Annotated in this window: 52 protein-coding genes (2 of these 52 running past the window's edge); 15 read left to right on the top strand and 37 right to left on the bottom strand. The window is 60.8% G+C overall.

Annotation, left to right across the window (positions count from 1 at the left end):
* Positions 1-327, top strand: partial view of a prohibitin family protein gene (locus FHT85_RS04625; RefSeq protein ID WP_112335007.1) — the 3' portion only. Its footprint begins 669 nt before the window's first position; the window shows 327 of its 996 coding nt (coding positions 670-996); its start codon lies off the left edge, out of view; the stop codon is at positions 325-327.
* A gap of 29 nt (positions 328-356) precedes the next feature.
* Here FHT85_RS04625 and FHT85_RS04620 read toward each other — a convergent pair whose 3' ends face one another.
* From FHT85_RS04620 to FHT85_RS04605, 4 genes are all read right to left on the bottom strand, one after another.
* Positions 357-1,013, bottom strand: a complete 657-nt coding sequence (locus tag FHT85_RS04620) for a methionine ABC transporter permease (protein ID WP_112411438.1) — start codon at positions 1,011-1,013, stop codon at positions 357-359.
* Positions 1,003-2,088 (bottom strand): methionine ABC transporter ATP-binding protein, encoded by a 1,086-nt coding sequence (locus FHT85_RS04615; RefSeq protein WP_112411439.1) that lies wholly within the window; start codon positions 2,086-2,088, stop codon positions 1,003-1,005. The genes FHT85_RS04620 and FHT85_RS04615 overlap by 11 nt, the downstream gene beginning before the upstream one ends.
* A gap of 125 nt (positions 2,089-2,213) precedes the next feature.
* Positions 2,214-3,062: a MetQ/NlpA family lipoprotein gene (locus FHT85_RS04610; protein ID WP_112411440.1), complete on the bottom strand. Its 849-nt coding sequence runs from the start codon at positions 3,060-3,062 to the stop codon at positions 2,214-2,216.
* Positions 3,063-3,271: 209 nt separating this feature from the next.
* On the bottom strand, positions 3,272-3,775 hold the full coding sequence (locus tag FHT85_RS04605) for a cupin domain-containing protein (RefSeq protein WP_112335003.1): 504 nt from the start codon (positions 3,773-3,775) through the stop codon (positions 3,272-3,274).
* A gap of 331 nt (positions 3,776-4,106) precedes the next feature.
* On the opposite strand from FHT85_RS04605, the gene FHT85_RS04600 reads away from it, so the two are divergent.
* Positions 4,107-4,496 (top strand): hypothetical protein, encoded by a 390-nt coding sequence (locus FHT85_RS04600; RefSeq protein WP_112411441.1) that lies wholly within the window; start codon positions 4,107-4,109, stop codon positions 4,494-4,496.
* Positions 4,497-4,553: 57 nt separating this feature from the next.
* On the opposite strand, the gene FHT85_RS04595 is transcribed toward FHT85_RS04600, so the two are convergent.
* Positions 4,554-4,967 (bottom strand): carboxymuconolactone decarboxylase family protein, encoded by a 414-nt coding sequence (locus FHT85_RS04595; RefSeq protein ID WP_112411442.1) that lies wholly within the window; start codon positions 4,965-4,967, stop codon positions 4,554-4,556.
* 331 nt (positions 4,968-5,298) lie between these two features.
* Here FHT85_RS04595 and FHT85_RS04590 point away from each other — a divergent pair, with 331 nt between their 5' ends.
* Positions 5,299-6,576, top strand: a complete 1,278-nt coding sequence (locus tag FHT85_RS04590; protein WP_112411443.1) for an L-fuconate dehydratase — start codon at positions 5,299-5,301, stop codon at positions 6,574-6,576.
* Positions 6,577-6,648: 72 nt separating this feature from the next.
* Here FHT85_RS04590 and FHT85_RS04585 read toward each other — a convergent pair whose 3' ends face one another.
* The 3 genes from FHT85_RS04585 to ggt all read right to left on the bottom strand — a co-directional run bounded on the left by FHT85_RS04585 (position 6,649) and on the right by ggt (position 11,883).
* Positions 6,649-8,202 carry a VOC family protein gene (locus tag FHT85_RS04585; protein WP_112411444.1) on the bottom strand — a complete coding sequence of 518 codons (1,554 nt, stop codon included), beginning with the start codon at positions 8,200-8,202 and terminating at the stop codon, positions 6,649-6,651.
* 128 nt (positions 8,203-8,330) lie between these two features.
* Positions 8,331-9,785 carry an MFS transporter gene (locus tag FHT85_RS04580; RefSeq protein ID WP_112411445.1) on the bottom strand — a complete coding sequence of 485 codons (1,455 nt, stop codon included), beginning with the start codon at positions 9,783-9,785 and terminating at the stop codon, positions 8,331-8,333.
* A 355-nt stretch (positions 9,786-10,140) separates the two neighbouring features.
* A complete protein-coding gene (gene ggt, locus FHT85_RS04575) occupies positions 10,141-11,883 on the bottom strand; it encodes a gamma-glutamyltransferase (RefSeq protein WP_112411727.1) in 1,743 nt (580 codons plus the stop codon).
* Between the two features lie 275 nt (positions 11,884-12,158).
* Here ggt and FHT85_RS04570 point away from each other — a divergent pair, with 275 nt between their 5' ends.
* Positions 12,159-12,341, top strand: a complete 183-nt coding sequence (locus tag FHT85_RS04570; RefSeq protein ID WP_112334997.1) for a hypothetical protein — start codon at positions 12,159-12,161, stop codon at positions 12,339-12,341.
* An 18-nt stretch (positions 12,342-12,359) separates the two neighbouring features.
* Here the strand turns inward: FHT85_RS04570 and FHT85_RS04565 are convergent, their stop codons facing one another.
* A complete protein-coding gene (locus tag FHT85_RS04565) occupies positions 12,360-13,625 on the bottom strand; it encodes a glycerate kinase (protein WP_112411446.1) in 1,266 nt (421 codons plus the stop codon).
* A gap of 211 nt (positions 13,626-13,836) precedes the next feature.
* Here FHT85_RS04565 and FHT85_RS04560 point away from each other — a divergent pair, with 211 nt between their 5' ends.
* Positions 13,837-14,265: an OsmC family protein gene (locus FHT85_RS04560; RefSeq protein WP_112334995.1), complete on the top strand. Its 429-nt coding sequence runs from the start codon at positions 13,837-13,839 to the stop codon at positions 14,263-14,265.
* 256 nt (positions 14,266-14,521) lie between these two features.
* On the opposite strand, the gene FHT85_RS04555 is transcribed toward FHT85_RS04560, so the two are convergent.
* The 3 genes from FHT85_RS04555 to FHT85_RS04545 form a co-directional block, all read right to left on the bottom strand.
* On the bottom strand, positions 14,522-15,064 hold the full coding sequence (locus FHT85_RS04555; RefSeq protein WP_112411447.1) for a hypothetical protein: 543 nt from the start codon (positions 15,062-15,064) through the stop codon (positions 14,522-14,524).
* Between the two features lie 24 nt (positions 15,065-15,088).
* On the bottom strand, positions 15,089-16,435 hold the full coding sequence (locus FHT85_RS04550) for an LLM class flavin-dependent oxidoreductase (protein WP_112411448.1): 1,347 nt from the start codon (positions 16,433-16,435) through the stop codon (positions 15,089-15,091).
* A 137-nt stretch (positions 16,436-16,572) separates the two neighbouring features.
* Positions 16,573-17,484 carry a LysR family transcriptional regulator gene (locus tag FHT85_RS04545; protein WP_112411449.1) on the bottom strand — a complete coding sequence of 304 codons (912 nt, stop codon included), beginning with the start codon at positions 17,482-17,484 and terminating at the stop codon, positions 16,573-16,575.
* Between the two features lie 122 nt (positions 17,485-17,606).
* Between FHT85_RS04545 and FHT85_RS04540 the strand changes: the two genes are divergently transcribed.
* From FHT85_RS04540 to FHT85_RS04530, 3 genes are all read left to right on the top strand, one after another.
* Entirely contained in the window at positions 17,607-18,347 is a 741-nt protein-coding gene (locus FHT85_RS04540) for an SDR family oxidoreductase (protein WP_112411728.1), read from the top strand.
* 79 nt (positions 18,348-18,426) lie between these two features.
* Complete coding sequence (locus FHT85_RS04535) at positions 18,427-19,329, top strand: SDR family oxidoreductase (RefSeq protein ID WP_112411450.1); 903 nt, start codon at positions 18,427-18,429, stop codon at positions 19,327-19,329.
* A gap of 153 nt (positions 19,330-19,482) precedes the next feature.
* The gene (locus FHT85_RS04530; RefSeq protein ID WP_112334990.1) at positions 19,483-20,694 is read left to right on the top strand and encodes an adenylate/guanylate cyclase domain-containing protein; all 1,212 of its coding nucleotides are present in this window, start codon (positions 19,483-19,485) and stop codon (positions 20,692-20,694) included.
* Positions 20,695-20,714: 20 nt separating this feature from the next.
* Here FHT85_RS04530 and FHT85_RS04525 read toward each other — a convergent pair whose 3' ends face one another.
* From FHT85_RS04525 to FHT85_RS04490, 8 genes are all read right to left on the bottom strand, one after another.
* Positions 20,715-22,682 carry a 3-hydroxyacyl-CoA dehydrogenase NAD-binding domain-containing protein gene (locus FHT85_RS04525; RefSeq protein ID WP_112411451.1) on the bottom strand — a complete coding sequence of 656 codons (1,968 nt, stop codon included), beginning with the start codon at positions 22,680-22,682 and terminating at the stop codon, positions 20,715-20,717.
* A 17-nt stretch (positions 22,683-22,699) separates the two neighbouring features.
* Positions 22,700-23,095, bottom strand: a complete 396-nt coding sequence (locus tag FHT85_RS04520) for a RidA family protein (RefSeq protein WP_015340927.1) — start codon at positions 23,093-23,095, stop codon at positions 22,700-22,702.
* Positions 23,073-23,504, bottom strand: coding sequence for an acyl-CoA thioesterase (locus tag FHT85_RS04515; protein WP_112399224.1), 432 nt, complete (start codon positions 23,502-23,504; stop codon positions 23,073-23,075). The genes FHT85_RS04520 and FHT85_RS04515 overlap by 23 nt, the downstream gene beginning before the upstream one ends.
* Positions 23,505-23,512: 8 nt before the next feature.
* Complete coding sequence (locus tag FHT85_RS04510) at positions 23,513-24,700, bottom strand: acyl-CoA dehydrogenase (RefSeq protein ID WP_112411452.1); 1,188 nt, start codon at positions 24,698-24,700, stop codon at positions 23,513-23,515.
* Between the two features lie 107 nt (positions 24,701-24,807).
* Positions 24,808-25,986 carry an acyl-CoA dehydrogenase family protein gene (locus FHT85_RS04505; protein WP_112411453.1) on the bottom strand — a complete coding sequence of 393 codons (1,179 nt, stop codon included), beginning with the start codon at positions 25,984-25,986 and terminating at the stop codon, positions 24,808-24,810.
* Between the two features lie 4 nt (positions 25,987-25,990).
* Positions 25,991-26,842, bottom strand: coding sequence for an enoyl-CoA hydratase family protein (locus tag FHT85_RS04500; protein WP_112411454.1), 852 nt, complete (start codon positions 26,840-26,842; stop codon positions 25,991-25,993).
* A 5-nt stretch (positions 26,843-26,847) separates the two neighbouring features.
* Complete coding sequence (locus FHT85_RS04495) at positions 26,848-27,627, bottom strand: SDR family NAD(P)-dependent oxidoreductase (protein WP_112411455.1); 780 nt, start codon at positions 27,625-27,627, stop codon at positions 26,848-26,850.
* 7 nt (positions 27,628-27,634) lie between these two features.
* A complete protein-coding gene (locus FHT85_RS04490) occupies positions 27,635-29,953 on the bottom strand; it encodes a bifunctional salicylyl-CoA 5-hydroxylase/oxidoreductase (RefSeq protein ID WP_112411456.1) in 2,319 nt (772 codons plus the stop codon).
* Positions 29,954-30,251: 298 nt separating this feature from the next.
* Between FHT85_RS04490 and FHT85_RS04485 the strand changes: the two genes are divergently transcribed.
* A complete protein-coding gene (locus tag FHT85_RS04485; protein ID WP_112334982.1) occupies positions 30,252-31,865 on the top strand; it encodes an AMP-binding protein in 1,614 nt (537 codons plus the stop codon).
* Positions 31,866-31,899: 34 nt separating this feature from the next.
* Here the strand turns inward: FHT85_RS04485 and FHT85_RS04480 are convergent, their stop codons facing one another.
* The 6 genes from FHT85_RS04480 to FHT85_RS04455 form a co-directional block, all read right to left on the bottom strand.
* Positions 31,900-32,463, bottom strand: coding sequence for a VOC family protein (locus FHT85_RS04480; protein ID WP_112411457.1), 564 nt, complete (start codon positions 32,461-32,463; stop codon positions 31,900-31,902).
* Between the two features lie 69 nt (positions 32,464-32,532).
* Positions 32,533-33,387, bottom strand: coding sequence for an ATP-binding cassette domain-containing protein (locus FHT85_RS04475; RefSeq protein ID WP_112411458.1), 855 nt, complete (start codon positions 33,385-33,387; stop codon positions 32,533-32,535).
* Positions 33,384-34,256, bottom strand: coding sequence for an ABC transporter ATP-binding protein (locus tag FHT85_RS04470; protein WP_112411459.1), 873 nt, complete (start codon positions 34,254-34,256; stop codon positions 33,384-33,386). The genes FHT85_RS04475 and FHT85_RS04470 overlap by 4 nt, the downstream gene beginning before the upstream one ends.
* A complete protein-coding gene (locus tag FHT85_RS04465) occupies positions 34,253-35,146 on the bottom strand; it encodes an ABC transporter permease (protein ID WP_112399215.1) in 894 nt (297 codons plus the stop codon). Before FHT85_RS04465 ends, FHT85_RS04470 begins: the two co-directional genes overlap by 4 nt.
* Positions 35,139-36,146, bottom strand: coding sequence for an ABC transporter permease (locus FHT85_RS04460; RefSeq protein WP_112411460.1), 1,008 nt, complete (start codon positions 36,144-36,146; stop codon positions 35,139-35,141). Before FHT85_RS04460 ends, FHT85_RS04465 begins: the two co-directional genes overlap by 8 nt.
* A gap of 230 nt (positions 36,147-36,376) precedes the next feature.
* Positions 36,377-37,912: an ABC transporter substrate-binding protein gene (locus tag FHT85_RS04455; protein ID WP_112411461.1), complete on the bottom strand. Its 1,536-nt coding sequence runs from the start codon at positions 37,910-37,912 to the stop codon at positions 36,377-36,379.
* A 357-nt stretch (positions 37,913-38,269) separates the two neighbouring features.
* Between FHT85_RS04455 and FHT85_RS04450 the strand changes: the two genes are divergently transcribed.
* Both FHT85_RS04450 and FHT85_RS04445 read left to right on the top strand, forming a co-directional pair.
* Complete coding sequence (locus FHT85_RS04450; protein WP_112411462.1) at positions 38,270-40,423, top strand: indolepyruvate ferredoxin oxidoreductase subunit alpha; 2,154 nt, start codon at positions 38,270-38,272, stop codon at positions 40,421-40,423.
* Between the two features lie 9 nt (positions 40,424-40,432).
* Complete coding sequence (locus FHT85_RS04445; protein WP_112411463.1) at positions 40,433-41,992, top strand: indolepyruvate oxidoreductase subunit beta family protein; 1,560 nt, start codon at positions 40,433-40,435, stop codon at positions 41,990-41,992.
* A gap of 49 nt (positions 41,993-42,041) precedes the next feature.
* Here FHT85_RS04445 and FHT85_RS04440 read toward each other — a convergent pair whose 3' ends face one another.
* From FHT85_RS04440 to FHT85_RS04430, 3 genes are all read right to left on the bottom strand, one after another.
* Positions 42,042-42,548 (bottom strand): MarR family winged helix-turn-helix transcriptional regulator, encoded by a 507-nt coding sequence (locus FHT85_RS04440; protein ID WP_112411464.1) that lies wholly within the window; start codon positions 42,546-42,548, stop codon positions 42,042-42,044.
* 27 nt (positions 42,549-42,575) lie between these two features.
* A complete protein-coding gene (locus FHT85_RS04435; RefSeq protein WP_112411465.1) occupies positions 42,576-44,165 on the bottom strand; it encodes a phytoene desaturase family protein in 1,590 nt (529 codons plus the stop codon).
* A gap of 71 nt (positions 44,166-44,236) precedes the next feature.
* Entirely contained in the window at positions 44,237-45,019 is a 783-nt protein-coding gene (locus FHT85_RS04430; RefSeq protein WP_112334971.1) for a cyclase family protein, read from the bottom strand.
* A 395-nt stretch (positions 45,020-45,414) separates the two neighbouring features.
* On the opposite strand from FHT85_RS04430, the gene FHT85_RS04425 reads away from it, so the two are divergent.
* Together FHT85_RS04425 and FHT85_RS04420 are read left to right on the top strand one after the other, a co-directional pair.
* Positions 45,415-46,983 (top strand): phytoene desaturase family protein, encoded by a 1,569-nt coding sequence (locus FHT85_RS04425; RefSeq protein ID WP_112411466.1) that lies wholly within the window; start codon positions 45,415-45,417, stop codon positions 46,981-46,983.
* Positions 46,984-47,080: 97 nt separating this feature from the next.
* The gene (locus tag FHT85_RS04420; RefSeq protein ID WP_112399212.1) at positions 47,081-47,596 is read left to right on the top strand and encodes a MarR family winged helix-turn-helix transcriptional regulator; all 516 of its coding nucleotides are present in this window, start codon (positions 47,081-47,083) and stop codon (positions 47,594-47,596) included.
* Between the two features lie 64 nt (positions 47,597-47,660).
* On the opposite strand, the gene FHT85_RS04415 is transcribed toward FHT85_RS04420, so the two are convergent.
* The 7 genes from FHT85_RS04415 to FHT85_RS04385 form a co-directional block, all read right to left on the bottom strand.
* Positions 47,661-48,335 carry an amino acid ABC transporter permease gene (locus FHT85_RS04415; RefSeq protein ID WP_112411467.1) on the bottom strand — a complete coding sequence of 225 codons (675 nt, stop codon included), beginning with the start codon at positions 48,333-48,335 and terminating at the stop codon, positions 47,661-47,663.
* Between the two features lie 93 nt (positions 48,336-48,428).
* Complete coding sequence (locus FHT85_RS04410) at positions 48,429-49,226, bottom strand: ABC transporter substrate-binding protein (protein ID WP_112399211.1); 798 nt, start codon at positions 49,224-49,226, stop codon at positions 48,429-48,431.
* A 79-nt stretch (positions 49,227-49,305) separates the two neighbouring features.
* A complete protein-coding gene (locus FHT85_RS04405; RefSeq protein WP_112411468.1) occupies positions 49,306-50,514 on the bottom strand; it encodes a pyridoxal phosphate-dependent aminotransferase in 1,209 nt (402 codons plus the stop codon).
* Positions 50,515-50,701: 187 nt separating this feature from the next.
* On the bottom strand, positions 50,702-51,484 hold the full coding sequence (locus tag FHT85_RS04400) for an HpcH/HpaI aldolase family protein (protein WP_112411469.1): 783 nt from the start codon (positions 51,482-51,484) through the stop codon (positions 50,702-50,704).
* Positions 51,485-51,652: 168 nt separating this feature from the next.
* On the bottom strand, positions 51,653-52,933 hold the full coding sequence (locus FHT85_RS04395; protein WP_112334965.1) for a cysteine desulfurase-like protein: 1,281 nt from the start codon (positions 52,931-52,933) through the stop codon (positions 51,653-51,655).
* A 101-nt stretch (positions 52,934-53,034) separates the two neighbouring features.
* Positions 53,035-53,757, bottom strand: coding sequence for a GntR family transcriptional regulator (locus tag FHT85_RS04390; RefSeq protein WP_112334964.1), 723 nt, complete (start codon positions 53,755-53,757; stop codon positions 53,035-53,037).
* Positions 53,758-53,840: 83 nt separating this feature from the next.
* On the bottom strand, positions 53,841-54,788 hold the full coding sequence (locus tag FHT85_RS04385) for a DMT family transporter (RefSeq protein WP_112411470.1): 948 nt from the start codon (positions 54,786-54,788) through the stop codon (positions 53,841-53,843).
* A 139-nt stretch (positions 54,789-54,927) separates the two neighbouring features.
* Between FHT85_RS04385 and FHT85_RS04380 the strand changes: the two genes are divergently transcribed.
* Positions 54,928-55,689 carry an AraC family transcriptional regulator gene (locus FHT85_RS04380; RefSeq protein WP_112411471.1) on the top strand — a complete coding sequence of 254 codons (762 nt, stop codon included), beginning with the start codon at positions 54,928-54,930 and terminating at the stop codon, positions 55,687-55,689.
* A gap of 2 nt (positions 55,690-55,691) precedes the next feature.
* Here the strand turns inward: FHT85_RS04380 and FHT85_RS04375 are convergent, their stop codons facing one another.
* Positions 55,692-56,576 (bottom strand): sigma-70 family RNA polymerase sigma factor, encoded by an 885-nt coding sequence (locus tag FHT85_RS04375; protein WP_112411472.1) that lies wholly within the window; start codon positions 56,574-56,576, stop codon positions 55,692-55,694.
* Between the two features lie 133 nt (positions 56,577-56,709).
* Between FHT85_RS04375 and FHT85_RS04370 the strand changes: the two genes are divergently transcribed.
* Positions 56,710-56,989: the 5' portion of a carboxymuconolactone decarboxylase family protein gene (locus FHT85_RS04370; RefSeq protein WP_112411473.1), read on the top strand. Its footprint extends 179 nt past the window's final position; the window shows 280 of its 459 coding nt (coding positions 1-280); the start codon lies at positions 56,710-56,712; its stop codon lies off the right edge, out of view.

Below are 56,989 nucleotides of genomic sequence, written 5' to 3'. Positions count from 1 at the left end.
GAGCGCGAGAAGGTGCAGGCGCAGATCACCGTAACGCAGGCTCAGGCCGCAGCGGACGCACGTCGCGCCGATGCGCAGGCCCAGGCCGACGCCGTGAAGCTGCAGGCGGAAGCCGAGGCTGAAGCGATCCAGCTCCGCGGCGACGCCGAAGCGAAGGCAATCAAGGCCCGGGGCGATGCATTGCGCGACAATCCGAACCTGATTTTCCTCACCCAGGCGGAAAAGTGGAATGGTCAATTGCCGACCACCATGCTGCCGAACGCTTCGGTGCCGATGCTTAATCTCGATCAGCGCCAGAGCCCCGCCACGTCGGCGGAGCATGAATAGCATCGATTGCGCGTGATCAGGGAGCCGAGCTAGCGGCGGTCGAGCCGGTTGGCTAAGCGATCGCCCAGCCATTGCATGCCCCAGACCAGAATGATCAGCACGATGACGACGGCGATCATGACGCCGGTTTCGAAGCGCTGGTAGCCGTAGCGGATCGCAAGGTCGCCGAGGCCGCCGCCGCCGATAGTGCCCGCCATCGCGGAAGCCCCGATCAGAGTCACCAGCGTCACCGTGAAGCCGGCGACGATGCCGGGCATGGCCTCGGGCACCAGTACTTCGCGGATGATCGTCCAGCGATTGCCGCCCATGGCGCGCACCGCATCGATCAAGCCGCGATCGACTTCACGCAGCGAGACCTCGGCGATACGGGCATAATAAGGGATCGCGGCGATGGTCAGCGGCACGATGGCCGCCGTCGTGCCGAGCGCCGTGCCGACGATCAACCGTGTCAGCGGGATGAGGGCAATCAGCAGGATGACGAAAGGCACGGCGCGGAAGCCGTTGACGAGCGCGGCAAGGACGCTGTTGATTGCAGGCTGCTCGGCAATGCCGCCGCGACCGGTGACGACGAGGGCGAGGCCGAGCGGCAGGCCGATGACCAGGGAGAGGAGGCCGGACGCAGCCGTCATCCAAATCGTCTCCCAGAAGGAGCGCCAAAGCAGGCCGAGGATCACATCAGTTGTCATAGCCTAAAACCTCCACCCGGGCGGAGCGGGCTTTCAGAAAATCGCTGACCTGCGCCGGCAGATCCGGATCGCGCGTCGGGACGGCGACGAAGAAACGGGCAACGGGTTGGCTCTGGATGTGGTCGATGCCACCGTGAACCAGGCGAAAAGAGCGCGGCAGGGCAGCCGAGAGTTCTGCAAACAGTGCCCCTTGCGCGGCCGGACCGGCAAGATCGACACTGAGGATCGCTTCGACGCCTGACGTCGGCGACAGGCGGGCGGCGATGTGCTCGGGAAGCTGCGGGCGGATGCCGCCGAGCAGGCTTGCCGTGATCTCCGTTTCGGGGTTGGCGAAGACCGTCCATACGGAGCCTTCCTCGACGATCCGTCCGGCATCGATGACCGCGACGCGGTCTGCGATCGAGCGCACCACTTCCATCTCGTGGGTGATGAGTAGGATCGTCAGGCCGAGCTTGCGATTGATATCCTTCAGCAGTGCGAGGATCGACCGCGTCGTTTCCGGATCGAGCGCCGACGTTGCTTCGTCCGACAGCAGAAGCGCCGGGCGGGCAGCTAGTGCGCGGGCAATACCGACACGCTGTTTCTGGCCGCCGGAGAGGGCGGCGGGATAGGCTTTTGCCTTATCGGCGAGGCCGACAAGATCAAGCAGCTCGCGCGCCCGTTGCAGCCGTTCGGCCTTGGCCACCCCCTCGATCTTCAGCGGTAGGGCGATGTTTTCCTCGACGGTCTTTGCGGACAACAGATTGAAATGCTGGAAGACCATGCCGATGCGGCGACGCAGCGGCTGCAGTTCCTTTTCCGAGAGGCGTGCAATGTCGCGGCCTTCGATATGGATCTCGCCGCTATCGGCGCGCTCCAGCCCGTTCAGGCAACGGATCAGCGTCGATTTACCGGCGCCACTGCGGCCGATGATGCCGACGATCTCGCCACGGCGCGCGGTCAGTGAAATTCCATCAAGCGCAGGCGTCGTGCCGAACCGGCGGCGGACATCGACCAGGCGGACGATTTCGTCGCCCACCGCTCGTTCGGGCGGCGCCTGTCCGTCGATTGATGTGGCCGGGATGAAGGAATTCATGTCTGCTTCCCAATCTTCTTTTTGCGTTCGGCGCGGGTTGAGCGTGGCTTTAAACATCAAAGGCGGCCCGGGCAAGATACCCCGGCCGCCTCGCCGCTCAGCGCGGTCCCCGCGCCGCCCTGACATCAATAGGCGCTGATGCCCGTTCCCTTGTAAACCTTGTCGAACTCTGCCTTGACGGCGTCATTCTGGTAAGCCGCAACCAGCGTCTTAACCCAGGCCTCGTTCTCGCTGCCCTGCTTGACGGCGATAAAGTTGCGGTAGGGGTTGCCGTCGATCGGCTCCTGCGCAATGCGATCCTTCGGGGTCAGGCCGCTCTTCAGCGCCCAGTCGGTGTTGACGACGGCTGCGTCCAGGTCGTCGATCGAGCGGCCGACGATGCCGGCGTCCAGTTCCTTGATCTCGACGTTCTTGGGGTTTTCAACGATGTCGGCGGTTGTCACGAGAATGCCGGTGCCATCCTTGAGCTTGATCACACCTTCGTTCTGCAGCACGCGCAGTGCACGGCCCTCGTTGGACGGATCGTTCGGTACGCCGATGACCGCACCCTTCGGAAGCTCTGCCACGGTCTTGTATTTCTTGGTGTAGAGGCCGATCGGCCAGACGCCGGTATAGCCGACGCTGACAATGTGGTAGCCGTGCTGCTTGATCTGATTGTCGAGGTAAGGCTTGTGCTGGAAAGCGTTGGCATCGATTTCGCCGCGCTCGAGGGCTTCGTTCGGCTGGGTGTAGTCGTTGAAGACGACCGTCTCGATCTTCAATCCTTTCTTGGCGGCTTCAGCAGTCACGACACGCCAGACATCTTCGTCTTCACCGCTGATGATGCCGACCTTGATTGTCTTGTCTGCCGCGAAAGATGGCGTAGAAGTCGCCGTCCAGCCGAAAACGGCGACAGCAGAGGCGAGGATGGCAGCAAGGCCGGCGCGGCGGGAAAGGCGCAGCGCGTCGAAACCTCTAGAAAGCTTTTCAGTCATGGGAAATCCTGTTCCTGATGATCGAGATCAATATCTCGTGACGGCTTAATCATCTCAGACGCGTGTTCGCGCTGCCAAGCAGGATCATGCGTTGTGCGCCGCACTTCTGAAAAACTCTTTTCAGTGCGGTGCAAAGCGCAAACTAATTTTCTATAAATATTGTGGATTATTTATGCGGCAAATGAGATTTTGCCTGAAAAATGTGCAGATTAACGATGGATCGGGTCCTTCCAGAGGACTTCTTCCGGTTTTTCCACCGGTTCGATATCCAGATTGACAACGACCGGTTCCTGCCCGGAGCGAACGAGAACACATTCCAGCGTTTCATCGCGGCTGGCATTGATCTCCTGATGCGGCACGTAGGGCGGCACGAAGATGAAATCGCCGGGGCCGGCTTCGGCGACGAATTCGAGGTTGTCACCCCAGCGCATCCGGGCCTTGCCCTTGACGACGTAGATGATGCTTTCGAGGTCGCCGTGATGGTGAGCGCCGGTCTTGGCATTGGCGTGGATCGTCACGGTTCCCGCCCAGATCTTTTCAGCGCCGGCGCGCGCATGATTGATCGCGGTCGCGCGGTTCATGCCGGGGGTTTGTGCGGTATTCGGATCCAGCGCATTGCCGGGAATGATCTTGATGCCGTGTTCGCGCCAATCGATGGGCTGAGGGTCGTGATCATGCCCGTCGTGATGCTGATGTTCATGATCGCCGCACATGGCGTTCCCTTTGCTCCTGGGAGAGAGATTCGCGCGCCTTTCCTCGGCACCCGGTAATTTCATACTACGCGAAGTCATTCAAAAATAAAGAGAATTACAGAAAATTCTTAAAGAGGCTTTTCAAGTCGAGATTAATCTATAGACTTGATCAAGTTAAATGACCGGTGGGAACATTTCGTGTGTGTCCCGCGTTGCGCCGGTCACGAGATGGTTTGCCGCGCCACGCCCCGTTCTTCCGGCGCGCCAAGCTGACGAAGCAGCGCTTGGGTCTCGGAGGAGAGACCATCCAATTTCATACATGCGCCGGACTTCCAATTGAAAGGAGACAGACATGTCGAATGCCTTGCCGCCCCTTCATGAGGGTCATGCACCCATCACCCTGCAGCAGCTCTTCCGCGAAGCGCTCTATGCCTTCGAGGAATGGGACAGCGAAGTAACCGAACCGATCGTGACGTTCGAAGGACGCATCCATCCCATCAGCGTTGTGTTCGAAGCGATGCGCGAATGCACAGACATTGTGCCCAACAACATTGTCTCGGCCGTAACCGAGCGGCTAACCAAGCCCTGGGAAGGCGAAGGCCCGCTTGACACGATGACCTTTTCGACGGCTGCCCGCGTGATGGGCGTTCTCGTTCGCAAAAGGCTGCTCGCCGTGAATAACGGGCTCGACGTTGCCGCCCTTGCTGCAGACGCTCAGACGACGGAAAAATCCGATCGCTGAAAAGCGAAAGACCATTTAAAGAAGGCCCGCCGGCACGCCCGCGGGCCTTCTGCATTTTCAGCGTTTGCGGACATCGAATTCCGGATCGACAGGGATCTGCATCGCCGTGACCAGATGGTTCGTTTGTCCGGCAAGGCCGATCACCGCCAGCAGTTCGGCGTGCTGGGCATCGGTCATCCCTTTCGCCTTCGCGGCAGTCGTATGGGAATGGATGCAATAGCTGCAGCCATTGGCGGTGGAGACGGCAATGTAGATCATCTCGTGCACCAGCGGATCGAGCGCGCCTTCCGTCATCATGACAGCTTTCAGCCCTTCCCAAGTGCGCTTCAGCAGTGCCGGGTCGTTCGCCAGGCCGCGCCAGAAATTATTGACGAAATCGGATTTTCTCACTGCGCGAATATCGTCGAACACCGCCTTCACGGCCGGGATCGCCTCTGCCTCCGCATCATCGAGCAATTTAACCGTTGCCATTCCCTGCATCTCCTTCAGCAAATCCATTTGCGTCGGACAATAGCGCATTTTGTGACGTTGGCGGCAGCATAGAGCGCGAATTCATGCTGTCTTTTCGATTGCAAAAATCATGCATATGTGAAAAAACTATTCACATAAGAAGAGTAGAGCTCTCTGCGGAAACGACGGCAGGGTTAGGAGGAGAGGCGCTTTGAGGACGCATCCGCCTATCCGCATCGGCGGGTGATTGCTGAAATTCGAATGTGCAGCTCGCATAATGTGGCCCTCTGGGAGGAGTTCGACCTCGGGTTAGAGGTCGAGAGGTCGCGATGGATTTAGAAGGAGTTTTCCAATGACGCGCATCACCAATCTTCGCGTTTTCGATTTGCGCTTCCCGACATCGCAGAGCCTCGATGGTTCGGACGCGATGAATCCAGATCCGGATTATTCGGCAGCTTATGTCATCCTCGACACCGACAAGCCGGGCCTTGCCGGCCACGGCCTGACCTTCACCATCGGCCGCGGCAATGACATTTGCTGCATGGCAATCGAGGCGATGCGGCATCTGGTCGTCGGCACCGAACTTGCGACGGTTCTGGAAAACCCCGGCAAATACTGGCGGCATCTGACCAGCGACAGTCAGCTGCGCTGGATCGGCCCAGAGAAGGGCGCGATGCATCTGGCAACCGGCGCTGTCGTCAATGCCGTCTGGGATCTGCTCGCGAAGGAGGCCGGCAAGCCGGTCTGGCGGCTGGTTTCGGAGATGAATGCCGAACAGATCGCCGATATCGTCGACTATCGTTACCTGACCGATGTGCTGACCCGCGATGAGGCCGTCGCCATCCTGAAGAAGGCGGAAGCCGGCAAGGCCGATCGTATCGCTACGCTCGAGCGTGAGGGCTATGCCTGCTACACGACATCAGCCGGTTGGCTTGGCTATGACGACGCCAAGCTGCGCCGCCTGTGCCAGGAGGCGATCGATGCCGGCTTCAACCATGTGAAGATGAAGGTCGGCCGTGATCTCGAAGACGATATTCGCCGTCTCACCATTGCCCGCGAGGTGATCGGCCCCGATCGTTACCTCATGATCGACGCCAACCAGGTCTGGGAGGTCAATCAGGCGATCGACTGGGTGAAGAAGCTCGCCTTCGCTAAGCCCTTCTTCATCGAAGAACCCACTAGCCCTGACGATGTTGCCGGACACCGCAAGATCCGCCAGGCCATCGGCCCGGTGAAGGTCGCCACCGGCGAGATGTGCCAGAACCGCATCATGTTCAAGCAGTTCATCGCCGAGGGCGCGATCGACATCGTGCAGATCGATTCCTGCCGCATGGGCGGTCTCAACGAAGTGCTGGCGGTGCTGCTGATCGCCGCCAAGTATGGGTTGCCGGTCTGGCCGCATGCCGGTGGCGTCGGGCTTTGCGAATATGTGCAGCACCTGTCGATGATTGATTACATCGCCGTATCCGGCACCAAGGATGGCCGCGTCATCGAATATGTCGATCACCTGCACGAGCATTTCATCGACCCCTGCATCATCCGCGATGCAGCCTACATGCCGCCGAGCCTGCCGGGCTTCTCGATCGAGATGAAGCCGGAATCGATCGCGGAATATACGTTCGGGGGTTGAGCCCCAGCTGTATTCGTCAACGCAAAAGCCCGCCAGATCGCGGGCTTTTGTCTTTCTGCTCAAGAGGTCGTTTCAGGCGGACTTGTTGAGCCACTCTTGAATGACCGGCACATCGGCATCGTCAAACTCATGACCGGCGGGAACGGTTGCAAGTTCGACCTTTGCGTCGCCATCGCGCAGGCGTTCGGCCAATGGCTGAGCGTATGGGCCATACAGATCCTTCTCGCCGGCGACCACCAGCACATTGGCATCCGACATATCAGCCGCCGGCGGATTTTCGAGCACGGCCATAGAGCGCAGCAGCACGGCGCGGCGGATGAGATGCGGGTGCAGCGACAGCATGGCGTTCAGCAGGTTGGCGCCGTTCGAATAGCCGATATAGACGATGCGATCTGGATCGAGGCCATAGGCATGGATCGCGCCGTCGATGAAGGCAGCAAAGGCTTCGGCCTCGCTGGCGATATCCGTCTGATCGAAGGACATCGGCCCATTGCGGCGGAACCAGCGCGGCGCTCCTTCCTCCAGCGCACGGCCACGCACGCTGAGCAAGGTCGCATTGGGATCGATCTCGTGACCAAGCGGCAGCATTGTCGTTTCGTTGGCGCCGGAACCGTGCAGCAGAATGAAGACATTGCCGTTCGGCTCATCGGGCGTGAAGAAACGATGGATGAAGGGCAGGTCGCGATAGATGACGCGCGGCTCTCCGGGCATGGAGAACTGCGGCAGGATCACGTTCAGCTCGGCCAAAAGCTTGGGACTGTCGCCGGGAGCGAAGAGGCGCGTGCCAAGCGTCGTTTCGTCCTCGTCGATCAACATGCCAGGCGCATCCGTGGCGAGTTCGAACAGGATCTGGCCAGGTTCGCGGACATAGAGCGAGCGGAAATATTTGCGGTCATGCATCGTCGTCGGCCCGGAATCGATCGCCTGCAGGGCGGTGTGGACCGACTGCAATTCCGCATCGTCGGCGGCGCGAAAGGCGACATGATCGATCGTACCCGTACCCGGGGCGCTCGCCCAGAAGCCGCGGGCATCGCGGATGTCGAGGATATCGCCAGGCTCCGAGACGAGTCGGCTGATCGCGCCATTGGTGGCAAGGGGCCGGTAGTCGAAATGGTCGATCAAAATGGCCTGGGTTTCATCAGGCGTTTCGCTGAATAGCGTCGCGCCACGGATACGTCGGACTGCGTGTTCCTGCGGAATGGTGTCGCTTGTCCATGGAGCCGCCGCCTGCAGCGTGTTCGTTCCCACCAATTTGACGATGACGCCGTCCGGATCCTTCAGCCGAAGCACAGGCTCACCGAATTCGTCGGAGGGGCCTTCGGGCTTGAGGCCGGCACTCAGGGCACGCGTCAGCCAGAAACCGATGCTTGCGGGATCGATGGCGAGAGAGATTTCGCCGATCTGCCCGACGCCGGCGCGGCCGGGCGAACCATCCTCCCAGACAAGGAAAGTAATCAGCGAGCCGGGCGAGCCCTTGGCGTCGCCATAGAGGAGATGAAGCTGGGTAGCGTCTTCAAAGCCGCCGGTGCGCTTGACTAGGCGCAGGCCGAGGAAGCCGACGTAGAAATCGACATTCGCCTGGACCTTGCGGGTGATCAGCGTGATGTGATGGATGCCGGCGACCATGGAATGCTCCAGACTGTTATTTCGTTCTGGTCGCTATTTAGGTCGAGGTCATTGTTCAATGCAATGCGCCGCCCGTGAAGGCACTGTTCACAAAAGCCGCTATTGCCGCAGTGGGCGGGAGGCGAGCATCAGTGCTCGGCGAGGCTGTCTTCCGGTGATTTGCGGCGGTGGCCGCTGATTTCCGAACCGGCTGTGCGCGAGAAGCTGGCGTTCCAGATGACAGCGAGAAGCGCAATGGTCGTGACGACGATGAAGGCGACGGAGAAGTCGACCATCTCCGGCTTGGCGTGACCAAGGAACTGTGTCGAGCCATGCAGCGCCAAGGCGGCGACGCAGATGCCGAGAGACAGCATCAGTTGCTGGAAGGTCGAGTAGAAACTTGTCGCAATGCTCATGCGGTCGCGCTCGATCTCGTCATAGGCAATCGTGTTGTAGGCCGTGAACTGGAACGACATGAAGAAGCCGCAGAAGAACAGGATCACGAAGATGACAGGCAGCGGCCAATCCGGCTTGAAGATGGCGCACATGCCATAGCCGAGCGTGCCGATGAGGCCGAAGATGATAAGGGCGGTGCGGAAGCCGAGCGTGCGCAGGATGCGAACCTGAAAAGGCTTCATGGCCATGGAGCCGAGAGCGGTCGCAATGGCAATCTGGCCGGCGGCAGCGGCCGAAAGACCGAAACCGAGCTGCAGCATCAGCGGGATCAGGAAGGGATGGGCGCCCTGGCTGATGCGCGTCAGCGAACCGGCGATGACCGAGGTGCGGAACGTCGGCACCTTCATCAAGGAGAAATCCATGATCGGCGAGGGGTGCTTGCGGGCATGGCGCAGATAGGCGATGCCGAACAAGAGGCCGATAGAGATGAGGAAGACCGCGAGATAGCCTTCGCCCTCGCGGCTCGACATTTCGAAGCCGAAGAGCAGCGATCCCAGCGAAATGCCCGAGAGGATAAAGCCGGAGAGATCGAAGCGGCCGGTGCGCGGGCCTTTCACCTCCTCGATGAACATCGTCACCAGGATGAAGCCGATAATGCCGATCGGCACGTTGATGTAGAAGATCCAGCGCCAGTCGAGGTAGGTCACGAACATGCCGCCGACCGGCGGGCCGAGAATGGGGCCGACGAGCGCCGGGATCAGCAGCCAGGACATGGCATTGACCATATCCTTGCGGGCGACGCTGCGCATCAGCACGAGGCGACCCACGGGCAGCATCATCGCGCCGCCGAGACCCTGAAGGAGGCGCGCGATCACGAGGAAGAAAAGGTTCGGCGCCTGCGCGCAGAGAAGCGAGCCGACGACAAAGACCGCGATGGCGGATCGGAAGACGGTGCGCGACCCGAAGCGGTCTGCAATAGCGCCGCTGGCGGGAATGAAGATCGCGAGGCTGAGGAGATAGGATGTCAGCGAGATACTCATGGCCGGCGCGCTGACGCCGAAGTCTCTCGCCATGGTCGGAAGGGCTGTTGCGAGCACGGTCGCGTCGAGCTGTTCCATGAACATCGCGCTTGCTACGATAAGCGCTACTACACGAAAATTCGGTGCGGCCCGCCTGATGGGGGCGGCCTGAAATATCTGATCCGACATTGTCGGGGATCGCTCTCGATGGTGCGGTGGGGTCGTAAGACAGAACCGCAAGTCTGGTCATGGCGCGAAGGCCTATTTGAACGGCGGTTTGTATACTCCTGCTTGCACGCGATTGCTATATCAGAAATCGCAAATCCCATTCATGGGATGAAAAAAATGATGCACATGCAGGGGCAAACGGCATCAAATGAACGTGAGGTGAATGAATAGGCGCGATATCGCACCGAAATGCTCACGCTTGGTTTTTTCGCGTAAGATAATGTGCTCCTTCCGCCGGATGCTATAGGCAAAAAGACCGGTGCCAATTGGTGGTGGCACCGGTCCGAGTCGTCGTTTTCGGCAGGCACCGAGGCGATCAGTAGCCTTCGGCAAGCCCTGAGCCGGCACGGCTGTCCACGGCGCCGTTATAGCGGGCGCCACCGCCCTTGGCGATGTCGCTGAGGCTCTTGCCCCCGACAAGTATGCCGGCCGCCTGGCCCCAGATCGGCCAGCTATTGTCCACCTGAACCGTGTAGCCCATACCGGTCAGAAGCTTGATCGTATCGGGCGAGAGCGCGCGGGGTTCCATATAGACCTTGTCCGGCAGCCATTGGTGATGGATGCGCGGGGCGTCAATGGCTTCCTGAATGTTCATGCCAAAATCGATGACGTTGATGATCGCTTCCAGCGTGATGGTGATGATGCGCGAGCCGCCGGGGCTGCCGATCACCATGAAGGGCTTGCCGTCCTTGGTGACGATCGTCGGGCTCATGGAGGAGAGCGGCGTCTTCTTCGGCTGGATGGCATTGGCCTCGCCCTGCACCAGGCCGTAAAGGTTGGGCACGCCGGGCTTGGAGGTGAAGTCATCCATCTCGTTGTTCAAGAGGATGCCAGTGCCAGGCGCAACGACGCCGGCACCGAAGGAGCCGTTCAGCGTATAGGTGACGGCGACGGCATTGCCGTCATTGTCGATGATCGAATAATGCGTTGTTTCGTGGCTTTCGCCGAGGCCCTTGGGCATCAGATCCTTGGAGATGCCAGCCTTGTAGGGCGAGATGCCGTCGCGGATCTTCTGGGCATAGGCCTTATCGAGCAGCTTGCTGACGGGGTTGTCAACGAAGTCGGGATCGCCGAGCGCCGAATTGCGGTCGACATAGGCGTAGCGCATGGCTTCGACCATGTAGTGGACCGTGTCGGCCGAGGCGTAGCCGGTATAGGAGAGCGGATAGCCTTCCAGCACATTGAGGATTTCGCAGATGATGACGCCGCCGGAGGAGGGTGGCGGCGAGGAGATGATCTCGTAGCCGCGATAATTGCACTTCACGGGCTCGAGCTCGCGGACTTTGTATTGTTCGAAATCCTGGTTTGCGAGAATGCCGCCCTTGTCCTGGCTTGCCTTGACGATGGCATTGGCGACCGGTCCCTTGTAGAAACCATCCGGTCCCTGATCGGAAATGCCGGATAGGGCATTGGCGAGATCCGGCTGCATCAGCTTGTCGCCTGTCGCGAAGGGTTTTCCATCCGCCTTGGTGAAGATCGCCGCGGTGGCCGGATCGCGCGAAAGCCATGCCTTGCCCCCGTTCAGTTCGGCAGCATCGGCCTGGTTCAGCGTGAAGCCTTCCTTGGCATAACGAATGGCCGGCGCGATCAGATCCTGGCGGGACTTGGTGCCGTATTTCTCGCGGGCCGTCTCGAAGCCCATGACTGAGCCCGGAACGCCGACGGCGAGATAGCCGTCCGTGCTGGCGCCTTTGACGATATTGCCCTTGTCGTCGAGATACATGCCTTTGGTCGCCGCCAGGGGCGCGCGCTCGCGGAAGTCGAGGAAGGTCGTCTTGCCGTCGCGCATGCGGATGGTCATGAAGCCGCCGCCGCCGATATTACCGGCGGTCGGGTACACCACGGCCAGCGCATAGCCGACCGCAACGGCGGCATCGACGGCATTGCCGCCATTCTTCAGCACTTCGACGCCGACATCGGTGGCGAGATGCTGAGCCGTGACCACCATGCCATGCTCCGCCTCGACCGGCGGCGGCGCGGCAGCTCTGGCGGTGACGGAAAAGAGAGCAAATGTGACCAGGGTTACCGACGAAATCGCCCGCTGGCGGAAGTGGCGCATGATGAATATGCCTCCCATTGTTATCTTGATGGAAAATCGCCAACGAATGACATGGCGTCGCGCGCGAAAATGGCGATATCCGCTGTCACAATTTTTTAATGGAGCGATCCCGCCGCGGCCGGAAGCCGGCGCACTATGTCTTCCATGCACTACTACGGATAATTTCGGTCCTCCTGCCGCGCGGAAAATCGCTTCGCACTTGCAATATTTCTTTTATTAGTTGAATCTATTTTAGATTATTGCTTGTCGAAGCGAGTATTGCGTGGAGGGTAATCATGGCCGTGACGAAGCTCGAGCAATGGAAGAGCGAGCGCAGGATCAAGACCAGGCCATTCATCGTTGGCGAAAGGACGCATGTCGTGGAAATCGAATGCGACCATTGCAGCCGACGTTTTCTTCGATGGGCATCGACGGCAGCCGCCTACTGGCGCTGTGACGATTGCACCGCAATTATTTAAGCTTACCCGTTCCGGGGGTTACGCGATCAGGATGGCGCGGAAGTCGTTGACGTTCGTTCCCGTAGGGCCGGGGACGAAGAGATCTCCGATCGCGTTGAAGGCCGTCCACGCATCGTTGTTTGCCAGCATCTCAGCCGGAACCATTCCAGCCTTGCGCAGCCGTGCCACAGTGCTCGCATCTGCAAAGGCGCCGGCATTGTCCTCGCTGCCGTCGATGCCATCCGTGTCGGCGGCCATGGCGTGAATGCCGGCATGGCCGTCGAGATCGATGGCCAGCGACAGCAGGAACTCCGAGTTTCGCCCGCCCTTGCCCTTGCCTTTCAAGGTCACCGTGGTTTCGCCGCCTGACAGTAGCACGATCGGCTTGACGAAGGGCCGGTTGCGATGAAGCACCTCGCGGGCAATCGCGGCGTGGACATGAGCAGCTTCGCAGGCCTCGCCCTCGACGGCGTCGGAGAGGATGGCCGCTTCGACGCCGGCAGAACGCGCCACCTCAGCAGCAGCTTCCAGCGAGACACCGGCAGAGGCGATGACATGCACTTCATTGCCGGCAAAACGAGGATCCTCCGGGCGGGGCGCATCCGCTTCAACTTTCTCCATATGGGCGAGAACGGCCGGCGGCAGTTCGATGCGGTAGAGGCGGATGAGATCGAGCGCTTCGGCGCGCGTGCCGAGGCCGGGTACGGTCGGGCCGGAGGCCACGAGGGCAGGATCGTCGCCGGGAATGTCCGAGACGACGAGCGAGACGACCTTGGCGGGAAGGGCTGCGGCAGCCAGCCGGCCACCCTTGATGGTCGACAGATGCTTGCGAATGACATTCATCGCCGAGATCGGCGCGCCGGAGGCGAGCAGCGCCTTGTTGACCGCGATTTCGTCCGCAAGGCCCAGGCCGTCCGCTGGCGAGGGAAGCAGCGCCGAGCCGCCGCCTGATATCAGTGCGATCACCAGATCGTCCTCCGTCAGGCCCTCGACAAGTTTCAGAAGCCGACGGGAAGCGACGAGGCCTGCTTCGTCCGGCACGGGATGGGCGGCTTCGATGATCTCGATCCGGCGGCAGGGGGCGGAAAATCCGTATCGCGTCACGACAAGGCCTTGCAGTGGGCCATCCCAGCATTGCTCCAGCGCGGCCGCCATCTGGGCAGATCCTTTGCCGGCGCCGATAACGATCGTGCGGCCCTTCGGTTTGGCCGGCAGATGCGTGCGAATGCCGGTCAACGGATCTGCTGCACGAACCGCGGCATCGAACAGCGAGGTCAGGAAGGCGCGGGGATCGGTAACGGTCATATCGAACTGCCTGTCTTCTAGAGCGTTTGTACGCAATTCTGGACGGAAAACCACTACGCATTTTTCCTGAAATTGCTTCTCAGAGCGTGTAACCATTTGGTGGCTTAACTGGCTGGAAGACGCAAGGGCCACGAACTGCAATTGTGTCCTGCGCGATGAATCCCTATGTAGAAGGAAAGGGTTTCCCGCTTTTATTTCAAGGATTTTCGACATGGCCGAACTGAAAGTGAAGACGAGGCAGACGGGCGCGACCGCTACGGTCGGCCGCACCGGCTTTCCGCATGTGACGTCCGTGACGGGGGGCGAAATCGACATCGTCACTTCGCCATCGCAGCCGGGTTTCAATCCGCTCGACCTGCTCTATTCGTCGCTCTCGGCCTGCCTGGTTTTGAGCGCCCGCATGGCAGCCAGCAGCCTCGGCGTGCTCGACAAGCTCACGGAAGTGACTGCTGTTGTGACAGGGGAAAAGGCGGCGGAGGGCCTTTCTCGCGTGGAGAAATTCAACATCGCCTTCACCATCAAGGGCGATTTCAGTGATGAGGTGCGTAATGCGATCGCGCACGCCGCCGAAGATGAAATCTGCACCGTGAGCAACACTATCCGCGGCAATCCGCAGTTTTCGACAACGATTTCGGGGTGAGTTTTGGATTGGGTGGTGAAAGCCCCTCATCCGCCCTGTCGGGCCCCTTCTCCCCGTCTTGACGGGGAGAAGGGGATGGCCGCGCCACCACCGTTCCATCTCATCGCCAATATGCGCGAAGTATGAAAATTGCCTTTTCCCCAAGCGAGCGTTTGAGGTTGTCACGAGGTCGCTCCCTCTCCCCGTGAGAACGGGGAGAGGGCTGGGGTGAGGGGCCATTTTCCCCATCAACTCTGTATAATGAGTCTGACGACCGTCACTTCGCCGGAAACTTAAACCCCTCAAGATAAGGTCCAAGCTCCGGATCGATATCCACCTTCACGGCATTGTTGTAGATCGCCGTCGCGATCATAATGCCGGCGAAAGCGACGAGGTTGGCAAGCGTCGGCTCGTCGTAGCGGGCCTTCAATCGATCCCAAATCCCCTCCGGAATCGCGTTGGAATCCCTGACGATCGCCTTGCCGAATTCGATCAGCAGCGCCTCGTCGTCTGTCGGCACAATCGTTTCCGGCGTCAGGCCGACATTCATCAGCGCACGCCGGAAGAAGCCGACCGGGATGATCGAGCGGCATTCGAGTGCGATGGCATGGCAAAGGAGCCAGACGGCGCGATCGTCCAGCTCAGGGCGTAGCTCTTCGCGTAGAGGAAACCATTCCGCATAGATGCGATGCGCGACCGGCGAGTGCAGCAATGTCCGCTTCATATTCGTCATGCGGCCGCGCAGCTGCACTTCGCGATCATGCTCGGTGCGCACGGCCTCGGAAGCGGTCTCATAGTCGATCGGCGTGATATGGCTCATATCAGTCTCTTATCGCGGGCTCTGTTACTGCGCTGCCGCAGCCGGTTTCGTGAAGAAGCGGTTTTCCGGGCGCGGCAGGCCGAGGTGTTCGCGCAAGGTCGTGCCTTCGTAATCGCGGCGGAAGATGCCGCGGCGCTGCAGCTCTGGAACGACGCGGGTGGTCACGTCAAGCAGGCCCTGGGGCAGGAAGGGGAAGACGACATTGAAACCGTCGGAGCCTTCCTCGTACAGCCACTGCTCCATCTCGTCAGCGATGCTCTCAGGTGTGCCGACAAAGGCGAGGCCGGCATAGCCGCCGAGGCGTTGGGCAAGCTGGCGCACGGTCAGCTTCTCCGATTCGGCAAGCGCGATGACGCGCTCGCGGCCGCTCTTGCTGGCATTGGTTTCTGGAATTTCCGGCAGCGGGCCATCGGGATCGAATTTGGAGGCGTCATGCCCTAACGCGATCGACAGGGATGCGATGGCGCTATCGTAATGGACGAGGCTATCGAGCTTTGCCCGCTTGGCCTTTGCTTCCTCGATCGTGTCGCCCACAACGATGAAGGCGGCGGGCAGGATCTTCAGATGATCCGGATTGCGGCCGATCGCTTTCATCCGTCCCTTGATATCGGCGAAGATCGACTTGCCGTCCGCCAGGTTGCGCGGCGCGGCGAAGACCGCCTCGGCCGTTTCTGCGGCAAGCTGGCGGCCGGCATCCGATTGCCCGGCTTGGACGATGACGGGCCAGCCCTGCGGCGGTCGCGCGATGTTAAGAGGCCCGCGGACGCTCAGTTCCTCGCCCTTGTGCCCGAGGACATGCATCCGCTCGGGATCGAAGAAGATGCCGCTTTCGGGATCGCGGAGAAAGGCATCGTCGGCGAAGCTGTCCCAGAGGCCGGTTACGACATCATAGAATTCGCGGGCGCGATGATAGCGCTCGCCATGTTCCATATGTTCTTCGAGGCCGAAATTAAGCGCGGCATCGGGATTGGATGTGGTGACTATATTCCAGCCGGCGCGGCCGCCACTGATGTGGTCAAGGGAGGCGAAACGGCGGGCGATGTGATAGGGCAGATCAAAGGTGGTGGAGGCAGTGGCGACGAGGCCGATCCTGTCAGTCACGGCGGCGAGCGCCGAAAGCAGGGTGAAGGGCTCGAAGGAGGTGACAGTCTGGCTGCGCTTCAGGGCCTCGATCGGCATGTTGAGGACCGCGAGGTGATCGGCCATGAAGAAGGCATCGAACTTCGCCCTTTCCAGTTCCTGTGCGAAGCTCTTGATATGCTGGAAATTGAAGTTGGCGTCCGGATAGGCGCCGGGATAACGCCAGGCACCGGTATGCAAGCTGACGGGACGCATGAAGGCCCCGAGCTTCAATTGCTTCTGTTCGGTCATCGGCTCTCTCTCGAAAATCGCCAGGCTGTCATGAAGTAGCGACGGCATTGCCCGTAGAGTAATGCACTACGACGTAGGCGTGCCGGCCGCGCATTCAAAGAGCCGATTTCATTTATTTGATCGCTTTCGCGGAATATTCATCCGGCCGGGCTTTCAGCCACGTTCTGTCCGGCAAAAACCTTCACAAGCCAATCTATGAAGACGCGGACCCTCGGCGAAAGCTGGCGGCTGCGCGGATAGAGCATCGAGACGGGCGTTCGAGTCGGTGGATAGTCCTCAAGGACGTGCAGCAGCTCGCCCGATCGCAGGGCTTCCTCTGCGTGGTAGCGCGGGACCTGGATCAGGCCGAGACCGAGCTTGGCCGCCGCGAAGTAACTCTCGGCCGCATTGACCGAGATGGTGGCCGGCAGGGTAATTTCGCGCACGGCGCCATCGATCTGGAATTCCAGCGGCAGCAATCCGCCTGTTGCGGAAGAGCGGAAGCCGATCATCCGATGCCCGTCGAGCTTCTCCGGATGGGCGGGCATGCCGAACCGTTCGACATAGGCGGGCGCTGCAAGCGTCACCTCCTCCAGCATCGCAACGCGGCGGCCGATCATGTCGCTATCCTGCAGCGTGCCGACGCGCAGCACGCAGTCAATGCCTTCGCGGATCAGATCGACGAACCGGTCGCCCTCGGTGATCTGCAGTTCGATATCGGGATAGGTTTCGAGGAAGGAAGGCAAGTTCGGCAGGACGAAGTGGCGCGCCAGCGTTCCGTGCACGTCGACGCGTAGAACGCCCTTTGGCTTGGCGCCGGCAAAGGCGCCTTCGGCATCCTCGATATCGGAGAGGATACGCAGGCAGCGCTGATAATAGGCTTCGCCGTCGAGCGTCGGGCTCACATGCCGCGTCGTGCGCTGCAGCAGGCGCACGCCGAGACGCGCCTCGACCTGTTTGATCGCGTCCGTCACCGTCGAGCGGGGCAGGCCGGTGTCTTCGGCAGCCAGCGTGAAGCTGCGCCGTTCCACGACCCGGCAAAACACCCGCATGGCATCGAATCTGTCCATATTATTTGTTCGCCGATTTCGGATAGTGATGCCGATTAATGGTCGATTATCCGCCTCATGAAAAGAGGCATCTTCTCCTCATCGAAACGCGCTACGGCGCAAAGCAACGAAGGATGAGGAAAATGAGCAGCAATTCTAACAAGGTAGCAATCGTCGCCGGCGCATCGCGCGGCATCGGTGCCGCCATTGCAGAGCGTTTGGCCGAAGACGGTTTCACCGTCGTCATCAACTATTCCGGCAGCGAAGTCGCCGCCGAGGAACTCGCTCGCAAGATCGAGGAAAAGGGCGGTAGGGCGCTGACCGCTAAAGCCGATGTTTCCGATGTCGAAGCTGTGCGCCGCATGTTCGATGCGGCGGAAACTGCCTTCGGCGGTGTCGATATCCTCGTCAACAATGCCGGCATCATGCAGCTTGCCAAGATCGCTGATGCCGACGACGCGCATTTCGACCGCCATATCGCCATCAACCTCAAGGGCACGTTCAATACGCTGCGCGAAGCCGGCAAGCGCCTGCGTGACGGCGGCCGCATCGTCAACTTCTCGACCAGCATTGTCGGCCTGAAGCTCGAAACCTACGGCGTCTATGCCGCGACGAAGGCGGCGGTCGAGCTTCTGAGCGGCATCATGGCGAAGGAGCTGCGCGGCCGCTCGATAACAGTCAATGCCGTCGCACCCGGCCCGACGGCCACGGATCTCTTTTTGAAGGGCAAGAGCGACGAGCTCATCGATCGCATGGCCAAGATGAACCCGCTGGAGCGCCTGGGCACGCCACAGGATATCGCCGCCGCCGTCTCCTTCCTCGTCGGCCCGGACGGCGGCTGGATCAACGGCCAGACGCTACGCGCCAATGGCGGCATGATCTGAGCCCATTTGGCGGCAGGGCAATTCCTGCCGCTCTCCAATTCATCGTCAACAACAGCCAATCCTCTGAAGGAACAGGATCATGAGCAAGCAAGTCATCGTAATCACTGGCGCATCGAGCGGCTTCGGGGCTCTGACGGCACGCGCTCTCGCCAAGGCAGGCCATACGGTCTATGCCGGCATCCGCGAAACCAGGGGGCGTAATGCGGCGCAGGTCGAGGCAGCGGCGGCTTTCGCCAAGGAGGACGGCGTCGATCTCAGAACCGTCGAACTCGATGTTGCCTCGGATGCTTCGGTCGAAGCCGGTATTGCCGCCGTCATCGCCGAGCAAGGCCGCATCGATACCATCATCCACAATGCCGGCCACATGTCGTTCGGCCCGGCAGAAGCCTTCACGCCCGAACAGTTCGCCGAACTCTACGACATCAACGTGCTTAGCACCCAGCGCGTCAATCGGGCCGTGCTGCCTCACATGCGCAGGCAAGGAAAGGGGCTGGTCGTTTGGGTTTCCTCGTCGAGCACGCGGGGCGGCACGCCGCCGTACCTCTCGCCTTATTTCGCAGCGAAAGCGGCCATGGATTCGCTTGCCGTTTCCTATGCTTCGGAGCTGACACGCTGGGGCATCGAGACCGCCATCATCGTGCCGGGTGCCTTCACGAAAGGCACCAACCATTTTGCCCATTCCGGCTCGCCGGCCGATAAGGCTCGTGCCACCGAATACGACAATGGTCCCTATGCAGGTGTTCCCGATCAGGCACTGAAGGGGCTCGCCTCGCTGGAGCCGGCCGACGCAGATGCAGCCTCGGTTGCGACCGCGATCGTCGATGTGATCGACATGCCGTTTGGAACACGCCCGTTCCGCACCCATATAGACCCCTCGGAAGATGGTGCTGAAATCGTCAATGGCGTTGCCGATCGGGTGAGGGCAGAACTCTTCCGGCGTATCGGCTTGGAGGATTTGCTGAGGCCTGTCGTCAAGGGCTGAGACCGCATTGCCATCTCCCAGCGTCAAATCGCCGCTTCTGTGCCACAGGAGCGGCGACGACTGACGTGCATCGAAACTATTTTGTGCAGGACGGCATTCCAAGCCTTAGAGTTTCGTACTAAAGCGAATCCTTCAGAGGGTCGGGAGATATCCATGGACGCGAAGGACATTGGCGAAATTGCCAGCTGGCTCATGCAGGCCGGCCTCAAGGGAATGACGGAAGTCGATATCCTCTCCGGCTTCTGCGAGCAGTGCCGTCAGCATGGTCTCAACATCGATCGAGCCATGGCGCTGATGGATACGCTGCACCCGGTCTATGAAGGGCGCGCCTTCCGCTGGGACGGCAATCAGATCATCGAGCGCGAGTTCGAATATGGCCCGACGCAACAGGGGATCGCCTCTGAAAACTGGCAGCGTTCCGCCTTCTATCATATGCTGACCACGGGCGGAGACGAGGTGCGCCGGCGCATCGGCTTCGGCGACCCGACCGATTTCTACGGGCTCGATACGCTACTGGCCGACGGTCATACCGACTATATCGCCATGATCCACCGTTTCGAAGAGGGCGGCACGATCGGCGAGATGGATTGCTTCTATTCCAACTTTGCCACCGCGCATGAGGTCGGCTTTCCGGAGGAAGATTTGCGCGTGCTGCGCAAGCTGACGCCCGCGCTGGCTTTGGCGATCAAATGTACCGGCATGAGCCGCATCGCCCGCACCATTGCCGAAGTCTATCTCGGCGAGGATGCCGCCCGGCATGTGCTCGAGGGCAAGATTACCCGCGGCAAGACCGAGCGGATTTCGGCGGCACTCTGGTTCTCCGATCTCGCCAACTACACGCGCATTTCCGATACGGCCGAGCCGGATGAAATCATCCCGATGCTGAATGCCTATGCCGACGCGGTCATCTCCTCGATCCATGAGGCGGGCGGCAATGTGCTGAAGCTGATCGGCGATGGCACGCTGGCGATCTTCAAGGCTCGTAATTCCGCCGATGCCTGCGCTGCCGCCCTGATGGCGGAATCGCTGCTGCGCCAGCGGCTGCGCGACCTCAACTCGCAGCGGCAGATCGAAGGCCGGCCGGTGACGGACGTCTATCTCGGCCTGCATATCGGCGATGTCTTCTACGGGAATATCGGCAGCATGGACCGGCTGGATTTCACGGTGATCGGGCCGGCCGTCAACGAGGTCAGCCGCATCGCCTCGATGTGCCGGTCGGCCGACCGCAATGTCCTGATGTCGTCGAATTTCGTCGAGGCGCTGTCAGGCCAGCAGAGCAACGATCTCGTTTCCGTCGGCCGCTATGCGCTGCGTGGCGTCAACCGGCCGCAGGAATTGTTCACACTGCTCTCTTCGGCGGCCTGACCCGTCTGCGGTGACTGCTTTCAGCGACGGCCGGCCGCAAACATCGGGCCGCCCTTGCTGGCCGGAAAGCCATAGCCATTGATCATGACGAGATCGATATCGCTGGCGCGCGCGGCAACGCCTTCCAAAAGCAACGCCTCGCCTTCGTCAACCATGGCTTTCAGCAGGCGGCTGACGATCTCTTCTGGGGTGAAGCTCTTCGGCACAATGGCTTTTTCGGTGCGCGCGGCTTCGATCATGGCCGTTACCTCGGGATCAACAGTCCGTTTGCCATCGCGGTAGACATACCAGCCGCGGCCCGTCTTCTGGCCGAAGCGTCCCGCTTCGCAGAGCCGGTCGGCGATGACGACGTAGCGCTCCGAGGGATCGCGTGTCGCGGCCTGCCGCTTGCGGCGTGCCCAGGCGATTTCCAAACCCGCCATGTCGAACACGGCAAAAGGCCCCATCGGAAAGCCGTAGGCCTCCAGTGCTGCGTCGATTTCCTGCGGCGAAGCGCCATCCTCGACCATGTATTCCGCTTCGCGGCGATAGGCGGAAAAGATGCGGTTGCCGATGAAGCCTTCGGTGACGCCTGACACCACAGGCAGCTTACCGAGCCGTTTTGCCAGGGCAATGGCTGTCACCAGCACATCCGGCGCCGTCTGCTTGCAATTCACCACCTCCAGGAGCCGCATGATATTGGCGGGCGAGAAGAAGTGTAGGCCGACAATCCGCTCTGGCCGTTGTGTTGCGGCAGCGATCACGTCGGGGTCGAGATAGCTCGTATTGGTGGCAAGAATCGCGTCGGCGCGAACGATCGTATCGAGGCGCTGGAACAGCTCGGTCTTGACTGTGAGATCGTCGAAGACAGCTTCGATGACGAGATCGGCCTGCACCAGCTGCTGCATGTCGGCGGTGACGGTCAGCCGGCCGAGTCGATCTTCTCGCCCCGCCGCATCGAGGCGGCCGGACTGCACGGCCTTGTCGAGGAGGCCGGTGATGCGCTCGCGTCCCTTTTCCGCGACCTCTGTACTCTGCTCGACGCCGATGACCCGGTAGCCGCCATTGAGGGCGGAGACGGCAATGCCCGATCCCATCAGGCCAGTGCCGATGATACCGATGGTTTCGATCTTGCGCGGAGCGACTGTCTCCAGCCCCTCGACTTTGCCGGCGGCTCGCTCGGCGAAGAAGACATGCCGCAGGGCTGCGGCCTCTTCGCTGTCGCGGAGGGCAATAAATGTGCGGCGTTCCTCGGCCAGTCCTTCTGATAAAGAGACGGTCTCCGTCAGGCGCACAAGGCGGACGGCTTCGGCCGGTGCACGCTGGCCGCGTGCCTTGCGCAATGCGTCCGATGCCGCCTTGTCGATCGCATCTGTAGCTTCCGGAGGAACCGTCAGCGATCCCGTGCGGCGCAACGATGCGGCGTTGGTCATCTTGGCGTCGGCGATAGCTTCGGCGATCAGTTCGCCCTTGGTCACGCCATCGACGATGCCGAGCTTCAACGCTTCGGCGGCGGATACGATGCGGCCATTGGCGATCATATCGATGGCGGCGGCGATGCCTGTCAGGCGCGGCAGGCGCTGCGTACCGCCGGCGCCGGGTACGATGCCGAGCTTGACTTCCGGGAGGCCGAGTTTCGCGGCTGGCGCGGCAAGTCGTCGGTGGCAGGCGAGCGCCACTTCCAGGCCGCCGCCGAGCGCAACGCCGTTGATCGCGGCGACAACGGGTTTGGCAAAGGCTTCGATGCGGGAGATGACATCAGGTAGATGCGGCTGGACCGGCGGTTTGCCGAATTCCTTGATATCGGCGCCGCCGATGAAATTGTTGCCCGCTCCGGTCAGTACGACGCCGGCGACTGTGTCATCTTTCTCGGCACGATCCAAAGCGGCCATCAGGCCGGCCCGGACATCGGCGGACAATGCGTTGACCGGTGCATTGTCGATGGTGACGACGAGGATCCCGTCGGCTAGCGCCGCCGAGATGGTGTCCGAAAAGCGCAATGCCGACATAATCTTAATCGCCTCTATTATTCCGGGATGACTGCCGTTGCCTGGATCTCGATCTTGGCACGATCTTCGACGAGGGCGACGACTTGCACGGCGGCCATGGCCGGGAAGTGCCGGCCGATGATTTCGCGGTAAGCCTGGCCGAGACCCTTCAGATTGCCGAGATATTCCTGCTTGTCAGTGAAATACCAGGTCATCGACGTGATGTGCTTCGGCTCGGCGCCTCCTTCCGCAAGGATGGCGACGACATTCTTCAGCGTCTGGCGCACCTGTTCGACGAAATCGTCGCTTTCGAATTCGCAGGCGGCATTCCAGCCGACCTGGCCGCCGACGAACACCATGCGGCCCGTCGCCGCCATGCCATTGGCATAGCCGATCGGCTTGGCCCAGCCCTCAGGTTGCAGGATGGTGTGCATTGGTCGTCTCCAGATGAGAGGTGAGTGCGGCGCGGAGATCATCCGGCCATTCAATGGATCTATGCGTATCGAGCGAGGTGGCGACCACGCGGTGCTTGGCCGTCCATAGGACATGACCATTAGCCGAAATCTGGTGTTGCAGATCGAGCGAAGAGCGGCCGACGCCGTGGACTGAAAGCACGAATTCGAGATCGTCACCTTGCAGGCCGGGCTTGATGAAGGTCAGATCGAGCCGCACGGTGGGGACACCGATGCGGCGGTCGTCGATCAATTTTCGCCAGGAAAAGTCGATCGAGGCGAAATAGTCTTCCAGCACTCCGACGAGGATGTTCAGGTACGAGGGGAAATAGGCGATCCCGGAGGGATCGCAATCTCCGAAGCGCAGGGGTCTGGTGGTTCTAAATGCCACGGCCGGCCTCAGTTCGAAAAGGCGGCGATGCCGGTGATGGCGCGGCCGAGGATGAGGGCGTGGATGTCGTGGGTGCCCTCATAGGTGTTGACCACTTCGAGGTTGACGAGGTGGCGCGCGATGCCGAATTCGTCCGAGATGCCGTTACCACCCAGCATGTCGCGGGCAGCGCGAGCGATGTCCAACGCCTTGCCGCAGCTGTTGCGCTTGAGGATGGAGGTGAGTTCGACGGGCGGATGGCCTTCTTCCTTCATGCGGCCAAGACGCAGGCAGCCCTGCAGGCCGAGCGTGATCTCGGTCACCATGTCGGCAAGCTTCTTCTGGATCAGCTGATTGGCGGCAAGGGGACGGCCGAACTGCTTGCGGTCGAGCACGTACTGGCGTGCCTTGGCATAGCAATCCTCCGCCGCGCCGAGCGCACCCCAGGCAATGCCGAAGCGTGCGGAGTTGAGGCAGGTGAAGGGGCCCTTGAGGCCGGATACGTTCGGCATCAGGTTTTCTTCCGGCACGAAGACATTTTCCATCACGACTTCGCCGGTGATAGATGCGCGCAGCCCCACCTTGCCGTGGATGGCGGGCGCGGAAAGGCCCTTCCAGCCCTTTTCGAGGATGAAGCCGCGGATGAGGCCATCCTCGGTCTTAGCCCAGACGACGAAGACATCGGCGATCGGCGCGTTCGAAATCCAGGTCTTGGCGCCGGTGAGGCTGTAGCCGCCATCGACCTTCTTTGCACGGGTGACCATCGAGCCGGGATCGGAGCCGTGGTTCGGTTCGGTGAGGCCGAAGCAGCCGATCCATTCACCGGTCGCGAGCTTCGGCAGGTACTTCTGTTTCTGCGCATCCGACCCGAAGGTTTCGATCGGCACCATGACCAAGGAAGACTGAACACTCATCATCGAGCGATAGCCGCTATCGACACGCTCGACTTCGCGGGCGATGAGACCATAGGCAACGTAGCTCAGGCCGGCGCCGCCATATTCCGGCGAGATTGTCGGGCCGAGCAGGCCGAGCTCACCCATTTCGCGGAAGATCGCCGGATCGGTCTTTTCGTGGCGGAAGGCTTCCAGCACGCGGGGCGCGAGCTTTTCCTGCGCGTAGGACTGCGCGGTATCCAGCACCATTCGCTCGTCGTCGCTCAGCTGCTCCGTCAGCCGAAACGGATCTGCCCAGTCGAAAATCTCGCGGCTCATGTGCATATCTCCCATTGGAGCGGTTCAGTTTTACAGAGCGACTGAACCGCTCAATTTGTTTGTCCTACGCAATTCCGGACGGAAAACCGTTTCACACTTTTCCTGGAATTGCTCTATGCCTTCAAAAGTTCGCGCGCGACGATGAGTTTCTGAACTTCCGTCGCACCTTCATAGATGCGAAGCGCGCGGATCTCCCGATAGAGTTTTTCCGTTATCTCGCCCGATTTCACGCCGCGCCCGCCAAAGAGCTGAACGGCGCGGTCGATGACGCTCTGCGCGGTTTCCGTCGCCGTCATCTTCGCCATGGCCGCCTCGCGCGTCGTCGGCAACCGCTGCACGTCGCGGCGCCAAGCGGCCCGATAGGTGAGCAGTGCCGCCGCGTCGATGCCGGTCGCCATATCGCCGAGGGCGGCCTGCGTCAACTGAAGGTCGGCAAGAGTGGCACCGAACATCGGGCGCGACCGCGCGTGGGCAAGCGATTCATCGAGCGCGCGGCGGGCAAAGCCGAGGCCGGCAGCCGCCACCGAGGCGCGGAAAATATCGAGCGTGCGCATGGCGATCTTGAAGCCTTCGCCCGGTGCGCCGAGACGGCGCGAAGCAGGAATGCGACAATTGTCGAAACGGGTCGTCGCCAGCGGATGCGGCGCGATGACCTCGATGCGTTCGGCAATCGAGAAGCCGGGATCGTCGGCAAAGACGACGAAAGCCGAGATGCCGCGTGTTCCAGGCGCTTCGCCGGTGCGCGCGAAGACGGTGTAGACGTCGGCGATGCCGCCATTGGAAATCCAGGTCTTCTCGCCGTCGAGAACATAGTGGTCGCCGTCGAGGCGTGCGGCACAGCTCATCGCGGCCACATCGGAGCCGGCGTCCTTTTCCGATAGCGCGAAGGCGGCGAGCCAGTCACCCGAGCGTACCTTGGGCAACACGGCGGCCCGCAATTCGGGCGAGCCGGAGAGGCCGATGGCGCCGGTGCCGAGCCCCTGCATGGCAAAGGCAAAATCGGCAAGGCCGTCATGCCAGGCCAGCGTTTCGCGGGCGAGGCAGACCATGCGGGAATCGATCAGCGGTTCGCTATCGGAAGATCCAGTGGCGGCGGTGAGAAGCCCGGCTTCGCCCAGCGCCTTGACCAGCTTCCGGCATGCGCCATCGACATCGGCGTGACCGATCGAGGCCATGGCGGCGGACCTGGCGAAGGCATCGACTTCGGTCGCGAAACGGTGATGGCGCTCTTCGAAGAAGGGCCACTCCAAATGATCGCGGGTCGGGCCGGCGAGGCTACTTGCCGTGGACATCCTCTTAATCCCCCTGGAATTCCGGCCGGCGCTTAGCGGCGAAAGCCTCGAAGGCGCGGCGGAAATCCTGCGTTGCCATGCAGATCGCCTGCGCCTGCGCCTCGGATTCGATCATTTCGTCGATACCCATCGCCCATTCCTGGTTCAGCATGGTCTTGGTCATGCCATGGGCGAACCAGGGACCATCGGCGAGCGAACGGGCGAGCTTAACCGCTTCGCTCTCGAGGTCGGCGCTCGCGTGCAGTCCGTTATAGAAGCCCCAGGCCTGTCCTTCCGCTGCCGCCATCGAGCGGCCGGTAAAGAGAAGCTCGGCGGCACGGCCCTGGCCGACAATGCGGGGCAGGATGCCGCAAGCACCCATATCCGCACCGGCGAGGCCGACACGGGTGAAGAGGAAGGCGGTCTTTGCCTGGGGCGTCGCGAGCCGCAGATCGGAGGCCATGGCGAGGATGGCGCCAGCGCCGGCGCAGATGCCATCGACTGCCGAGATGATCGGCTGTGGACATTTGCGCATCGCCTTGACGAGATCGCCGGTCATGCGGGTGAAGGCCAGAAGCTCGGGCATCGCCATGCGGGTCAAGGGCTCGATGATCTCGAAGACATCGCCGCCGGAGGAGAAATTGCCGCCGGCGCCGGTCAACACGATGGCGCGGATATCCGATGCATAGGCGAGATCGCGGAAGAGATCGCGCAGCTCGGCATAGCTGTCGAAGGTCAGCGGATTCTTACGTTCCGGGCGGTTGAGGCGGATGGTGGCGACGCGGCCATCTTCACTGACATCCCAGAGGAAGTGTTCCGGCTTATAATCCTTGAAGGGCTTCAGGTGCCCCTTCATCGTCATATCCCGGTCGCTCATCGCGTTCAAATCTCCCCACCGGCAACCGCAATTGCCTGTCCATTGATTGATGCCGCGGCCGGCGAGGCCAGCCACAGAACGGTGTCGGCGACTTCTTCCGGCGTGACGAGCCGTCCCTGCGGATTGGACTTCGTGAACTCGGCAAGGGTCTGCTCAGCCGTCCGACCGGTCTTGGCGACGATCGTCTCGATCGAGCGCTGGATGATCGGCGTGGCGGTGAAGCCGGGGCAGACAGCGTTGACGGTGATGCCGGTTTTCGCCAGTTCCAGCGCCAGCGAGCGGGTCAGGCCGACGACGCCGTGCTTGGCGGCGACGTAAGCCGAGACGTAACCATAGCCCTTCAGACCGGCCGTCGAGGCGATGTTGATGATGCGTGCGCCGTGGCCACGAGCCTTTAGGTCGGGGAGGGCAGCCTGCGTCACCACGAAAACGCCGGTGAGGTCGACGGAGAGGATATGGTTCCAAGCCTCCAGCGTCGTCTTCTCGAAGGAGGCGCTCGGCGCTTCTCCGGCATTGTTGACGAGGATATCGACAGGACCGAATTTTTCGCGTGCCTTACCAAGGCCTTGGGTCACGGCGTTGGGGCTGGTGACATCGAAGCCATCGACGACAAAAGCGTGCACGCCAACCTCGGCGGCAACCGCTTCCAGCGGCTCGCGGCGGCGACCGGCGAGACTGACGCGCGCACCCTTGGCGGCAAGCGCCTTGGCGATCGCGGCACCTATGCCGCTGCCGGCCCCGGTGATGAGCGCATGGCGGCCGCTGAGTTTGCCCGAAGTCGTCATCTCATCCTCATTTCGCCGGTGCCGCGGTGGCCGCGCGGGCGAGATTGGTTTCATACTGGCTCTTGCCGGAAAGATATTGCTTCGGCCAGGGAATGGAAGTCAGCCCGATCTTGGCGGCTTCGTGCACTGACCAGGCGGGGTCCGCCAGATGCGGGCGGGCAATGGCGCAAAGATCGGCGCGGCCCGCCGCAATGATCGAATTGGCGTGATCGGCCTCGGAGATTGCACCGACGGCGATCGTCGGGATGCCGATCTCATTGCGGATCTTGTCGGAGAAGGGCGTCTGGAACAGGCGGCCGTAAACCGGCTTTTCCTGTTTCGATACCTGGCCTGAGGAGCAATCGATCAGGTCGGCGCCGGCTTCCTTGAACATGCGCGCGAAGATCGCCGCATCTTCCGGTGTGTTACCGCCGTCAGTCCAGTCATGGCAGGAGAGGCGGATCGAGATCGGCTTGCCCGCCGGCCAGATCGCGCGCATTGCCCTGAAGATCTCCAGGGGATAGCGGGCGCGGTTTTCATGGCTGCCGCCATACTCGTCATCGCGCAGATTGGTCAGCGGCGACAGGAAGCTCGACAACAGATAGCCGTGGGCGCAATGCAATTCCAGCCAATCGGCACCAGTCTCGACCGCCAGTTCGGTCGAGCGGATGAAGTCGGCCTTGACGCGCTCCATATCGGCGCGATCCATGGTCTTCGGCACTTGACTGTTCTTGAGATAAGGGATTGAGGATGCCGAAATCAGCGGCCACCCGCCTTCGGCAAGCGGCTGATCGATGCCTTCCCAGGCAAGTTTCGTCGCACCCTTACGGCCGGCATGGCCGAGCTGGATGCCGACCTTGGCGGCGCTGTTCATGTGAACGAAGTCGATGAGCCGCTTCCACTGCGCCACCTGCTCTTCGTTCCAGAGGCCGAGGCATCCGGGCGTGATGCGGGCATCGGGCGTGACGCAGGTCATTTCCGCGAAGATCAGCCCTGCGCCGCCAAGGGCGCGCGAGCCGAGATGAACGATGTGGAAGTCGTTCATAACGCCATTCTCAGCCGAATACATGGCCATCGGCGAGACGACGATACGGTTGACGAGCTGGACGTCGCGGAGGCGATAGGGCGTGAACATCGGCGGCAGGCAGCGGTCGTTACCGACCTCAAGGCCGGATTTTTCGGCAAACCAGCGCTCATAGCCTTCAAGCCAGGTCTTGTCGCGCAATCGAAGATTTTCGTGGCTGATGCGCTGGGAGCGCGTCAGCATCGAATACATGAATTGCGGCGGCTCGAGCGTATCGGCATAGCGGCGGCCGACGACTTCGAACCACTCCATCGCATTGCGGGCGGCGTTCTGGATGCGGGCGACGTCGACGCGGCGGATGTCCTCATAGGTTTCGAGCACTGCCGGAATTTTGTCCTTCTCGTGCCCATGGATCTGGAATTGACGGGTCAGCTCGATGGCATCGTCAATGGCAAGCTTGGTGCCCGAGCCGATCGCGAAATGCGCGGTATGGGCGGCATCACCCATCAGCACGACATGGGAGTTGCCGTTGAAATGGCTCCACTTGCCGCAGATCAGGCGGTTGAAATTCAGCCAGGCCGAACCGCGGATATGGCGGGCATTGGTCATCAGCGAAGCGCCTTCGAGCACTTCGGAAAACAGGTTTTCGCAGAAGGCGATGGAGCCATCCTGATCCATCTTGTCAAGGCCGTGGGCGAGATAGGCTTCTTCCGTCGTCTCGACGATGAAGGTCGAGGTCTTGTCATCGAACTTGTAGATATGCGCCTGGAACCAGCCGTGATCGGTGCGGCGGAAATCGAAGGTGAAGGCGTCGAAAAGCTTGTTGGTGCCGAGCCAGATATAGCGGTTCGGCCGCGTGATCATGTCAGGCTGAAAGATCTCCGGATAATGATTGCGGATCTTGGAATTGAGGCCGTCGGAACCGATGACCAGATCGGCATCCGGATAGTCGAGATCGGAATTGACGTCCGTTTCGAAGATAAGCTCCACGCCGAGCGCCTCGCAGCGGCGCTGCAGGATGTTCAAAAGCTTCTTGCGGCCGATGCCGACGAAGCCGTGGCCCGATGTGCGCTGGCGCGTGCCCTTGAAGAGGACTTCGATATCGTCCCAATGGTTAAAGGCGTCCTCGATTTCGGCGGCACTTTCCGGGTCCCATTCCCGCATCGAAACCATGGTCGCATCGGAAAAGACGACACCCCAGCCGAAAGTATCATAGGGGCGGTTGCGCTCGACGACGCGGATGGAGTGCTCGGGATGGAGCTTCTTCATCAGAAGCGCGAAGTAGAGCCCTGCGGGGCCGCCGCCGATACAGACGATGCGCATCGCTTTTCCCTCCTCGTCAGACCGAAGTCGACCTCAAAATCATTTAAACTTAAAATATCTTGTCGATGCCATTCGTCAAGGCTTTTCCTGTTCGGATTTGCGGAGGGCTGATGGTCACAACATCGTGAAAATTGAGAATTTTCTTTCTAAATCAATGGGAATTTAAAAATAGTTTATGCTTAAAATTTCTTGCTTGAACATTGCGGGCTTCGGTGCGATCTTTTTTAGCAACGCCACATGCGCCGCGGGGAAACGGCTGTCGTGGCGATTTGATCGAGAAGAATGCGGGAGCAAGGCGATGCTGGGACCAACCGGTCATACCGATACATTCACGCGAGACAATCTGCCGCCTTTCGACGAATGGCCCGAGCTACGGATGGAGGGTTTCGACTATCCGGAATGGTTGAATGCCGGCTTCGAACTCAGCGACCGGATGGTGGAGAAGGGTTTCGCCGATCACGTTGCCCTGATCGGCAACGGCCGCCGCCGCACCTACAAGGAGCTGGCGGACTGGACCAACCGCATCGCGCACGCGCTCGTCGAGAACTTCGGCGTCAAGCCCGGCAATCGCGTTCTCATCCGCTCCGGCAACAATCCCGCCATGATCGCCTGCTGGCTGGCGGTGACGAAGGTCGGCGCTGTTGCCGTCAATACCATGCCGATGCTGCGGGCAGGCGAGCTTTCGAAGATCATCGACAAGGCGGAAATCTCATTCGCGCTGTGCGATACAAGACTGCTGGAAGAGCTTGTCGCGGCGGCCAAGGACAGCCAGTTTTTGAAGCAGGTTGTCGGCTTCGACGGCACCGCCAACCACGATGCGGAACTCGACCGCATTGCGCTCAACAAGCCCGTTCGCTTCGAGCCGGTGAAGACCGGGCGGGATGATGTGGCGCTGCTCGGTTTCACCTCCGGATCGACGGGCGTGCCCAAGGCGACTATGCATTTCCATCGCGATATCCTGATTATCGCCGATGCCTATGCCAAGGAAGTGCTGCAGGTGACGCCGGATGACGTCTTCATCGGCTCGCCACCGATTGCCTTCACCTTCGGACTCGGAGGTCTGGTCATCTTCCCCTTGCGCTTCGGCGCATCGACGGCGCTGCTGGAAAACGCTTCGCCGAAGAACATGGTCGAGATCATCCAGGAATATGGAGCGACCATCAGCTTCACTGCACCGACGGCCTATCGTGCCATGCTGGCGGCGATGGAGGAGGGGGCGGATCTGTCTTCGCTTCGCATTGCCGTTTCCGCCGGCGAGACGCTGCCGGGGCCGATTTTTGAGGAATGGACGCGCAAGACCGGCAAGCCGATCCTCGACGGCATCGGCTCGACCGAGATGCTGCATATCTTCATCTCCAATCATCTCTCCGACGCCAAGCCGAATTGCACGGGCAAGCCGCTGAAGGGCTATGAGGCCCGTGTCGTCGATGACGGGATGAACGAGGTTCCGCGCGGGACCATCGGCAAACTCGTCGTTCGCGGGCCGATCGGCTGCCGTTATCTCGCCGACCACAGGCAGGCCGATTACGTGCGAGATGGCTGGAACCTGACGGGCGACAGCTTCATTCAGGATGAGGACGGCTATTTCCATTTCGCCGCCCGTTCCGACGACATCATTCTTTCGGCCGGTTACAATATTGCCGGGCCGGAAGTCGAGGCAGCCCTTCTTTCGCATGCCGACGTGCTCGAATGCGCTGTGATCGGCAAACCGGACGAGGAACGGGGTTATATCGTGCAGGCGCATGTCGTGCTGGTGCCTGGGGTCACAGGGTCGGATCTACTGGCTAAGGCGCTGCAGGATCACGTCAAGGCCGTCATCGCGCCTTATAAATATCCGCGCTCCATCGTCTTCGTCGACGCTTTGCCGAAGACAGAATCCGGCAAGATACAGCGCTTCCGCCTGCGGAACTAGGAATGCCGCAAGGCGAACGTCATGACGCGTTGATTTATTTGCCCGGATCTTTCGGGCTCCACAGCACGGTTTCGGCGTCCTTTTCGTAAGCCATGCCCTTGGGGTAGCTGATAGCCTCGAACTGCAGGCCCCAGGGTGCCTGGAAATAGAGGATCGAGTGGCCAGCTGCTGGACCGTCTGTAATGTTCAATGGCCCTAAGCGCGTCGCAACGTTTCTGCTGTCCAGATAAGCTTTTGCGGCGTCGATATCGTCGACATAAAGCGAGATGTGAAACGCGCCGATATCGCTGTTCTTCTGCTTGAGGTCCCGCTGATCGGGCGCCGAATATTCGAACAGTTCGATGTTCGATCCGAAACCGCATCGCACCTGGGTTATCTGCTTGATTTCAGCCTTGGGATCGACACCAAGCAAATCGGTCATGAATGTGCCCGTATCATCGGCAAACGGGCCGAACGACATAACGACCTCGCAGCCGAGCACGTTTTCGAAGAAATCGACCGCCTGCTTCATATCCGGCACCGTCAGTCCTGTATGGTCGTGGCCACGAAGACCGGGCAAGCCCGTGGTTTTTGTTGCTGCTGAAACAGGATCCGTCATAGGGTCTTTCCTTTCCATATGCCGATGTTGTTGCAGTCTCGCTAACACCTGCAGCACAATTAATAACCTTTACGCAACGGGCGCTTCTTCCATCAGGTTTTCGCGACCAAGCCAGTGCGGGTCGACTTCCGGCAGGGGAATGGCGTCGAGCAGCATGCGGGTATAGGCGGAGGCGGGTGCGGTGAAGACGCGCTCGCAATCGCCTTCTTCTTCGACGCGACCGTGGCGCATGACATAGACGCGGTCGCAGACGGCGCGAATGACGGAAAGATCATGGCTGATGAAGGCCATCGAGAGGCCAAGATCGCGCGAAAGTTCCTTCAGCAGATTGAGAACCTGTGCCTGCGTCGACACATCGAGGCCGGAGACGATCTCGTCGGCGAGCACGAAATCCGGCTTCAGCAGAGCCGCGCGCGCGATGCCGATGCGCTGGCGTTGGCCGCCCGAGAGTTCATGCGGGTTGCGGTCGAGGCAGGCCTGCGGCAGCGTCACGCGCTCGAGAATTGCGGCCACATGGTGCTCGGCTTCTTTTCTGTCCGAAGCCAGCCTGTGCAGCAGCAGTGGCTCGACGAGGATGCGGCGGATCGTGTGGCGCGGATTAAGCGAGGCCATCGGATCCTGAAAGATCATCTGCATGCGGCGGCGCAGCGGCCGCATCTCGGAATCGGGCAGATGCGTGATGTCTCGGCCGTCGAAATGAATGCTGCCTGCTGTCGCATCTATCAGCCGCAGCAGGGCGCGGCCGAGCGTCGTCTTGCCCGAGCCGCTTTCACCGACAATGCCAATCGTTTCGCCACGACGGATATCGATGTCGACACCGTGCAGCACTTTGATGCCAAGGCCTGGTGGTCCGAAAAGATGTCGCTTGGCACCATAAATGACTTCGATGCCCTTAGCGGACAGCAGATGATCGGAAACGCTCATCGGCCGCCCTCCGAAATGCCGATTTCGCGGCGCAGTTGTTCGAAGACTGCTTGCGGCACCGGCATCAGCCCGGCATCCGGCCGATCGTAACGGGGGCCAGCGGAAAGGAGCGATTTCGTGTAGACATGCCGTGGATGCGTAAGCACGTCGCTTGTACGCCCCTCCTCGATAACCTTGCCTGCGTACAGCAGCGTGACGCTGTCGCAGATCTGGGCGACGACGCCGAGATCATGCGTGACGAAGATGACGGCGGTGCCGTGCGCTTCCTGCAGGCCGCGGATCAGCCGCAGGATCTGCTTCTGCACGGTGACGTCGAGCGCCGTGGTCGGCTCGTCGGCGACGACCAATTTCGGCTCCAGCGCGAAGGCGGCGGCAATCAAGATGCGCTGGCGCATGCCGCCGGACAGTTCATGGGGATAGGCGCGCAGCACGCGCTCGGGATCGCGGATATGCACTTCCTCCAGCAGCTTCAGCGCGCGCCGCCGCGCATCGCCCGATGACAGGCCCCGCTTCAACCGTAGTCCGTCGGTCAACTGAGCCTCGATGCGGCGACCGGGATTGAGTGCCGTCTGCGGGTCCTGCGGGATCAGCGAGATCTCGCTGCCCATGATGTCTCGCAATTCCTTGGCGGAAAGCGTGAGTAGATCGCGGTTTTCGAACAGGATCGAGCCGTTCGTGACGCGGACGCCGCGCGGCAGGATGCCGAGCAGGGCCTTGGCGATGGTCGATTTTCCGGCGCCACTTTCGCCGACCAGCCCGCGCACTTCGCCGCGTTCCAACGTCAGGGAAACATCGCGCAGGATCGGTGCGCCGCCGTCGCGGTCGGATACGGCGTTGACGCCGGTAATGGAGAGGAGTGGAGATGTCATCGGCGCATTACCGGATCGAGGGCGCGGCGCAGGCCATCGCCGAGTTGATTGAAGGCAAGCACCGTCGCAAAGAGCGCGATCAGCGGCACGACCAGCACCCACCAGCCCTGATAGATCATCTGCCGACCCTCGGCGATCATGCCGCCCCAGGTCGGCGTATCGGATGCGACCGACAGGCCGACAAAGGACAGGATGGCTTCGACGATGACGGCAATTCCCATTTCCAGGCTGACGAGGGCGATCAGCACCGGCGTCACATTGGGCAGAATTTCGCTGAAGAGGATTCTCACTCGTGAAAAACCGATCGTGTGGGCTGCGGTCACATAATCCATCCGTGCCTGCGCCTGCGTTTCCGAGCGCACGACGCGGCAGAAGCGCGTCCAGTCGATGATGACAATGGCCGCGATGACCGAATGCACGCCGGAGCCGAAGACGGCGACGAGCAGGATCGACAGCAATACGGGCGGAAACGCCATCCAGATATCGACGAGGCGGGAGATCACCTTGTCGATCCAGCCGCCGTACCAGCCGGCGAGAAGGCCGAGCAGCGTGCCGATGAACGCCGCGAGCCCGGCCGCGACGAAGGCGACTGTGAGCGCGATGCGCGTGCCGAAGATGGCGCGGGAGAGCACGTCGCGGCCGAGATCGTCCGTGCCGAGCAGGAAGCCGGGATCGGCCCCCTCGATCCATGCCGGTGGCAGAGTGCCGGACATCAGATCCTGCTCCAGCGGATCTTTCGGCGCGATGTAGGGGGCGAAGATCGCAAGGATGAGGAGGATGAGAATAAAGCCGCCGCCGAAGATCACCTTCGGCTCGGACAGCAGTGCCCGGATGCGTTTCGCCATTCTGGAGGGCGGCTGCGGCATGGCGGGCGAGGTGACGTCAGCCATGGGCAAGCCTCGGATTGAAGGCCGCGACGAGAAGGTCGACCGCCAGATTAACGAGGATGAAGAGGGCGCCGAAGACCAGTACCAGTCCCTGGATCAGCGGCAGGTCGCGGTTGATGACGGCATCGATCGCCATGTTGCCAATGCCAGGATAGGCGAAGATGCGCTCGACGATGACGCTGCCGCCGATCAGGAAGGTGAATTGCACGCCGGTGAGCGCGATCGTCGGACCCACGGCATTGCGAAGCGCCTCCTGCAGCACTAACCGCAGCTCGGACATGCCCTTCAGCTTGGCGAGCAGGATATAGTCCTGCACCATGGCCTCGGAGAGTGCTGCCTTCAGCACGCGGGCGATGATGGCCGCCAGCGGCAGACCGAGCGCCAGAACCGGCATGACCATATGGGCGCAGATATCGGCGAAAATACCGAAGCGAAGCGTCACGAGGCTTTCGATGAGATAGAAGGGCGTTGCGAATTGCGTGTCGCTGCTCGGGTCGATGCGTCCGGAGAGCGGGAAAAGCGGAAAAAGAACGCCGAGGACCAACACAAGAGCTAGCGCCCAGACGAAATCCGGAACCGCCAGGAAAAGACCGTTCAAGCTATCGATCATAGGCTCGAAAATCGTGCGGCGGGCAAGGGTGCCGATGATGGCGACCGCGCCACCGAGAAGAATAGCCAACGCCAACGCGGCAAAGGCAAGCTCCAGCGTTGCGGGGAGGCGCTCGCCGAGCAGGGAGAGCACATCGCGCTTCAAGGAAATCGATGTCCCAAAATCGCCCATCAGAACCGCTTTCAGCCAGAGCCAGAATTGCATGGTCAGGCTCGCATCGAGACCGTAATGGGCGCGCAGTGCGGCGATATCGGCAGGGCTTGCGCCCGGCGAGATCATCATCGCGATCGGATCTCCGGGTACGACACGCAGCAGGACGAAGACAATCACCGCCACGCCGAAGAGGGTGATTGCGGCCATGATGAGGCGGTTCAATATGGAGACTGCTATCATGCGTTATGAGTTCCGATCGCATGTGCTGACTGTAACATGGAGAGTACAGGCCTCTCATCCGGCCTATCGGCCACCTTCTCCCCGTTTTGACGGGGAGAAGGGGATAGAAGCACCCGGAGCCTTCCTTCCGACCGTTTTTCCAGACGAGGGTACAGAGGTCGTCCCCTCTCCCCGTCAGAACGGGGAGAGGGCTAGGGTGAGGGGCAGCCACATACTCAAAGCCTGATGCATCAAGCCTTCGACACGAGCGTCGGCTGCAGGGCGCCGGAGACATTCGGCGTGACCTTGAGGCTCGATTTGTAGACGATCGGCTGGGCATATTGCAGCAGCGGGATCACATAACCCTGCTCGGCAATATATTTGATCGCCGCCTTCCAGCCGGCAATGCGCTTCGTTTCGTCCTTTTCCACCCAGAGCGGTCCCAGCATGTCGTCGACATCCTTGGTCTTCCAGGCAGAGTGCGGCGAGGGTCCGAACATGGCAAAACCGGTCGAGGTCGTCGGATCACCGATGGCGTTGCCCCAGTTGTAGAAGGCGGCCGGCCCGAGCTGATGGGCGGCACGCAGCTCGTAGTGCTTAGCGATTTCGTAGACTTCGATTTCAGCCTCAATGCCGACCTTGCGCCACATGCCGACGATCGCCTGGATCATCTCGTAATCCTTCGGCTTGAAGCCGCGGGTGGTCTTGATGGTCAATTTCACCGGCTTTTCCGGCGAATAGCCGCTGGCGGCCAGAAGCTTCTTGGCCTGTTCCGGATCGTAAGGGGTTTTGACGGAGGCGTCGTAGGCCTCATATTCCGGCGCTTCCAGCGTCGATAGCGGCTTGCCGTAGCCGCGCAGCAGCCGCTTAATGATCGCTTCCTTGTCGATCGCCATATTGGCGGCAAGACGGACGTTCTTATCGAGCATCGGGTCGACATTGCTGATGAAGATCATGCCGATGTCGGAGATGGGGGTGGCGACGCCGGCGAGACCTGACTTCTTCTTCAGCCGGTCGAAATCCTCATAGGGTATTTCCAGCGTCACGTCGGATGAACCGGACTCGATTTCGGCCACGCGGCTCGTCGTATCCGGTACGAACTTGAAGATGACAGTGTCGAAGGCGGGCTTGCCGCCGAAATAGTTCGGGTTTGCCTTCAGGCGCAGATAGGAATTGCCCTCATAGGCGTCGACCATATAGGGGCCAGTGCCGATCGGCTTCTTTTCGAAGCCCTGCGCGCCTACCTTGGTGTAATAGTCCTTCGGCAGGACGTAGCCGGTGAGGAAGGCCATCCATTTGAAATAGGTCGGCTCGAAGCGAACGACATCGCCAGTGATGCGGTTGCCTTCCACCTTGTAATTATTGGCGGTCGACCAGATGAACTGGATCGGGTTGCCGGTGTCCTGCTTGGCGGCGCGCTCCAGCGACCAGACGACGTCGTCGGGCGTAAACTTGGAGCCGTCATGCCAGGTCACCCCTTCGCGGACATCCATCCAGACCTTTGTCTTGTCGTCGTTCCAGCCCCAGGCCGTCAACAGGCCCGGCTGGAATTTCAGGTCCGGTCCCTGGCCGATATACTGGTCGAAGACCGAGCGGTAGATTGCCTGGATCGTCGGGTTGACGGCGGATGGGCCTGTCGTCGGATCGAAAGAAGGCAAATTGACGTTGAAGGCGATGGTCAGCGTGCCGGCTTCCGCTGCTTCCACAGGCGTCCTGCCGGCTAAAATCCCAGTCATGAATGCGGCCGCGCCGAGGCTGAGTGCCTCGCGCCGAGTAAGCTTAGTCATGGTCACTCCGTTCCCCTGTTAAGCGGCAGAAAAGCATGACGCCCAACTGCTGCTGGCGATTTATTGTCGGAATGTTTTAATCTTAAAATACATATTTTGGAGCGGCAAGCGCTTTCTCTAGTGCTTGTAAAGAATCCGATGCTTTTTTGGCATCCATATTAAATGCGTACGCATATATATGCGCTGCAATCCGGAGAGCGAAGATTCCGATGTGGAAGAAGGAAGGCAATGGCTTTCCCATTCGAACTTACTCCATAGAGCTGGATTTCATATTTGTTCGTTGACAGTTCAATGAAGTTCAAAATATGATTTTGCAAATGATTTAAAACAAGCCCACAAGGGCAAAGGGGTAACGTCATGGCCGAGCGATCGTTTGCGCGCGAGGTCGAGGATCTGAAGCTCGGGGAAGGCGACATCTTCCGCGGCGAGGGTATTCTCGCGATCACCAAGGCACTTCTGCAATCCGGTGTTTCCTATGTCGGCGGCTATCAGGGCTCGCCGATTTCCCATCTCATGGATGTATTGGCCGACGCCAAGGACGTGATGCAGGATCTGGGCGTCCATTTCGAGACATCGGCATCGGAAGCTGCAGCTGCCGCCATGCTGTCCGCCTCCGTCATGTATCCGGTGCGCGGCGCCGTTACCTGGAAATCGACGGCCGGTACCAATGTCGCCTCCGATGCGCTTTCCAACCTATCTTCGGGCGGGGTCACGGGCGGCGCACTCATCATTATCGGTGAGGATTACGGCGAAGGCTCCTCCATCATGCAGGAGCGCAGCCATGCCTATGCGATGAAATCGCAGATGTGGTTGCTCAATCCGCGCCCGAATCTGCCGCCGATCGTGCAGGCGGTCGAGGAGGGCTTCGAGCTTTCCGAGGCCTCCAATACGCCCGTCATGCTGCAGGTCGGCATCCGCAGCTGTCATGTGCATGGCCAGTTCGTCGCCAAGGATAACAAGCGACCGGCCTATACGCTTAAGCAGGCGCTGGAAAATCCGGTTCGCGACGTCAACCGCATCGTGCTGCCGCCGGCATCCTTCCTGCATGAGAAGGAGAAGCTGGAGAAGCGTTGGCCTGCTGCGGTCGATTTCATCAGGAAGCGGCAGCTCAACGAGTATTTCGGACCCTCCGAGGGTGATGTCGGCATCATCCTGCTCGGCGGCATGTATAATGGCGTGCTGCGCGCACTGCAGCAGCTCGGACTTGCCGATGTCTACGGCAATTCCGCCGTGCCGCTTTACGTCCTCAACGTCGCCTATCCGCTTGTTGACGACCAGATCGCCGAATTCTGCGCCAGCAAGAAGGCGGTGCTGATGGTCGAGGAGGGGGCGCCCGAATATATCGAGCAGTCCCTGAACACCATCCTGCGCCGCCGCGATATTCAGACCAAGGTCGCGGGCAAGGACGTGCTGCCGATGGGCGGCGAATATACCGCGCCGGTGCTGATGAAGGGCATCAAGAATTTCCTCGAAGTCCATCAGCGCGTGCTGCTCGGCAACCAGCCGCCGCTGCCGGACCCGACACCTATCCTTAGCGATCCCAAGATCAAGGCGCTCGCCGAAGTCGTGCCGCCGCGGCCGCCGGGTTTCTGCATCGGCTGTCCCGAGCGGCCGATCTTTGCGGCGATGAAGATGGTGGAGAGCGAACTCGGCCAGCATCACATATCAGGCGACATCGGTTGCCACCTCTTCTCGATCCTGCCGCCCTTCAATATCGGCAGTACGACCATGGGCTACGGGCTCGGGCCGGCGGCCGCTTCGGCCTTCAATGTCGCGGCCGATAAGCGCGTGATCTCCGTCATGGGCGATGGCGGCTTCTGGCACAACGGCCTGGCGACCTCTGTCGGTAATGCCGTCTTCAACAAGCAGGATGGTGTCATCCTCGTCGTCGACAACTATTATTCGGCGGCGACCGGCGGGCAGGACATACCGTCCTCGCGTGCTCTCAATCCGCGCCGCAAGACCAACAATTCCATCGTCAATGCCGTCAAGGGCATTGGTGCGACCTGGGTGCGCCAGATCGACCGGACCTATGATGTCGCCAAGATGCGCGATACGCTGCGTGAGGCCCTGACCTCGAAGGAGCCGGGGCCGAAGATTATCGTCGCTTCCTCGGAGTGCATGCTCAACAAGCAGCGTCGCGTGAAGCCGCAATTCGCCAAGGCGGTGAAGGACGGCAAGCGTATGGTCAAGGAGCGCTTCGGCGTGGACGAGGACGTCTGCACTGGTGATCACGCCTGCATCCGCCTTTCCGGCTGTCCCTCGCTATCGGTCAAGCATACCGACGACCCGCTGAAGGACGATCCGGTGGCGGCGATCGACAATAATTGCGTCGGCTGCGGCAATTGCGGCGAGGTCTCGGAGGCGGCGGTGCTTTGTCCCTCCTTTTATCGTGCCGATATCATCCATAACCCGACGGGTTGGGATCGCTTCGTCGCTCGCATGCGCTCGGGCATCATCGGCTGGCTGCAGGCGCGTCGCCGCGCCGGCCGCATCGTCTTCGCAGATTGAGAGGGCGATATGAACGAGCATGTGAGCATGAGCGATCTCGGCGCCAACAGGCTTTCGACAGACAAGCCGCTGTCGCTTGCTATCCTCGCCATGGGCGGGCAGGGCGGCGGCGTGCTGGCCGACTGGATCGTCGGCCTTGCCGAAGCCGAGGGCTGGATGGCGCAGACGACGTCCGTGCCCGGAGTGGCGCAGCGTACGGGCGCGACGATCTACTATATCGAAATGCTGCCGGCGAAGGATGGTCACGAGCCGATCTTCTCTCTGATGCCGACGCCTGGTGATGTCGATGTCGTCATGGCGGCGGAGCTGATGGAGGCTGGCCGTTCGGTGCTGCGCGGCCTCGTCACGCCGGACAAAACGCTGCTGATCGCCTCGACGCACCGCTCCTTTGCGGTTGCGGAAAAGGAAAAGCCGGGCGATGGCATCGGTAATGCCGAGGTGGTGGTCGATGCCACGGATTTTGCCGCCAAGCGCACCATCGCCTTCGACATGGAAACGATGGCCGTCAGGAATGGCAGCGTGATTTCGGCCTCCATGTTCGGCGCTTTGGCCGGCTCGGGTGCACTGCCGTTCGGCAAGCAGGCTTTCGAGGCGATGATCCGCGCCGGAGGCAAGGGTATCGAGCCCAGCCTGAAGGCGTTCAATGCCGCCTTCGACAGGGTCAAGGAAAAGCCGCGCGATGCGGTTTCCGCGACACCGCCGAAGCATTTCGATGCGCTGCCTGAAACCGCCGGTCATCCGGCGCTGGACCGGCTGGTTAATCGCATCCGATCCGAATTTCACGAAGTTGCCTGGCCGCTGCTGTTTGCCGGTGTCAAGAAGCTGACCGATTACCAGGATCCGGCCTATGCCGATGAATATCTGGGCCGTGTCGCGGCACTTCATGCGCTGGATCGAAAGGCTGGCGGCGCGAATAAGGATTTCGCCTTCACCGTGCAGGCGGCGAAATATGTCGCGGTCGCCATGGCTTACGATGATGTCATCCGCGTTGCCGATCTGAAGGTGCGTAGCTCGCGTTTCGAGCGCGTCCGTAAGGAAGTCGGCGCCAAGGACGACCAGATCGTTTACATGACCGAATACATGCATCCGCGCATGGATGAGGTCTGCGGCACGATGCCGAAGGCGATGGGCCTATGGATAGAAAACAGGCCGCTGCTGTTTGCCCGGCTGGACCGCTTCGTCAACAAGGGGCGGCGCGTTCAGACCGGCACGCTGTTCTGGTTCCTCGGCCTTTACATGGTCTCGGCGCTGCGCCGTATCCGTCGCGGCACGCTGCGGCACGCACGCGAGGTGGAACATCGCGAGGCCTGGCTTGCGGCGGCATCCAACCTGCTGGCCGCGAATTACGATCTCGCCGTCGAGGTGCTCGGCAACCGCCGCCTCGTGAAGGGCTATTCCGATACGCATGCGCGCGGGCTTTCCAAGTTCGATCGCGTCATGTCGGCGCTGCCGCTCCTGCGCGACCGCGAGGATGGAGCCGCCTGGATGCGGCGGCTGCGGCAGGCTGCATTGCTGGACGAGAAGGGCACGGCGCTCGATGGCGCTATGAAGACTGTGGAGACGCTGTGAGGTTGCTGAGAGCACGGTGGCTTATTTCGCCCTTGGGGGCATAAGCCGCTCAGATTTCATGCTTCCTGATATTGTGCAGCACCTTGTGCAGGGTCGAGATGAAGGTGCGATATTCGGCCTCGTCGACGCCGTCGAACATTTGCAGGAAGAGGTCGTACATGGTCGGCCACACCTTCTCGAAGGCGGCGCGGCCTTCCTCGGTGATGGAGACATCGCGGATGCGCATGTCTTCGGCGCGGGGCTGGCGGCGGATGTAACCCTGTTGTTCGAGCGAGTCCAAAGTGCGGCTCATCGTCGATTGCTCGGTCACGGCGAAGACGGAGAGCTCGTTGATGGTGACGCTGGAGGAGACGCAGAGGACGGCAAGCGCACGCATCTTGGCGGTCGTCATATCGTATTCGCGCAGCTCTTCCGAAAGATTGGCGTTCCAACGCGCCATCAGCCGGTTCATGAGATAGGGCGCGAAGTGATTGAGGCCGATTTCGCCCATGGTCGGGCGCTTCGCGTTCTCATCTCGCGTGCGCCTCAAAACGGTGCCTGAAAACCGTTCCTCCATCGACGAAACTCCTCCTTCGGAAACGTGTTACTTCAGCGATGATGCGAGCAGGAAGCCGGAGCCCCCACCAAGGCCCGCACCGGGATGCGCCGATGCGCCGATGTGGTAAAGGCCTGATATGTGGGTGCGGTGGTTAACAGATGACTTGAAGGGACGCCAGATGAAAAGCTGGTCGATGCCGCAATAGCCGCCATAGGGGTCGCCGCCAACCAAGTTCACGTTCATCGCTTCCAGGTCGCCAGGAGAATAGGCGCGCCGCGCGAGTTTTATGCCGGAGAAGTTCTCGATATGGCTGGATAGAAGCGCCTCTATGCGGTCGGCATAGCGCTCGCGCACCTCTTCCGTCCAGCGGCCGTCTCTTGGCGTTTCGATCTCGCCGGCGGCATCGCCCTTGATATGGCGTGGCGCTTCGGGAAGCTGCAGCCAGAGGATCGACTTTCCTTCCGGTGCGCGGCTGGGATCGAGCGCGACAGGCTGCCCGACGCAGACTGTAGGTTCGGCCGGCAGAAGCCCGCGCTCGCATTCATTGGCGGCGCGCGAGACGCCGTCGAGGCCAGGGGTCAGGTGCAGCAGCGCCACCTTGCCGAGTTCGGCATTGGCCTTCCAGCGCGGCGGCTCGGAAAGCGCGTAGTGGATCTGCATATCGCCCTTGCCGTAGCGGTAGGCCGCAACGCTTGATTTGACCTCCGGCGGCAGCGGATCCGGCCAATCCTTCATCAGCCGCTCGTAGAGTTGGTTCGGCGTTACCGAGCAGATTACGCCGGCTTTCGCTTTCAACGTTTCGCCATTCGCAAGACGCACGCCGTCGGCGCTGCGATTGTGGTCCGCAATGATGGCCGCGACATCGGCACTCACACGAATTTCACCGCCATGATCGGCAATCAATCGTTCGAAGGCCTTCAGCAGCTTCTCGGCACCGCCCTTGACGATCGGCGCGCCACCCAATTCCAATGCAAAGCCGATCACCTTCAGCATTTCGGCGGAATAGGCGCTTTCCGGGCCGAGGCCGCAATGGAGCACCCAAGGCGCCCAGAGCGCATGGATATCCTCGGACCTGTAGCTGGTTTCGAGATAGCCGCGTGCCGGCGTCAAAGCATCGCCAAACCAGGCGGCGAGCTTGCGCAGCCCGCGGCTCCAGCCCTGCTTGCCGATGGTCTTGAGCATCGATCCCGACCACAATGCACCGCCAAGCAGCGAAAACAGGAATGGCGCATCGGCAGCCAGCGCATCCATTTCGCGCGAGAAGGTCTGCCCATCGCCGAGCGACAGTTCATCGAAGGTGGCGATATTGCGCCGCCGGTCCTTGGAAAAGATCACATGCGAACCGTCAGGCCTGAGCACGCCCGTGGGGAGCTCGGCATGGGCGAATTCCAGGCCTCGCGCCTCGAGATCCTTGCCGATGGCGCCATAGGCCGGCGAGGTGAGGAACAGCACCATGGTCGTTGCCATGACGTCGTGGATGAAGCCGGGCTGGGTGATCTCCTCGGTGCGCAGGCAACCGCCGATGCGGTCGTTGCGCTCGAGGACGAGCACCTTGTGGCCCTTTTTGCCGAGCATGGCGGCTGCGACGAGCGCATTTATGCCGCTGCCGACGATGATGTAGTCATGATCGCCCATTGCTGCCGCCCCTCATTGGCAAGATGAACAGAAAGGAGGAGCCTGCCCCAGGCTCCCGCCTCTCCAGCCTATCACGCGATCAATGCCAGTGCGCGAACCGGCGAGCCGGTGCCCTTGACGAACTTCAACGGCGCGGCGATCAGCACAGCGCCCTTGGCCGGAAGCTGGTCGAGGTTCGAGAGGCTCGCCAGACCATAGCGATTGGCCTTGTGCATGAGGTTGTGCGCCGGGAAGGGCGGGTTCATGCCACCGGCGGAACCGGCATCGGTGCCGATCGTTTCGGAACCCCAGCCGATGATACCCTTGGTGAGCAGATATTCGATCGCTTCTGCCGTCGGGCCGGGAGAATGCGGGCCGTTTTCATCAGCGTTCAGGAAGGTTTCGGTCGAACCGTTCCGCTTGTACCAGTCTGTGCGCAGCAGTACCCAGCTGCCGGGCTCGATCGCGCCGTTCTCAGCTTCCCATTCCTTGATGCTTTCGACCGTCAGCAGATAATCAGGATTGGCGGCGGCTTCCTTGGAGCGGTCGATGACATTGACCGGCGCCACGAAGTTCTGCGGCGGGATGGTGTCGGTCGTGTTGTTCGGATTATCCTTGCCGGTAATCCAGTGGCAGGGCGCATCGAAATGTGTGCCGGTGTGCTCGCCGAGCTCCAGCCAGTTCCAGGCCCAGAACGGACCGTCCTGGTTGTATTCCGAGATCGTATGGACCTTGACGTTCGGCGTGTTCTTGCCGAACTGTGGCGGCAGGTAGAGCACTGGAGTATCCGGACCGAGCGGTGCGGTGAGATCGACGACCTTGACGGAGCCCGAAAGCAGGGCCGAGGCGAGGCTGGCGAGTGTGGTAGCGGTCATTTTTTTGAGTTCCCCTTGTTGTTGCAGGATCCCGTGCGAAGAGCCTTTTTGCAGGGTCTTTTGTTCAGGATCAGGCATGAAATCGACATCGCCAGACGCGGGTGCCTTTCCTCCTGGCACCGGGTCCGCGTGGCGGCGGAATGAAGGGAGCCTATGTCACAATATATGATATTGCAAGCATTCGGCTGGGTTCGCGCCGCCAATTTTGACATAAAATCGGCGGCCATTATGAGTTTGTAAGTTACTGAAGTAAAATGGCATTCCTCGGCGTAATTCGGTGAAATGCTATCAGTGGTTGCCTGCGTCCCCTGTGATTCGCGCCAACAGATACTTGAAGCTTAAAACTCAAAATGTATGCATGTGATAATAATAATCACAAACAAAAGGGGCAGACGATGAGCTATGATGCGATCATAGTCGGGGCCGGTCACAATGGCCTGGCGGCGGCGGTGCATTTGGCCGCCAAGGGCTGGAAAGTCGCCGTGATCGAGGGTAATGCGGAGGCTGGCGGTGCAGTCAAGACGCGTGAGGTGACGCTGCCCGGTTTTCGGCACGATCTGTGCGCCATGAACCTCTCGATGTTCGCCGGCTCGGCCTTCTTTGCGCAGTATAAGAACGAGCTTCTGGCCGAAGGGCTGGGCTTCGTGCCCGCCGCGGATTGCTTCGCCAGCGTCTTTCGCGACAACACCTATCTCGGCGTCAGCACCGATCTGGAAAAGACCGCGGGCGCCATCGCCGAGATCTCACCGCAGGATGCAGCCGCCTGGCGCAATATGCTCTCTACATTCGGTGCGGATGCGCCGCATATTTTCGGCCTGCTCGGCTCGCCCATGCCTTCGATGGCCGCCGCCAGGGTCGTGTGGAAGGCATGGCGCGAAAAGGGAATGGGCTGGATTTATGAGACCGCGCGCATGCTCTTTGCATCCCCACGCGATTTTCTCGATGCCCGTTTCCAGAATACCAAGCTCAAGACGATGATGGCCGCCTGGGGGCTGCATCTCGACTTTGCGCCCGACGTCGCCGGCGGTGCGCTGTTTCCCTATCTCGAATCCATGGCCAATCAGGCATTCGGCATGGTGATCGGCAAGGGCGGAGCCGATACGATCATCAAGGCGATGGCGGCCGTGCTGAAGGGCAAGGGCGGCGAGCTGATACTCGGCACGCGCGTGGACAAGATCACGACCTCGGGCGGCAAAGCGACGGGCGTTGTGCTGGCCGATGGACGACGTTACGAAGCGAAGCGTGCGGTCATCGCCAATGTCCATCCGCAGATCCTGTTCGGCAAGCTTCTGGATCAGGATCCGGCGCGCCAGGAGTTTGACGGCAAGATCAAGCGCTTCCGCGCCGGACCAGGTACGATGATGATCCATCTGGCGCTGTCGGGCCTTCCGGATTGGACGGCGGGCAAGGCGCTCCAGAATTTTGCCTATGTGCATATCGCGCCGGATCTCGAAATGATGTCGCGTGTCTATGCCGAGGCGATGGGCGGGCTACTGTCGGCTGAACCTGCCCTGGTGGTAGGCCAACCGACAGCCATCGACCCGTCGCGCGCGCCCGACGGGCAGCATGTGCTTTGGATACAGGTGCGCGTCCTGCCGGCGGAATTCCATGGCGATGCTGCCGGTCAAATCAGCGGCGCGGGTTGGGATGAGATCAAGGATATCTATGCCGAGCGCGTTTTCGATATCGTCGAGCGTTATGCGCCCGGCTTGCGCGGCAAGATATTGGGGCGCTCGGTCTTTTCGCCCGTCGACCTGGAGCGCGAGAACCCGAATCTCATCGGCGGCGACAACCTCTCTGGCAGTCATCATCTCGACCAGAATTTCCTGTTCCGCCCGGTTGCCGGCTATTCGCGATACAAGACGCCCGTGGCATCGCTTTACATGTGCGGGGCCTCGACATGGCCGGGTGCGGGGACGGGCGCAGGTTCCGGTTTCATGCTGGGGAAAATGCTGGCCAAGTGAACGCCATATGACTTGACGTTCAAACCTTTGACATTTCAAATATCGTCCCCTAGATCGCTGGGATTAGCGATGCGGAACGATAGGCCGAGGCGACGTTATGACAGAGTCCGAGAGTGCAAGCGTTGATCTGGAGATCATCGTTCAGGGCGCGCAGGAAGGCAAGAAGCTCGAGCTCCGGCTCTGGCTGCGGATGTTGTCGACGACCAAGCTGATTTCGCAGGAAATCCGCCGCCGGCTGCGCAATGAGTTCGGAGCGACTTTGCCGCAGTTCGACCTGATGGCGCAGCTCTATCGCGAGCGAGAGGGCTTGCGCCTTGGAGAGCTGTCGAAGCGCACCATGGTCACCAACGGCAACGTCACCGGTCTTGTCGAGAGGCTGGAGGCGGATGGCCTCGTGCTGCGTGTGACACCCGATGGCGACCGGCGCGTCACGGTCGCGAAGCTGACGGAAAAGGGCGAGACCCAGTTCAGCGCCATGGCCGCCGCCCATGAAGGCTGGCTGCGCGACATGATGGCGGATGTAGAGCCCGCGATCATCAGCGAGTTGTGGCGGGATATCGGCGAGGTGAAGTCATCGGTGAGCAACCATCTTTCCGGCGCCGATTTCGATTGATGATAAAGCATGTCACGCAAAAGTGTGTAGCGGTTTTGCGGTAGCGACATGCGTCAACGAGGAACTATCTCGCCCGCTCGTCCTTGAACTTCTTTTCGAGCACGCTGACGAGGCGGACCATTGGCCAGAGCAGGATAATGTAGATCAACGCGGCCATGATGAGCGGCGAGGGGTTGGCGTAGAAGCCTTGAGCGTTCTGTCCTTCCTTGAGCAATTCGGGAAGGGCCACAGTCGAAGCGAGCGACGTATCCTTGAACATCGACACGCAGTTGCTCGTCGTCGGCGGGATGACGATACGCACCGCCTGCGGCAGCACAACCTTGTAGAGGGTGATCAGGAAGGGGATGCCGAGGGCTGCGGCCGCCTCGAATTGCCCGCGCGGCACACTTTCGATCCCTGAGCGAAAGACTTCCGCCGAATAGGCGGCAAGCACGATCGAGAAGCCGAGGATCGCCGACCACCACGCGGAAAAGCTGATGCCGACAAAGGGTAGCGCGTAATAGATCAGGATCAGCACGACCAGCATGGGCATGGCGCGCATGATGTCGATATAGGCGATCGTCAGGAGCTGCAAAGGCTTGGGGGCATAGAGGCGGATGAGGCTGATAATGAGGCCGCCGGTCACGCCGATCAGGATGCTGACGACGCCGAGCGCGATGGTCATCCAAAGCCCGCGCAGCAGCTGTGGAAAGGCCGAGATCATGACGTCGGAGTTAAGGAAGGTGTCGACGAAAGACATTGGCACTCCCGCGTGTGAAACGAAGACGAGGTTTCTTGCATCCACGCCGGTCGTTGCGACCGGCGTGGTTTCATTTCGATAATGATCTTTTGATCACGCTTTGGGGATAGGCAGTTCGGTGACGGTGGAGGAGCCTGCCGGCGCCTTGCCGCCGAACCACTTCTCGTGGATCTTTTCCAGCGTGCCATCCTTCTTCATCGCGGTGATAGCATCGTTGATCTTGGCGACGAGCGGCGAATCCTTGGTCATCATCAGGCCATACTGCTCGCCGGTCTTGATGCGATCCTTGATGGCAAAGCCCTTGGTCTTGACGAAGAGATATTGCATGCCGGGGATGTCGCTGACGACGGCATCGATGCGGCCGGCGCCGAGATCGAGGAACATATCCTGCTGCGAGTTGTAGCCCTTGACGTCGGCAAAACCTTGAGCGGCCTTGTTGTCATTGACCCATTTTTCACCCGTCGAGCCCGAAAGCACGCCGATGGTTTTGCCCTTGAGATCGGCAAGCGCCTTGATCGAGCTGCCGTCCTTGGCGGCGACGCCCATATCGGAGTCGTAATAGGGCTGGGTGAAAGACTGCGACTTCAGGCGTTCCGGCGTAATCGTGATGGACGAGATCGCCACGTCGATGCGCTTGGAACTGGTTGCCGCAAACAGGGCCTGAAAGCCGTAGTCGGCGATGTTGGTGGTCATGCCGGCGCGCTTGGCCGCTTCGTTGACGATATCGACCTCGAAGCCTTCGAAGCCGCCATTCGCGGTCTTATATTCGAAGGGCGGGTTGTTTGGATAAGAGCCGACGTTCAAGACATCGGCGGCATAGGCAAAATGGCTTCCGCCGGCGAGGCCGACGGCGGTCGCCAGGATAAGCAGACCGCGACGAGTAATGGACATTTTTTAGTCTCCCTCTGGTTATGGCCGCGGGCTTTTCCTCTCACCCGCGGTGTTCCCGTCCGCCCGACCGGCGGCCGTATCATGTCATCGCGTTGACCATACGATCGAGCGCGATGCGCATCTGTTCGGTTTCGCGGAAGGTGCACATACGCAGGAATGCGCGGGATGCCTCGCCGAAATGGTATCCGGGCGCCAGGCCGACGCGGGCCGTTTCGAGAATGCGCTCGCAAAGCGCCGTCGCATCGGGCTCGCCCTGCAGCGCGAAGAAGGCATACATGCCGCCGCGCGGCTTTTCGGGCAGGATGATGCCCGGTATCTTCGGCAGCTTCTCATAGGCCAGATCGAGGCCGGCCTTGATGCGTTCGCGGATTTCTAAAACCAGCGGCTCGCCTTCGCGCAGAGCGGCAGCGGCACCCGCCTGAACCATGGCCGAGGTGCCGCTGTTGATATACTGCGTCATGGCGCCGAGCTGATCGGCGACGGCAGAGGGGTGCGTCAGCCAGCCGACCCGCCAGCCAGTCATCGCCCAGGCCTTCGAGAAGCTGTTGATCGCGATGACGCGATCGCCGTCCTCGGCCACCTGCAGGATCGAAGGGGCGATGTCGCCATCGAAATAGAGGCGGGCATAGACCTCGTCGGAGATGATCCAGATGCCCGTGCGGCGGCTGAAATCGAGCAGCGCCTGCATCTCTTTGCGCGAGGCGGTCCAGCCCGTGGGATTGGAGGGCGTCGACAGGAAGATGGCTCGGGTGCGGGCATCGCAGCGGGCGAAGAGCTTGTCGAGGTCGAGGCGCCAGTCGGTATCGAAATCGAGTGACACGGCGCGCGGCTCGCCGCCGATCAGGTGGATGGCGTTATGGATATTCGGCCATTGCGGGGCGACGTAGACTACATTGGTGCCGACATCGACGAGCAGTTCAAGCGCCATATAGAGCGCCTGCATACCGCCGGGGGCGACCGTGGTGCGCTCGATCGGGATAGGGCGCTTATGCCAGTGTGTCTGATAGTCGGACAGCGCTTCGTTCAGCGTCGCCAATCCGCGCATATTCGGGACGTAGAAGGTTGCGCCGTCGTCGAGCGTCTTTTTCGCGGCATCGCGGATGAACTCCGGCGTTACGATATCGCCTTCGCCGAACCAGAGCGGAATGACGCCGCCGAGTTCGCGGGCGCGCTTGGCAAGCACGGCGATATTGTCGGTGCGCATGTCCCGGATCTGGGCGCGAATGCCTTCGAGAGCATCGCGGCCCGTCATCACGTTCGGCAGGTTATGCTGCGGTAGAAGAGACAAGAAATTTCCCCTGGGAATTCTGCATTGGAGGGTTCAAACGGCTGCGGTAACTTTCGCTTTTGCAACCCCTCAATTTCGAATGGTTATCCAAAAACAACGGCATTTCAAGGACAAATTTTAAGCTTAAAAAGTCTATCTTCCTGCTCAATTTCGCTTGCCCTTCGAAATGGTAACGCACTGATAGAAATCAGCTTTCCTTGTTCCATGGCGCATGCTTACCTTGTTTTGCGGCATCGACGCCGGCAGCCAGGCTGACGCCCAGAAACATCGTATCGCTTGCCAGTATGAAGAAGCTGATGCCGGCTTCCGACCATGCGCCGACATCGTCTGCTGAAGGTCGAAAGATGCCGACCGCGCGACCGGCGGACAGTGCGGCTTGCGTGATGGTTCTGATCGCCGCATCGAGCCTGTCCTTGCCAGCAGGACCCATGGCGTCGATCGAAACGGAGAGATCGCCAGGACCGATGAAGATGAGGTCGACGCCATCGACGGCGGCGATCTCGGCGATATTGGCAAGCCCTTCGGCTGTTTCGACCTGGATGGCAAGCACGAGTTCGGCATTGGCCTTGGCGAGGTAATCCGGAATACGATAGCCATAGGCGGCAGCACGACCCGGACCGACGCCACGGGCGCCGAGCGGGGGATAGCGGGTGGCCTTGACGACTGAGCGCGCCTGCTCCGCCGTCGAAACACGGGGCACGAGAACGCCTGCCGCACCTGCATCCAGAACGGCTGCAATATCCTCCGCCGCATGCCCGGGCACGCGGACCATGGCCGGAACGCGATGGACATCGGCGGCGCGGATCAGATCCTCGATGCGCTCGCGGCTGATCTGCGAATGCTCCCAGTCGATGCAGAGGAAATCGACGCCTGAGGCTGCCGTGACTTCGATGGCGACGGGATGCGGAATGGCCGCAAATGTACCGACGAGCAGCTTCTGCTCGATACAATTCCGGCGGAAATCGCTCATCGTCTTCCTCATTCTGGCGGTCTCTCAACGAGGTATGGACCGAAAGATACAACTGCGAAACAGCAATCTACTCTGCGTTCAAAACAGCGTTCCGTGCTGTTTGGCGGCAGCACGGAGGCATTGCGGTGGCGGAGTTGTTCGGGCGCCGCCACCGCTCACAGGCACGGTTTACTTGCGCCGCGCCATGATCTCGGTCAGGACCGCGTCAAACCGGGCGATCTCCTCGACTTTGTTATAATGCACCAGCGACACGCGGATGGCACCCGTTTCCATGGAAAGGCCGAGGCGTTTCATCAGGCGCGGTGCGAACATGTGGCCGTCGCGCAGGCCGATGCGCTGCTTGCCCATCTCATCGGCAAATTCCTGCGGCGTGATGCCGGGCATGTTGAAGCAGATGGTGGGCACGCGCTGTTCCAGGCGGGTCTCGTCGGAGATGCCGTATATGGTGGCGCCGTGGTGCTTCAAAACGGCAATCATCTCACGCGAGAGCATAAGTTCGTACTGACGGATCGCGCCCATGGCGGCGGCAAGCGCCTCGCGGCGGCTATGGTTACCGGCAGGCAGGAAACGGCGGCCGAGACCTTCCAGATATTTGACCGCGGCATTCATGCCGGCGACGTTCTCGTAGGTGAAGGTGCCGACTTCGATCTTGTAGGGCGGCACGTCCGGAATGAAGTCTTCCTTGAAGGTGGGAAGCTTGACCAGCGCGTCATAGCGGCCCCAGAGGAAGCCCATATGCGGCGAGAAATTCTTGTAGCCGGAGCAGACGAGATAGTCGCAGCCCCAGGCCTGCACGTCGATCAGGCCATGCGGGCCGTAATGGACGCAATCGAGGAAGGTTTCGGCGCCGGCAGCTTGTGCCAGTTTGCAGACACTAGCGACATCGACGATCGTGCCGATCGAATGCGCCGTGACGGTGCAGGCGACGAGGCGGGTCTTGTCGTTCAGCAGCGGCTTCAGGTCTTCCACATGCAGCGTGCCGTCCTCGCGCATGCGCCACCAGACGATCTTCGCGCCATCGGCTTCCAGCGCCATCCAGGTGGCGATGTTGGCATCGTGATCCATGTCTGTGACGACGATCTCGTTGCGCTCGCCCAGCAGCTTGGCGATGCCGAGGCTGACAAGCCGAATGAAGGAGGTGGCGTTCTGGCCGAACGAAATTTCCTCCGGGCGATAGGCGTTGACCAGCATGGCGACGCTTTCGCGCGCTTCTTCCAGATTGCGGTCGACGCCCTGGCTGTGCTGGTATTTCGCCATGCGCTGGACGTTGAAATCGATGAGGTGATTGGCAACCGCATCAACCACCGACTGCGGCACCTGTGCGCCGCCCGCATTGTCGAGAAAGACGAAATCGCCAGCCTTCCGGATGGCCGGGAACATGGCGCGGATCTCGTCAACCGGGAAGCTGTTGTGGCCGGCAAATTGCGATGCGGAAGGGGCGGAGCTCATGGGGATCTCGCTCTGAATATTGGGATTGAAATCTGATTTTGATCATTTGATCACAAAATACTTTAAGGTTCAACCAAATTTCTTGGTATCTTTCTTGGGGGCTAGCGGCGGCCGGAGCTTGAGCCCTTACGGGGCTCGTCCTGCGTGGCCGGACAATAATCCTGTAGGATTTCGTGGGTGCGGCTGATATCGGCGACAATACCGTCGCGGGCAGCGGAGAAGTCCCCCGCCTTCAAAGCATTGACGATGGCAACGTGCTCGCCGGCGGGATCGAGTTCGCCGCTGCGCATCAAAGGTTCTGCAGAGGCGGAGAGCATGCGCATATAGGGGCCGAAGCGCAGCCACAGGGTCTCGATCAATTGGAGCAGCACCTCGGAGCCTGAGGCGCGATAGATGGTGAAGTGGAACTGCTGGTTCCTGGCCATGAGATCATAGACATTAGCGCCTCGACCGATCACATGCTGCTCCCCGGCGATGCGATCGAGCGTCGCTATGTCGCCGACAGTGAGGTTCGGAAAACCGAGCTCTGCGGCCAGACCTTCGACGGCGATGCGGGCGCGGCAAAGATCGTTCAGCCGGGCAAGAGTAACGATCGGGATGCGGGCCGAGCCGTTGGCTGCGACCTCCAAAGCATTTTCAGCCGCCAGACGGCGCAGAGCCTCACGCACCGGCATATTGCTGGTTCCAAAGGTTTCAGCAAGCGAGGCGATGGTCAGCGTCTGACCGGGATCGAAATTGCCTACCATGAGCGCGTTCCGCAGCTGCTGATAGACGCTCTCCTGGATCGTCGTTCTGGAGGACACCGGTTCCAGGGCTATGCGCACGCTTGCTTCCTCTCCGCTTCTCGGGACTCGTTCATGGTAGAACGAAGGGCGAGCGAAAGGAAAGAGGCCTCTCGGAGTGGCGGTCAGGCTTCCTCGGTTTCCCAGCTTTCGTCATCGGCCGGATCATTCTTCGCCCGAAGCTTGTGTAAGCCGAGCCCAACGCCGATGAGGGCAAGCGCACCGCCGATCGCATGATAGGAATGCAGCTGTTCTCCAAGCAGCGCCCAGGCCAGCGCTGCAACGACGATTGGCAGGAGATTGATCAACAGCGAGGTGCGGCTCGCGCCGAGCCTCTGGATACCGATCATCCAGCAAAGCGGCGCGAGGAGGGAGGTCGGGATTGCAGCATAAAGGATCAGCGGCAGGTTGGCGGTAGTGATCGGTGAGATATCGCCCATCAGGAAAATCGGGATCAGCAGCAAGGTTGAAAAGCCGATCTGCCAGAAAAGCTGCTGCCACATGGGAAGCGGCATCGCCCAGCGTCTCAGCATGACCCCATAGAGCGCATTTGAGAGAACGGCGATGATCATCAGGCCGTCGCCAATGTGGAAGCCGCCATTCACAAGGCGCATCGGATCACCCTGCGATGTCAAATAGACGAGCCCAATCAGCGAGATGGTGCCGCCTGCTAGGCTCGCCACGGTGAGCTTTTCGCCCGCCAGCAGGCCGGCTAGCACCGTCGAAAGAAGCGGCATTAGAGCGATCGTCACACCCATATTGACAGCCGATGTCGTCTTGGCCGCCTCGTAGGCGAGGCTCTGATAGATCACCATGCCGAGGGCACCGAGGGTGGCGAGCTTCAGCCAGTGCTGCCGTAGCAGGGAACGATTGCGCCATGCCGCGCGGCCGACAAAGGGCATGAGCACGAGAAAGGCCAGCAGCCAGCGATAGAAGGAAATCGAGCCCGGCGAAATCAAGCCCGCCGATGCCTTGGTGACGACGGTGTTGCCGGACCAGATCAGCACCGTCAGCAAGGGCGCAAGGCCGGCCGTGCTGACGATGGATGCGGAAGCATTCTGCTCGGTGCTCATGTGAATGGCCTCTCGTCGTCTTGTGGCTTGGGGCGAAACGAAGGAGGGCGGATTGGGTTCGCCATCCCAAAGGCTTTGTACTGCCTGTCCGAATTCTGGTATATAGCGAGAATAAGACAGTCAGTAGCGAAATGAGGACATGTCCAGCAGGCCTCCACGCATCGAGGGCGATCCACCCAACCCGGTTTCCTTCCGAACCGAGAATTACAGAGCGGGTACGGTTTTCCCCAAAAAGAGCCAGCCGTGGGGCGAGCTTAATTATGCGATTACCGGCATCTGCGAGTTCGATATAGAAGGCATGCGCTATCTCTCGCCGCCACATTATGCCATCTGGCTGCCGCCGCAGACGATGCACGGCGCCGTGATCCAGCACGATCTGCGCTATGCGACCGTCTATGTCGAACGCGCTCTTTGCGCGAACTTGCCTGACAAGCCATCGACGCTCAGCATCAGTCCGCTGCTTAAGGCAATCCTGGCGGATTTTGCTGCGCGTGATGTCACCATACCTGAAACAGCCGAAGATTTGCGGCTCGCACAGGTTCTGGTCGATCAGATTCGCCTGGCGCCGCGGTGCGAGAGCTACTTGCCGCTCTCCGACGATCCGTTGCTCGGCCCGTTACTGAGCGCCTTGCAAGCCGATCCTGGGGACCGGCATTCCCTTGCGGAATGGGCGCGCCGGATGGGGACGACCGAGCGCACGCTGTCGCGCCGGTGCCAGGATGATCTCGGCCTTTCCTTCAATGAGTGGCGGCTGCGACTGAAGCTTGTTGCTGCACTGTCGATGATCGAGGCCGGAGAGCCCGTGCACCGGATTGCAACGCAGCTGGGTTACAGCAACGCGTCGGCCTTCATTGCGATGTTCCGTCGGCTCACAGGCACGAGCCCGACGCAGATGCGCTAATCTCAGGCTTCAATCAAAACGATCTCCAGCTTGCGCAGTTCTTCCGGATCGGCCATCGCGTCGATGACGGCAATCATGCCATCTGCATTGAGGGTGCAACGAAGGGCGATGCGTAGCTGTCCGTCGATGACGACGATGGCACCGACCGCGCCGTTGATGACCGCCAATCGGGCTCCCCGCGCACGGCCCTGGAAGGTCTTGGCGACATCCATACGTCCGCGGATTTCGCCAGCGGCCCCCATGCGTGCGGCAACCGCATCCGGACGGAAGACGGCTTCGGGATCGAGGACAGCGAGCAGCGCCTGCAGGTCGCCGTCACGCGAGGCTGTGAAGAAGGCGTCGACGACATGGCGCTGGCGGGTGAGATCGGTCTCCGTCGTTGATGGCGTGTCCTGCACGCGGCGGCGGGCGCGGCTCGCTAGCTGGCGTGTCGCGACCGTCGTGCGCCCTAGAATCGGGGCAATGTCATCGAAAGGGACGTCGAACATATCGTGCAGGACGAAGGCAAGCCGCTCGGCCGGGTTCAGCCTTTCCAACACGACCAGAAGAGCGAGGCCGACGGAGTCCGCGAGCAAGGCATCCTGCTCCGGGTCGGTGCCGTTGCCAGCCTCGTGCACCACGATCGGCTCTGGAACATGGACGGTCAACGGCTCCTCGCGACGGGATTTGCGTGATCGCAGCAGATCAAGACAGATGCGCGCCGTGACAGTCGTCAGCCAGCCGCTTAGATTTTCGACGCCGGACGTATCGCTCCTTATCAGGCGCAGCCATGTCTCCTGCACCGCATCTTCGGCCTCAGCGCGCGAGCCGAGCATGCGGTAGGCAACGGCGCGCAAATGCGGCCGGTTCGCCTCGAATTTCTCTGCCTGCCACTTTTTTTCGTCCATCGGTCACATCTCCTCATCCTCATCCGTCAAACCCATGACGAACGAAATCCGGCCGGTGTGACATCGGATCGGCAGGAAAATGCATCGTCGGGAAATGAGCCGCAACAGGCTCTGATAAATAGAGGAAAGAAACATGCAAGCTCGTATGAAGAACCCAGCCCTCGTTCTGCCTGAAACGCTGCAAGCGCTTCTGACCGTCAGCAATTCGATCAAGGATCAGGGTCTCTCGGAGAATATCATGGACCTCGTGCATCTTCGCATCAGCCAGATCAACGGCTGCAGCGTCTGCACGGATATGGGCTTTCGCAAGCTCCAGAAGGCCGGCGAGACGATGGAACGAATCGTCGGCGTCTCGGCGTGGCGCGAAATGCCCTATTTTTCGGATGCTGAGCGCGCGGCTCTGGCTCTCGGGG

This window comes from Rhizobium sp. BK312 (assembly GCF_014193605.1).
GTDB lineage: Bacteria > Pseudomonadota > Alphaproteobacteria > Rhizobiales > Rhizobiaceae > Rhizobium.
Note: the sequence above shows the minus strand (reverse complement) of the source record. Positions and strands in the feature narration are given on the sequence as shown.

Coding starts and splice junctions, on each gene's coding strand:
- FHT85_RS04510 (WP_112411452.1), bottom strand. CDS start 24,700: ATGCACATGAGCCGCGAGATTTTCGACTGGGCAGATCCGTTTCGGCTG.
- FHT85_RS04435 (WP_112411465.1), bottom strand. CDS start 44,165: ATGGGCGATCATGACTACATCATCGTCGGCAGCGGCATAAATGCGCTC.
- FHT85_RS04560 (WP_112334995.1), top strand. CDS start 13,837: ATGGCCGAACTGAAAGTGAAGACGAGGCAGACGGGCGCGACCGCTACG.
- FHT85_RS04595 (WP_112411442.1), bottom strand. CDS start 4,967: ATGGCAACGGTTAAATTGCTCGATGATGCGGAGGCAGAGGCGATCCCG.
- FHT85_RS04620 (WP_112411438.1), bottom strand. CDS start 1,013: ATGACAACTGATGTGATCCTCGGCCTGCTTTGGCGCTCCTTCTGGGAG.
- FHT85_RS04530 (WP_112334990.1), top strand. CDS start 19,483: ATGGACGCGAAGGACATTGGCGAAATTGCCAGCTGGCTCATGCAGGCC.
- FHT85_RS04455 (WP_112411461.1), bottom strand. CDS start 37,912: ATGACTAAGCTTACTCGGCGCGAGGCACTCAGCCTCGGCGCGGCCGCA.
- FHT85_RS04465 (WP_112399215.1), bottom strand. CDS start 35,146: ATGGCTGACGTCACCTCGCCCGCCATGCCGCAGCCGCCCTCCAGAATG.
- FHT85_RS04570 (WP_112334997.1), top strand. CDS start 12,159: ATGGCCGTGACGAAGCTCGAGCAATGGAAGAGCGAGCGCAGGATCAAG.
- FHT85_RS04445 (WP_112411463.1), top strand. CDS start 40,433: ATGAACGAGCATGTGAGCATGAGCGATCTCGGCGCCAACAGGCTTTCG.
- FHT85_RS04485 (WP_112334982.1), top strand. CDS start 30,252: ATGCTGGGACCAACCGGTCATACCGATACATTCACGCGAGACAATCTG.
- FHT85_RS04505 (WP_112411453.1), bottom strand. CDS start 25,986: ATGTCCACGGCAAGTAGCCTCGCCGGCCCGACCCGCGATCATTTGGAG.
- FHT85_RS04395 (WP_112334965.1), bottom strand. CDS start 52,933: ATGAGCTCCGCCCCTTCCGCATCGCAATTTGCCGGCCACAACAGCTTC.
- ggt (WP_112411727.1), bottom strand. CDS start 11,883: ATGCGCCACTTCCGCCAGCGGGCGATTTCGTCGGTAACCCTGGTCACA.
- FHT85_RS04585 (WP_112411444.1), bottom strand. CDS start 8,202: ATGGTCGCCGGCATCCATCACATCACGCTGATCACCCGCAAGGTCCAG.
- FHT85_RS04450 (WP_112411462.1), top strand. CDS start 38,270: ATGGCCGAGCGATCGTTTGCGCGCGAGGTCGAGGATCTGAAGCTCGGG.
- FHT85_RS04490 (WP_112411456.1), bottom strand. CDS start 29,953: ATGCGCATCGTCTGTATCGGCGGCGGCCCCGCAGGGCTCTACTTCGCG.
- FHT85_RS04500 (WP_112411454.1), bottom strand. CDS start 26,842: ATGAGCGACCGGGATATGACGATGAAGGGGCACCTGAAGCCCTTCAAG.
- FHT85_RS04535 (WP_112411450.1), top strand. CDS start 18,427: ATGAGCAAGCAAGTCATCGTAATCACTGGCGCATCGAGCGGCTTCGGG.
- FHT85_RS04430 (WP_112334971.1), bottom strand. CDS start 45,019: ATGACCGCTACCACACTCGCCAGCCTCGCCTCGGCCCTGCTTTCGGGC.
- FHT85_RS04425 (WP_112411466.1), top strand. CDS start 45,415: ATGAGCTATGATGCGATCATAGTCGGGGCCGGTCACAATGGCCTGGCG.
- FHT85_RS04565 (WP_112411446.1), bottom strand. CDS start 13,625: ATGACCGTTACCGATCCCCGCGCCTTCCTGACCTCGCTGTTCGATGCC.
- FHT85_RS04590 (WP_112411443.1), top strand. CDS start 5,299: ATGACGCGCATCACCAATCTTCGCGTTTTCGATTTGCGCTTCCCGACA.
- FHT85_RS04525 (WP_112411451.1), bottom strand. CDS start 22,682: ATGTCGGCATTGCGCTTTTCGGACACCATCTCGGCGGCGCTAGCCGAC.
- FHT85_RS04420 (WP_112399212.1), top strand. CDS start 47,081: ATGACAGAGTCCGAGAGTGCAAGCGTTGATCTGGAGATCATCGTTCAG.
- FHT85_RS04470 (WP_112411459.1), bottom strand. CDS start 34,256: ATGACATCTCCACTCCTCTCCATTACCGGCGTCAACGCCGTATCCGAC.
- FHT85_RS04610 (WP_112411440.1), bottom strand. CDS start 3,062: ATGACTGAAAAGCTTTCTAGAGGTTTCGACGCGCTGCGCCTTTCCCGC.
- FHT85_RS04400 (WP_112411469.1), bottom strand. CDS start 51,484: ATGAGCGATTTCCGCCGGAATTGTATCGAGCAGAAGCTGCTCGTCGGT.
- FHT85_RS04555 (WP_112411447.1), bottom strand. CDS start 15,064: ATGAGCCATATCACGCCGATCGACTATGAGACCGCTTCCGAGGCCGTG.
- FHT85_RS04460 (WP_112411460.1), bottom strand. CDS start 36,146: ATGATAGCAGTCTCCATATTGAACCGCCTCATCATGGCCGCAATCACC.
- FHT85_RS04540 (WP_112411728.1), top strand. CDS start 17,607: ATGAGCAGCAATTCTAACAAGGTAGCAATCGTCGCCGGCGCATCGCGC.
- FHT85_RS04495 (WP_112411455.1), bottom strand. CDS start 27,627: ATGACGACTTCGGGCAAACTCAGCGGCCGCCATGCGCTCATCACCGGG.
- FHT85_RS04480 (WP_112411457.1), bottom strand. CDS start 32,463: ATGACGGATCCTGTTTCAGCAGCAACAAAAACCACGGGCTTGCCCGGT.
- FHT85_RS04475 (WP_112411458.1), bottom strand. CDS start 33,387: ATGAGCGTTTCCGATCATCTGCTGTCCGCTAAGGGCATCGAAGTCATT.
- FHT85_RS04605 (WP_112335003.1), bottom strand. CDS start 3,775: ATGTGCGGCGATCATGAACATCAGCATCACGACGGGCATGATCACGAC.
- FHT85_RS04380 (WP_112411471.1), top strand. CDS start 54,928: ATGTCCAGCAGGCCTCCACGCATCGAGGGCGATCCACCCAACCCGGTT.
- FHT85_RS04545 (WP_112411449.1), bottom strand. CDS start 17,484: ATGGACAGATTCGATGCCATGCGGGTGTTTTGCCGGGTCGTGGAACGG.
- FHT85_RS04385 (WP_112411470.1), bottom strand. CDS start 54,788: ATGAGCACCGAGCAGAATGCTTCCGCATCCATCGTCAGCACGGCCGGC.
- FHT85_RS04410 (WP_112399211.1), bottom strand. CDS start 49,226: ATGTCCATTACTCGTCGCGGTCTGCTTATCCTGGCGACCGCCGTCGGC.
- FHT85_RS04615 (WP_112411439.1), bottom strand. CDS start 2,088: ATGAATTCCTTCATCCCGGCCACATCAATCGACGGACAGGCGCCGCCC.
- FHT85_RS04415 (WP_112411467.1), bottom strand. CDS start 48,335: ATGTCTTTCGTCGACACCTTCCTTAACTCCGACGTCATGATCTCGGCC.
- FHT85_RS04550 (WP_112411448.1), bottom strand. CDS start 16,435: ATGACCGAACAGAAGCAATTGAAGCTCGGGGCCTTCATGCGTCCCGTC.
- FHT85_RS04580 (WP_112411445.1), bottom strand. CDS start 9,785: ATGTCGGATCAGATATTTCAGGCCGCCCCCATCAGGCGGGCCGCACCG.
- FHT85_RS04600 (WP_112411441.1), top strand. CDS start 4,107: ATGTCGAATGCCTTGCCGCCCCTTCATGAGGGTCATGCACCCATCACC.
- FHT85_RS04440 (WP_112411464.1), bottom strand. CDS start 42,548: ATGGAGGAACGGTTTTCAGGCACCGTTTTGAGGCGCACGCGAGATGAG.
- FHT85_RS04375 (WP_112411472.1), bottom strand. CDS start 56,576: ATGGACGAAAAAAAGTGGCAGGCAGAGAAATTCGAGGCGAACCGGCCG.
- FHT85_RS04520 (WP_015340927.1), bottom strand. CDS start 23,095: ATGCACACCATCCTGCAACCTGAGGGCTGGGCCAAGCCGATCGGCTAT.